This is a genomic window from Leclercia sp. LTM14 (genome assembly GCF_023736175.1).
Lineage (GTDB): Bacteria > Pseudomonadota > Gammaproteobacteria > Enterobacterales > Enterobacteriaceae > Enterobacter > Enterobacter barmai.
Map to the genome: position 1 here is coordinate 1 of NZ_JAIKTT010000010.1, position 57,671 is coordinate 57,671.

General features: G+C 48.7%; 50 protein-coding genes and 8 pseudogenes (1 of these 58 running past the window's edge). 24 read left to right on the forward strand and 34 right to left on the reverse strand.

Annotated features, from left to right (window positions below; genetic code table 11):
* The 4 genes from K5I40_RS18075 to K5I40_RS18090 form a co-directional block, all read left to right on the forward strand.
* A partial coding sequence (locus tag K5I40_RS18075) for a YadA-like family protein (protein ID WP_223075113.1) occupies positions 1 to 2,474 on the forward strand: 2,474 nt, incomplete at its 5' end.
* A gap of 400 nt (positions 2,475 to 2,874) precedes the next feature.
* Entirely contained in the window at positions 2,875 to 3,954 is a 1,080-nt protein-coding gene (locus K5I40_RS18080) for a porin (RefSeq protein WP_223075114.1), read from the forward strand.
* Between the two features lie 94 nt (positions 3,955 to 4,048).
* A complete protein-coding gene (locus K5I40_RS18085) occupies positions 4,049 to 4,465 on the forward strand; it encodes a cell envelope integrity TolA C-terminal domain-containing protein (RefSeq protein ID WP_223075115.1) in 417 nt (138 codons plus the stop codon).
* 136 nt (positions 4,466 to 4,601) lie between these two features.
* Positions 4,602 to 5,912 (forward strand): FAD-binding oxidoreductase, encoded by a 1,311-nt coding sequence (locus tag K5I40_RS18090; RefSeq protein ID WP_223075116.1) that lies wholly within the window; start codon positions 4,602 to 4,604, stop codon positions 5,910 to 5,912.
* Positions 5,913 to 6,290: 378 nt separating this feature from the next.
* On the opposite strand, the pseudogene K5I40_RS18095 reads toward K5I40_RS18090, so the two are convergent.
* Positions 6,291 to 6,512 (reverse strand): annotated as a pseudogene (locus K5I40_RS18095) (type II toxin-antitoxin system mRNA interferase toxin, RelE/StbE family).
* Positions 6,512 to 6,750: pseudogene (locus K5I40_RS18100) on the reverse strand (type II toxin-antitoxin system RelB/DinJ family antitoxin). The pseudogenes K5I40_RS18095 and K5I40_RS18100 overlap by 1 nt, the downstream one beginning before the upstream one ends.
* A 243-nt stretch (positions 6,751 to 6,993) precedes the next feature.
* Between K5I40_RS18100 and K5I40_RS18110 the strand changes: the two are divergent.
* Positions 6,994 to 7,543, forward strand: a pseudogene (locus K5I40_RS18110) (GNAT family N-acetyltransferase).
* A 157-nt stretch (positions 7,544 to 7,700) separates the two neighbouring features.
* A complete protein-coding gene (locus K5I40_RS18115) occupies positions 7,701 to 8,186 on the forward strand; it encodes an N-acetyltransferase (protein ID WP_223075117.1) in 486 nt (161 codons plus the stop codon).
* A gap of 68 nt (positions 8,187 to 8,254) precedes the next feature.
* Here the strand turns inward: K5I40_RS18115 and K5I40_RS18120 are convergent.
* A pseudogene (locus K5I40_RS18120) lies at positions 8,255 to 9,437 on the reverse strand (IS30 family transposase).
* A gap of 388 nt (positions 9,438 to 9,825) precedes the next feature.
* Between K5I40_RS18120 and K5I40_RS18125 the strand changes: the two are divergent.
* Entirely contained in the window at positions 9,826 to 10,074 is a 249-nt protein-coding gene (locus K5I40_RS18125) for a type II toxin-antitoxin system Phd/YefM family antitoxin (protein WP_048030981.1), read from the forward strand.
* Positions 10,064 to 10,348, forward strand: a complete 285-nt coding sequence (locus tag K5I40_RS18130; RefSeq protein ID WP_223075118.1) for a type II toxin-antitoxin system RelE/ParE family toxin — start codon at positions 10,064 to 10,066, stop codon at positions 10,346 to 10,348. The genes K5I40_RS18125 and K5I40_RS18130 overlap by 11 nt, the downstream gene beginning before the upstream one ends.
* 15 nt (positions 10,349 to 10,363) lie before the next feature.
* Here the strand turns inward: K5I40_RS18130 and K5I40_RS18135 are convergent, their stop codons facing one another.
* The 5 genes from K5I40_RS18135 to K5I40_RS18155 all read right to left on the reverse strand — a co-directional run bounded on the left by K5I40_RS18135 (position 10,364) and on the right by K5I40_RS18155 (position 13,981).
* A complete protein-coding gene (locus tag K5I40_RS18135; protein WP_223075119.1) occupies positions 10,364 to 11,707 on the reverse strand; it encodes an ISNCY family transposase in 1,344 nt (447 codons plus the stop codon).
* 142 nt (positions 11,708 to 11,849) lie between these two features.
* On the reverse strand, positions 11,850 to 12,137 hold the full coding sequence (relE, locus tag K5I40_RS18140; protein ID WP_040113359.1) for a type II toxin-antitoxin system mRNA interferase RelE: 288 nt from the start codon (positions 12,135 to 12,137) through the stop codon (positions 11,850 to 11,852).
* Entirely contained in the window at positions 12,137 to 12,376 is a 240-nt protein-coding gene (gene relB / locus K5I40_RS18145) for a type II toxin-antitoxin system antitoxin RelB (protein WP_040113358.1), read from the reverse strand. Before relB ends, relE begins: the two co-directional genes overlap by 1 nt.
* A 311-nt stretch (positions 12,377 to 12,687) precedes the next feature.
* A complete protein-coding gene (locus tag K5I40_RS18150; protein WP_223075120.1) occupies positions 12,688 to 13,167 on the reverse strand; it encodes a PaaI family thioesterase in 480 nt (159 codons plus the stop codon).
* A 73-nt stretch (positions 13,168 to 13,240) separates the two neighbouring features.
* Positions 13,241 to 13,981 carry a sulfite exporter TauE/SafE family protein gene (locus K5I40_RS18155; RefSeq protein WP_223075121.1) on the reverse strand — a complete coding sequence of 247 codons (741 nt, stop codon included), beginning with the start codon at positions 13,979 to 13,981 and terminating at the stop codon, positions 13,241 to 13,243.
* Between the two features lie 113 nt (positions 13,982 to 14,094).
* Between K5I40_RS18155 and K5I40_RS18160 the strand changes: the two genes are divergently transcribed.
* The gene (locus K5I40_RS18160; RefSeq protein ID WP_223075122.1) at positions 14,095 to 14,985 is read left to right on the forward strand and encodes a LysR family transcriptional regulator; all 891 of its coding nucleotides are present in this window, start codon (positions 14,095 to 14,097) and stop codon (positions 14,983 to 14,985) included.
* Between the two features lie 292 nt (positions 14,986 to 15,277).
* Here the strand turns inward: K5I40_RS18160 and K5I40_RS18165 are convergent, their stop codons facing one another.
* The 9 genes and pseudogenes from K5I40_RS18165 to K5I40_RS18210 all read right to left on the reverse strand — a co-directional run bounded on the left by K5I40_RS18165 (position 15,278) and on the right by K5I40_RS18210 (position 25,210).
* Positions 15,278 to 16,618 carry an ISNCY family transposase gene (locus K5I40_RS18165; RefSeq protein WP_223075123.1) on the reverse strand — a complete coding sequence of 447 codons (1,341 nt, stop codon included), beginning with the start codon at positions 16,616 to 16,618 and terminating at the stop codon, positions 15,278 to 15,280.
* 946 nt (positions 16,619 to 17,564) lie between these two features.
* Positions 17,565 to 18,002: pseudogene (locus K5I40_RS18175) on the reverse strand (antirestriction protein ArdA).
* A 721-nt stretch (positions 18,003 to 18,723) separates the two neighbouring features.
* Positions 18,724 to 19,695: a ParB/RepB/Spo0J family plasmid partition protein gene (locus K5I40_RS18180; protein ID WP_223075124.1), complete on the reverse strand. Its 972-nt coding sequence runs from the start codon at positions 19,693 to 19,695 to the stop codon at positions 18,724 to 18,726.
* Positions 19,695 to 20,861, reverse strand: a complete 1,167-nt coding sequence (gene sopA / locus K5I40_RS18185; protein WP_223075125.1) for a plasmid-partitioning protein SopA — start codon at positions 20,859 to 20,861, stop codon at positions 19,695 to 19,697. Before sopA ends, K5I40_RS18180 begins: the two co-directional genes overlap by 1 nt.
* A 668-nt stretch (positions 20,862 to 21,529) precedes the next feature.
* A complete protein-coding gene (locus K5I40_RS18190; protein ID WP_223075126.1) occupies positions 21,530 to 22,390 on the reverse strand; it encodes a replication initiation protein in 861 nt (286 codons plus the stop codon).
* A gap of 852 nt (positions 22,391 to 23,242) precedes the next feature.
* Positions 23,243 to 23,933 (reverse strand): annotated as a pseudogene (locus K5I40_RS18195) (tyrosine-type recombinase/integrase).
* A gap of 90 nt (positions 23,934 to 24,023) precedes the next feature.
* Positions 24,024 to 24,290, reverse strand: coding sequence for a hypothetical protein (locus tag K5I40_RS18200; RefSeq protein ID WP_223075127.1), 267 nt, complete (start codon positions 24,288 to 24,290; stop codon positions 24,024 to 24,026).
* Positions 24,280 to 24,573 (reverse strand): hypothetical protein, encoded by a 294-nt coding sequence (locus K5I40_RS18205; RefSeq protein WP_223075128.1) that lies wholly within the window; start codon positions 24,571 to 24,573, stop codon positions 24,280 to 24,282. The genes K5I40_RS18200 and K5I40_RS18205 overlap by 11 nt, the downstream gene beginning before the upstream one ends.
* A gap of 337 nt (positions 24,574 to 24,910) precedes the next feature.
* Entirely contained in the window at positions 24,911 to 25,210 is a 300-nt protein-coding gene (locus K5I40_RS18210) for a hypothetical protein (RefSeq protein ID WP_251929792.1), read from the reverse strand.
* Between the two features lie 342 nt (positions 25,211 to 25,552).
* On the opposite strand from K5I40_RS18210, the gene K5I40_RS18215 reads away from it, so the two are divergent.
* The 4 genes from K5I40_RS18215 to K5I40_RS18230 all read left to right on the forward strand — a co-directional run bounded on the left by K5I40_RS18215 (position 25,553) and on the right by K5I40_RS18230 (position 30,994).
* Positions 25,553 to 25,756, forward strand: coding sequence for a hypothetical protein (locus K5I40_RS18215; RefSeq protein ID WP_251929788.1), 204 nt, complete (start codon positions 25,553 to 25,555; stop codon positions 25,754 to 25,756).
* A 176-nt stretch (positions 25,757 to 25,932) separates the two neighbouring features.
* Positions 25,933 to 26,418, forward strand: coding sequence for a hypothetical protein (locus K5I40_RS18220; protein ID WP_223075129.1), 486 nt, complete (start codon positions 25,933 to 25,935; stop codon positions 26,416 to 26,418).
* Between the two features lie 10 nt (positions 26,419 to 26,428).
* Complete coding sequence (locus K5I40_RS18225; RefSeq protein WP_223075130.1) at positions 26,429 to 28,432, forward strand: AAA family ATPase; 2,004 nt, start codon at positions 26,429 to 26,431, stop codon at positions 28,430 to 28,432.
* A gap of 351 nt (positions 28,433 to 28,783) precedes the next feature.
* Entirely contained in the window at positions 28,784 to 30,994 is a 2,211-nt protein-coding gene (locus tag K5I40_RS18230) for an AAA family ATPase (RefSeq protein ID WP_223075131.1), read from the forward strand.
* A gap of 309 nt (positions 30,995 to 31,303) precedes the next feature.
* Here the strand turns inward: K5I40_RS18230 and K5I40_RS18235 are convergent, their stop codons facing one another.
* On the reverse strand, positions 31,304 to 31,525 hold the full coding sequence (locus K5I40_RS18235) for a hypothetical protein (RefSeq protein ID WP_223075132.1): 222 nt from the start codon (positions 31,523 to 31,525) through the stop codon (positions 31,304 to 31,306).
* A 48-nt stretch (positions 31,526 to 31,573) separates the two neighbouring features.
* Positions 31,574 to 32,788, reverse strand: coding sequence for an MFS transporter (locus K5I40_RS18240; protein WP_375540646.1), 1,215 nt, complete (start codon positions 32,786 to 32,788; stop codon positions 31,574 to 31,576).
* A gap of 404 nt (positions 32,789 to 33,192) precedes the next feature.
* Here K5I40_RS18240 and K5I40_RS18245 point away from each other — a divergent pair, with 404 nt between their 5' ends.
* Positions 33,193 to 34,080 carry a LysR family transcriptional regulator gene (locus K5I40_RS18245; RefSeq protein ID WP_223075134.1) on the forward strand — a complete coding sequence of 296 codons (888 nt, stop codon included), beginning with the start codon at positions 33,193 to 33,195 and terminating at the stop codon, positions 34,078 to 34,080.
* A 274-nt stretch (positions 34,081 to 34,354) separates the two neighbouring features.
* Here the strand turns inward: K5I40_RS18245 and K5I40_RS18250 are convergent, their stop codons facing one another.
* Both K5I40_RS18250 and K5I40_RS18255 read right to left on the reverse strand, forming a co-directional pair.
* Positions 34,355 to 35,746 carry a Xaa-Pro peptidase family protein gene (locus K5I40_RS18250; protein WP_223075135.1) on the reverse strand — a complete coding sequence of 464 codons (1,392 nt, stop codon included), beginning with the start codon at positions 35,744 to 35,746 and terminating at the stop codon, positions 34,355 to 34,357.
* Between the two features lie 13 nt (positions 35,747 to 35,759).
* Positions 35,760 to 36,521: a DeoR/GlpR family DNA-binding transcription regulator gene (locus K5I40_RS18255; protein ID WP_251929786.1), complete on the reverse strand. Its 762-nt coding sequence runs from the start codon at positions 36,519 to 36,521 to the stop codon at positions 35,760 to 35,762.
* 173 nt (positions 36,522 to 36,694) lie between these two features.
* Between K5I40_RS18255 and K5I40_RS18260 the strand changes: the two genes are divergently transcribed.
* Positions 36,695 to 38,302 carry a PTS transporter subunit EIIC gene (locus tag K5I40_RS18260; RefSeq protein WP_223075137.1) on the forward strand — a complete coding sequence of 536 codons (1,608 nt, stop codon included), beginning with the start codon at positions 36,695 to 36,697 and terminating at the stop codon, positions 38,300 to 38,302.
* A 5-nt stretch (positions 38,303 to 38,307) separates the two neighbouring features.
* On the forward strand, positions 38,308 to 39,012 hold the full coding sequence (locus K5I40_RS18265; protein ID WP_223075138.1) for an MBL fold metallo-hydrolase: 705 nt from the start codon (positions 38,308 to 38,310) through the stop codon (positions 39,010 to 39,012).
* Between the two features lie 490 nt (positions 39,013 to 39,502).
* Here K5I40_RS18265 and K5I40_RS18270 read toward each other — a convergent pair whose 3' ends face one another.
* Positions 39,503 to 40,729 (reverse strand): MFS transporter, encoded by a 1,227-nt coding sequence (locus tag K5I40_RS18270; protein ID WP_223075139.1) that lies wholly within the window; start codon positions 40,727 to 40,729, stop codon positions 39,503 to 39,505.
* Between the two features lie 205 nt (positions 40,730 to 40,934).
* Here K5I40_RS18270 and K5I40_RS18275 point away from each other — a divergent pair, with 205 nt between their 5' ends.
* Positions 40,935 to 41,768 (forward strand): helix-turn-helix domain-containing protein, encoded by an 834-nt coding sequence (locus tag K5I40_RS18275; RefSeq protein ID WP_223075140.1) that lies wholly within the window; start codon positions 40,935 to 40,937, stop codon positions 41,766 to 41,768.
* Here K5I40_RS18275 and K5I40_RS18280 read toward each other — a convergent pair.
* Positions 41,734 to 43,068 (reverse strand): PLP-dependent aminotransferase family protein, encoded by a 1,335-nt coding sequence (locus K5I40_RS18280; RefSeq protein ID WP_223075141.1) that lies wholly within the window; start codon positions 43,066 to 43,068, stop codon positions 41,734 to 41,736. The genes K5I40_RS18275 and K5I40_RS18280 overlap by 35 nt on opposite strands.
* A 101-nt stretch (positions 43,069 to 43,169) precedes the next feature.
* Between K5I40_RS18280 and K5I40_RS18285 the strand changes: the two genes are divergently transcribed.
* On the forward strand, positions 43,170 to 44,051 hold the full coding sequence (locus K5I40_RS18285) for a DMT family transporter (RefSeq protein WP_251929784.1): 882 nt from the start codon (positions 43,170 to 43,172) through the stop codon (positions 44,049 to 44,051).
* Positions 44,052 to 44,148: 97 nt separating this feature from the next.
* On the opposite strand, the gene K5I40_RS18290 is transcribed toward K5I40_RS18285, so the two are convergent.
* A complete protein-coding gene (locus tag K5I40_RS18290; protein WP_223075143.1) occupies positions 44,149 to 45,048 on the reverse strand; it encodes a DMT family transporter in 900 nt (299 codons plus the stop codon).
* Positions 45,049 to 45,429: 381 nt separating this feature from the next.
* Between K5I40_RS18290 and K5I40_RS18295 the strand changes: the two genes are divergently transcribed.
* The 5 genes from K5I40_RS18295 (at position 45,430) to K5I40_RS18315 (ending at position 49,376) form a co-directional block, all read left to right on the forward strand.
* On the forward strand, positions 45,430 to 45,969 hold the full coding sequence (locus K5I40_RS18295) for a methylated-DNA--[protein]-cysteine S-methyltransferase (protein ID WP_223075144.1): 540 nt from the start codon (positions 45,430 to 45,432) through the stop codon (positions 45,967 to 45,969).
* 168 nt (positions 45,970 to 46,137) lie between these two features.
* On the forward strand, positions 46,138 to 47,319 hold the full coding sequence (locus K5I40_RS18300) for a PLP-dependent aspartate aminotransferase family protein (RefSeq protein WP_223075145.1): 1,182 nt from the start codon (positions 46,138 to 46,140) through the stop codon (positions 47,317 to 47,319).
* A gap of 231 nt (positions 47,320 to 47,550) precedes the next feature.
* A complete protein-coding gene (locus K5I40_RS18305; RefSeq protein WP_223075146.1) occupies positions 47,551 to 48,291 on the forward strand; it encodes a sulfite exporter TauE/SafE family protein in 741 nt (246 codons plus the stop codon).
* Positions 48,292 to 48,732: 441 nt separating this feature from the next.
* Positions 48,733 to 48,963 carry a type II toxin-antitoxin system VapB family antitoxin gene (gene vapB / locus K5I40_RS18310; RefSeq protein WP_021312767.1) on the forward strand — a complete coding sequence of 77 codons (231 nt, stop codon included), beginning with the start codon at positions 48,733 to 48,735 and terminating at the stop codon, positions 48,961 to 48,963.
* Positions 48,960 to 49,376 carry a type II toxin-antitoxin system VapC family toxin gene (locus K5I40_RS18315; protein WP_223075147.1) on the forward strand — a complete coding sequence of 139 codons (417 nt, stop codon included), beginning with the start codon at positions 48,960 to 48,962 and terminating at the stop codon, positions 49,374 to 49,376. The genes vapB and K5I40_RS18315 overlap by 4 nt, the downstream gene beginning before the upstream one ends.
* A 209-nt stretch (positions 49,377 to 49,585) precedes the next feature.
* Here K5I40_RS18315 and K5I40_RS18320 read toward each other — a convergent pair.
* From K5I40_RS18320 to K5I40_RS18365, 10 genes and pseudogenes are all read right to left on the reverse strand, one after another.
* Positions 49,586 to 50,388, reverse strand: a pseudogene (locus tag K5I40_RS18320) (carboxymuconolactone decarboxylase family protein).
* A gap of 15 nt (positions 50,389 to 50,403) precedes the next feature.
* A complete protein-coding gene (locus tag K5I40_RS18325; RefSeq protein WP_223075286.1) occupies positions 50,404 to 51,099 on the reverse strand; it encodes a putative quinol monooxygenase in 696 nt (231 codons plus the stop codon).
* Between the two features lie 40 nt (positions 51,100 to 51,139).
* A pseudogene (locus tag K5I40_RS18330) lies at positions 51,140 to 51,744 on the reverse strand (NAD(P)H-dependent oxidoreductase).
* Between the two features lie 36 nt (positions 51,745 to 51,780).
* The gene (locus tag K5I40_RS18335; RefSeq protein WP_223075149.1) at positions 51,781 to 52,158 is read right to left on the reverse strand and encodes a DUF1330 domain-containing protein; all 378 of its coding nucleotides are present in this window, start codon (positions 52,156 to 52,158) and stop codon (positions 51,781 to 51,783) included.
* A 38-nt stretch (positions 52,159 to 52,196) separates the two neighbouring features.
* The gene (locus K5I40_RS18340; protein ID WP_223075150.1) at positions 52,197 to 53,216 is read right to left on the reverse strand and encodes an aldo/keto reductase; all 1,020 of its coding nucleotides are present in this window, start codon (positions 53,214 to 53,216) and stop codon (positions 52,197 to 52,199) included.
* Positions 53,217 to 53,218: 2 nt separating this feature from the next.
* Entirely contained in the window at positions 53,219 to 53,791 is a 573-nt protein-coding gene (locus K5I40_RS18345) for an NAD(P)H-dependent oxidoreductase (RefSeq protein ID WP_223075151.1), read from the reverse strand.
* Between the two features lie 149 nt (positions 53,792 to 53,940).
* Positions 53,941 to 54,975: an amidohydrolase family protein gene (locus K5I40_RS18350; protein WP_223075152.1), complete on the reverse strand. Its 1,035-nt coding sequence runs from the start codon at positions 54,973 to 54,975 to the stop codon at positions 53,941 to 53,943.
* Between the two features lie 102 nt (positions 54,976 to 55,077).
* On the reverse strand, positions 55,078 to 56,025 hold the full coding sequence (locus K5I40_RS18355; protein ID WP_223075153.1) for an aldo/keto reductase: 948 nt from the start codon (positions 56,023 to 56,025) through the stop codon (positions 55,078 to 55,080).
* Between the two features lie 84 nt (positions 56,026 to 56,109).
* Entirely contained in the window at positions 56,110 to 56,799 is a 690-nt protein-coding gene (locus tag K5I40_RS18360; RefSeq protein WP_223075154.1) for a type 1 glutamine amidotransferase domain-containing protein, read from the reverse strand.
* A gap of 8 nt (positions 56,800 to 56,807) precedes the next feature.
* A complete protein-coding gene (locus tag K5I40_RS18365) occupies positions 56,808 to 57,116 on the reverse strand; it encodes a superoxide dismutase (protein WP_223075155.1) in 309 nt (102 codons plus the stop codon).
* A 139-nt stretch (positions 57,117 to 57,255) separates the two neighbouring features.
* Here K5I40_RS18365 and K5I40_RS18370 point away from each other — a divergent pair, with 139 nt between their 5' ends.
* On the forward strand, positions 57,256 to 57,671 hold the 5' portion of the coding sequence (locus K5I40_RS18370) for a LysR family transcriptional regulator (protein ID WP_223075156.1). It continues 484 nt past the right edge of the window; 416 of the gene's 900 nt are visible here — the first part of the coding sequence; the start codon lies at positions 57,256 to 57,258; the stop codon falls past the right edge of the window.

Sequence of the window (57,671 nt, forward strand, 5' to 3'; positions counted from 1 at the left end):
CCACTCCAGCAAAAGCCTCTGATGTGGTGGCTCCGGCAACCCTGACCAAAGCTGGTTACGTTGCGCCTGCGTCCAAAGCGCCAAATGCTCCGGTTATCAATGAGCCTTTAGCACCTGAAGCCCCGCAGATCTCTCATGCTACGCCGCTGCCGCTGACTGCTGAAACCATCGCACCGAGCAGCAAGACCCCGCACTCGCCTGCTATTCCGTCCCAGATGAAGATCCCTGGCGCAGAACGCAACGTGAACGCACCGGACCTATCTAGCAGCACAAAAGCCGCTGTAGATGGCCCAATTCAAATTGCTGACGTGCATATCACGCGCATCGACAAAGATCCGCAGCACTCTCTGACGCCTGCTGCGCCTGTTGTGAACCCTGGTCCACTTGTTAAGCAGGAAACCCCGACTTACGCGGTGCCAACCCTGCGTGAAGATGCTGGTGCCCCACACGCTTACAAAGCCCCAGAAGCGCGTCTGGGTAATGTGTCCCAAAATCTGGAATCACGTCTTAAAACATGGGAAGCCGAAGAAAGTGAAGTGGTGCTTACTCCAGATACTATCCACCCTATAGCGGCTGATGTAGACGTAGTTAAAACCGAAAAAGTGATCGCTACCGGTGCGGCTGGCAATGGTCTTTTCGGTCAAACTGGTATCGCTCCGGCTAATCAGGCGACTGATTACGATGAAGCACAGGACAAAATCATCCAGGCATTGAGCAGCCTGGCAAACAGCGGCATTACCCATACCCAGAACAATGCCCAGGCCATCACTACGGTCGGACAAGCTGTTGCTCAGAACGCCCAGGCACTGGCAACGACTAACCAGCAAGTGGCCCAGACCGCTTCCTCTGTTCAGGCAATACAGAACCAGCAAGCCGCTGGTGGTGGTTTCGCAGCCCAGACCGCTCTGGATCAGGAAATCACTGACCGTAAAGCCGCAGATACTAAGCACGACACAGGGATTGCCGAAGCCGTCAAAGATGCGACTGATGCGCAACATACGGCTGATACGAATACCCATGGCGTAGCAACCAACAAAGCGGACATAGCGACCAATAAAACCGATATCGCTACCAACAAAGGCGACATCGTTAAACTGCAGCAAGCCCAAACTGGTCAGAACCTGAAAAACACCTCATTCATTAACAAGAACAACACCCAGGACGCTGATATTGCGACCAACAAAACGGGTGTGACTGATAACAAAGCTGCTATCGCAGCTGAAACCCAGCGTGCTACCGCTGCCGAGCAGAAGAACGCGACTGACATTCAGGCCAAAGTGGACACATCTACTTACACCAGCGAGCAGGCGGCGCAGGATAAGAAGATCAGTGATAACGAAGCTGAAATTGCTAACAGCAAAATCAACATCAATAAGGTGAACGATAAAGCTATCCAGGCGCAGAAAGATGCCACTCAAGGCATTCAGGACGCGGCTAAAGCGCAAACCGCCGCAGACCAGGGCGTGAAAGATGCGGCTGCAGTTAAAACTGTTGCTGATGCGAACACCCAGGCGATTGCCACAAACACCACCGCCATTGCTGGCAAGGTTGATCAGACTGCGTTTAAAGCTGACCAGGCTCTGCAGGATAAAGCGATTGCTGACGCAGCCCGTGACATTCAGGCCAATACCCTGAAAGACACCCAGCAGCAGACCGCGATTGATGCCAACAAACAGGGTGTAGATGCTAACAAAATCGCACTGGGTACCAAAGCCGACAAAGCAGATCTGGCGCTGACCAATCAGGTTGCGAACGCAAACACTGTGGCCCTGAACAGCAAAGCTGACCAAGCCGCTCTGACCGCAGAAGCTACGGCGCGCTCCACTGCCGAAACCCAGATTAAAGCTGATGTGACTAACAACGCTCATACTCTGGCAGCTGATGATGTGAAGATCCGCACCAATGCTCAGGAAATTGACACCAACCATCAGACGATTAATACCAACCATCAGGACATCGTTGATAACAAAGCGACCGAAACACAGCACTTCCAGACGCTGACAACAGATCTGGCTCAGAAAGTGGATAACTCCACCTTCCAGCAACGCGCCCAGACTGTTGATACTCGCTTTGCAGATACTGATAACCGTATTGCCCAGCAGAAAGCAGCGCAGCAGAAAACTGATGCGACCGTGGCGAAACACACTGCACAACTGGCAGACCACGAAAGCAGAATTCAGAATCTGGAAGCTAACACCTCCGTTAACTTCGGCAAGCTGAAAAGCCAGGTTGAACAGAACCGCAAACGTGCGTCTGCCGGTATCGCTGGTGTAGCTGCAATGGCTAACATCCCGCAGGTTACCGCTGACCAGAATTTCTCTGTCGGTGCTGGTGTTGGTAACACTGATAGCGAATCTGCCGTGTCTGTTGGCTTCTCTGCCCGTGCAACCCAGAACGTCGTGGTTAAGGGTGCTGTATCTAACGATACCCAGCACAACTTCGTTGTAGGCGCTGGTGTGTCTTACGGCTGGTAAGTCTAAAGCCCCCGCTTTCGGGCGGGGCTTTTAAAGCGGATGGTGCGCCTACCGCTTTAAAAGTCCGAAAGGGCTTGTTCAGGCTTGTAACCGACTGGAAGTGACAAATGAAAAAAGTGTTCTTTGTAATTGCAATCATGTGTTTTGCCACCAGCGCGATGGCGTGTCCGAAAGGCACGCACCCGCACGGTGGTACAGGCTCCCACCATGCGGGTGGTACCTGTTCATAAGAAAGTAGTGTTCATGGGTTTTAAGAATATCGTGATGGGTATTTGTATGGGATTAGGCATTGCCCCGGGTCCGGGGCTTTTTTCAGAAGGGGTGATAAACCTACACATCTAGTTCGACAAGGATGCCATGCCCACTAATGGGCACCATGAAATCACTGGAAATAATAAACATGATGAAAAGCAAACTGGCATTAATTATCGGCGCGCTGGCGCTGACGGCAGGGGCAGCTAACGCTGCAGAAATCTATAACAAAGACGGTAACAAGCTGGATTTGTACGGAAAAGTTAAGGGCGAGCACGACTTTGCTGAGCATAGCAATTCCGATGAAACTTATGCACGTCTGGGCTTCAAAGGCGAAACCCAGATCAATGAAGGCATCACTGGTTTCGGTCAGTTCGAACACCAGTTCAATGCTAACCAGCCGGAAGGCGCTCAGACCGAGAAAACCCGTCTGGCATTTGCTGGTCTGGACTTCGCAGAAGCGGGTTCTATCGACTACGGTCGCAACTACGGTATTGCGTATGACATCGGTTCCTACGCGGACAATCTGACTGAATTTGGCGGTGACTCTTACCAGTACACCGACAACTACATGAACGGTCGTTCTACTGGCCTGCTGACCTACCGCAACACCAAGCTGGTGGATGGTCTGGCGGTTGGCCTGCAGTACCAGGGCAAGAACGAAGATCGTAACTGGCGGAAAGCGAACGGCGAAGGCTTTGGCGCGTCCCTGCAGTACGAAATCCCGGATTCCGGCGTGACCGTGGGTGCTGCGTACACCAACGCGAAAACCACTGATGCTGGCGATGCCTTTGGCAACAAAATTGCCACTGGCGAAAATGCTGAAATGTGGACAACTGGCGTAAAATACGATGCCAACTCTGTTTACCTGGCAGCAACCTATGCTGAAACCCGCAACATGACGCCGCTCACCCTGAATGGTGCGTTAGGCAATGGCGTGGATGGCGTGGCATTCGCTGACAAAACCGAGAACCTGGAACTGATGGGCGCATATACGTTTGACTTCGGTCTGCGCCCGTCAATCGGCTACGTGCAGTCCCGCCAGAACATCCACGGCGTGGGTTCTGATTATGCAACCAAATACATTCAGGTCGGCTTAGACTACAACTTCAACAAGAATTTCCTTGTTGATGCAGCCTACAAAATCAACCTTGTTGATAGCGAATTGTCTCAGTACGGCATCAACACGGATGACGCTGTGATCCTGGGTGCTACTTACCAGTTCTAAAGTAGCGGCATTATTTAAATCCTTCATTGGTTTTTGCCATTAGCATTTTTTGAAATACTTGCCCCGCACCGTGGCGGGGCTTTTTTGAGGCTCTATGAAAAGAATTATCGCAGTGACCTTCCTAGCATTATTGCTATCCGGTTGCGCTGGCTCCAGTGTCGGGATGGGCGCTGGCAGTGGGTTTCCTGGCTTTGGTTTGGGTGCTGGCATTTCCCTTCCGATCGGCAGTAATTCTAATAAGGCTGACGAAGCCTATATCAAAAATATTGAACGATTAGTTAAAAGTCATGCGAAGAACATAAACTCCTATAAAGGCAGGATCTGTACCGTTAGCGTGACCGCTTCCCCCGATGGTCTCCTGATGGATGTGAAGCGCATGGAAGGCGGTGACGAAAAATGGTGTGATGCAGTAATGAATTCTTTCTACTCCTTTAACCGCCTCCCACAACCATCCGAAACAATGGCCTTACGCCTGAAACAGGGCCTGGTGATAGACCTGATTGCCGACTAGTTTCCTGCCATGTTATTCATCATTTTTGACTCGTTTGGTTTTATTACTGCCCCTGTAACGAGGGGCTTTTTTGATAGGCCCTGAGACGCAGAATTGCACTTGCCGCAAAGCCACACCTGACTAAAGGAAACCGACAATGAAACACGCTTCTATCCCCTTCAACCATAACCAGGTGGGCTGGCCTGAAGGCCAACAATATGCCCCTCATCCCTCCTTACAATCTGATATCACTGCCGACTGGGTCGTGGTGGGGGCAGGCTTTGCTGGCGTGGCATTTGCTCGTCGCATGAGTGAACTCGATGCCTCCCTTAAAATCGTGCTGGTAGATGCATTCAGCTCATCTGAGAGCTCTTCTGCACGCAACTCCGGCTTTGTGATTGGCCTGCCTCACAATATCGGTAGTTCTACCGCCGAACTGGAAAAAGCCCAGTCATATCGAAACCTGCTGCAGGAGGGTATTCGCCAGCTCAAGCGGGTGACCGTCGAACATGGCATCAACTGTGATTGGGACGTAGCAGGTAAATATCACTGCCAGGTCGAACAGGGTAATGACAAGCTGCTGGACGAATATGCCCACCATCTGGATATGATGGATGAACCCTGGGAAGTGATCGGCGGCGGCAAGCTTTATAACCGTCTGGGCACCCGCTTTTACAGCAAGGCCATTTATACCCCTGGCTGTGTTCTGGTGAATCCGGCGCAATTAATCAAGGGACTGCGCCATACCCTGCCTGAAAATGTGCTGTGCTTCGACAACACGCCTGTAATGGGCCTTCAGTACGGAAAAAAAGTTGAAGTACTGACGCCATTTGGGACCATCACTGCGGACAGGGTGATGCTCGCGACCAACTCCCTGTCACCCGAACTGGCCCCAGGGATGACCCGTCAGGCGTCCATGGCGACCTTTGCGAGTATCACAGAGCCTTTGACCGATGAGCAACTGGCGACCCTGCCTACTATGCAAAGTTGGGGCCTGACTCCGGTTAATGCCATTGCGGGGGCCACCTTCCGGTTCACGCGTGACAAACGTTTCCTTATCCGCCAGCACGTCACTCCAGCTTTGAAAGGCAAGGTAGACGCAGCCCAAACCTATGAAGCCACCCTACGCCACCAACAACTCTTCAATAAGGTCTACCCTACTCTGCAAAAAGTGCGCTTAACGCAGACCTGGTCCGGCACCATTAGCGTCACCCGTAACGGAGCTCCTGTCTGGGCCAGATTGAATAAGCACCTATATACGGCAGGCGGCTGCAATGGAGCAGGCGTGTCCAAACAGACTATCGCGGGCAGTCTGCTGGCAGACCGCATCATGAAGTATGACAATCCTCTCATCGAAGATATGATCTCACTGGGCAGGGCAAATTTCCTGCCACCGTCTCCTCTCCTGGATATCGGCATCGCGGGCTCCCTGTTCAAAGAACGCTACCTGGGCCGTAACGAGATTTAACAGTAGTCCCTATACTGGCCCCATAACCCTCCACAATGGGGCTTTTCATTTCTGTTTCCTTGTTTAAAGCCGCTAGCTTACAAGCAAATTTACCGTACAAGCAGACTATGCTAACTTCCTTAGTTGGAGGTAATGAGCATCAATACTTAACGACCGAAAATGCGCAATTTTTTCTCATCATTAAGGTGCGGTAAAGCCTTACAGTATAATTTCACTGAGAAACTCATGTCGGGGATTCAGAAGATTAATATCTATTACCTAGATATAAAAGCCGAGTACGTGGACATCACAGCTTCGTGTTAAAAGCCGTGCTTTCCCCCTATAAGCGCAAAGCAGCAATAGCATCTTCTTTGTGAAAAAGAAATTTACAGCTTTGTTTCATAGAATCCATTTAATCGCCTCGCTATAAACTTCCGAACGTTCTCTTTTACTTACGTAAATCACTATGCCAGCAACTTGAACCTTTATGATTGATATATAAGACGATAATAAGAAGACCTGTTCTTTAACTTATAACAGTCAGGTATATCACGAATCGAGCACAGCTTTCGCCATTCCTTCCTTTAGTGCCCGTTTGTTAAAGTCCAGCAAATACGCCATCAGAGTTCATCCAGCGTCACACGTACTGGCTTAGGATTGCGAAGCCGTTCTTTCACTACCTCATGAGCTCAGCATCTTAATCACGCAGGAGTGTCTGTTTAAACGGTAAGCGTTCATTGTCAGCGATATATTCAAGCATGAGACGAAGCGCTTCAGAAGGAGTTACGCCCATTTTTTCAATTACAGCGTAAGAACGCGCTTTAAGCTCATCGTCAATACGCAGGTAAATGCTACCCACGCCTTATATTCCTTGTAATTACAAATATCGCACTACAACATGCTTAGGGCAAGTCACGAAGGAAGGCAGAAAACAAGTTGTAATTTGAGTGATCACAGTTAACTCAGTGTCAGAAGCAGGATTGGCCATTTCCTGATTGCACCTATAACTGCATGGATATATTTTGTATATCCAGATAATTTGAAATAGCTATTGAACAGGTAAAATAGAAATAAATATCTTGCTTCGGAAGGAAAGATACGTATGCAAATACCTATACTCTATACAGAACTCTTGCTGTTAAAGCCATTAGTAGCCGAAGATGCCTTACAAATTCAGATACTTTATCCGCATTGGGAGATAGTTCGATATATGGTTTCTTCAGTACCATGGCCTTATCCTGATAATAGTGCTAAAAAGTACGTCAACAAGGTATCTCTTCCTGATATGGAAAAGAGGGTTGCCTGGTTCTGGACTATCAGACACCATGAAACGCCTGACGAACTGATGGGCTTAATCAGTCTGTATGACGTTGAGGATAATAACCGTGGATTTTGTTAGCCCCGGAGCATCAGAGGCAGGGCTTTATGCGTGAAGCCAGCAATGCAGCCATGGATTATTGGTTTAATTCGTTAAATAAATCGATGTTACGTGCACCTAAAGCGGCTATCAATAGCCGTTCCAGACGCCTTTCAGACAGCAGTGGCATGCGTCTCATCAGGACTGAAAAGAAAGAATATGCAGCGGTCTATTGGATTCCGAACTTTGGGAAATTACCCGTGACGAATGGAATGCTCGTCAGGTTGGCAGATAAAGTTGTGGAACGTCCGCTCCTCGCTAAGTACTGTATCCAGTAGCTATGGACCAACTGGGTAATTTTAACAATTTGCGATAGATAACTTTGCTGATATAGCTTCATTTTTTTGTGTGAAGCAATATTGAATCGTTTCATTTAGTTTAAGGAAGTATGCATGAACATCACCATCTGCACACCATACGAATATGATGATTTGGTTGATATTTTTATCGAGATGGAAACCTACTATAACCAGAAGCTTTGCTTGTCCAGGAATGACATGGCCGCATATCTGAGGGATAAGGTCTTTGCCGCTGACTCTAATACCGAAGTTCATAAAGTGGTATGTAATGGAGTAATAGCTGCGTTTGCATGTGTATCAGTAATGTACCCTGCACCACGTTTCAGCGGGCAGATGTTTATCAAGGAGCTGTTTGTTTCTGCATCTTACAGGAGAGCTGGAATTGGCAGAAAGCTAATGGGTTTTATAGCCAGCCGAGCTCAAGAGAGGGGGTGTTTTCAACTGGATTGGTTATCTGTGGCAGCAGACCCATTGGCACAGAAGTTTTATGAGTCTCTCGGAGCTCAGGTTATCAAGAGTGTTAACTATCACCGGGTTTTTGGCCAAAAAATAAATGAGCTTGCCCGTAATGCCGGTTGAAATACTCAGGCAAAAATATACCTGTTGATAAAAAGAGCATATTGGTAGGTCCGCTCCTCGCTGTGAGTTCAACCGATGGATGCAACACATTGATTGAACCGCTCTGCGGGTGATTCATAGTCCAGCGTTTTTCTCGGCCTCTCGTTGAGCTGCCTGGCAAAACTGTTTAGCCTTTGTTGGCTGTGAACCGATAATTCAGTTCCTTTTGGAAAATACTGTCTGAGTAATCTGTTTGTATTTTCATTTGAGCCGCGTTGCCAGGGAGATTGAGGATCACAAAAATAAATCTGAATGTCTGTCGCTACAGTAAATCGTGTGTGGCTGGTCATTTCAGCGCCACGATCCCATGTTAGTGTTTTATAAAGCTCAACAGGTAATTCCCGGGCTTGTCTGATGAGTGCAGATGTAACCGTTATGGTCCTGTTGTCTCTGATTTTGGCCAGCATAACAAAGCATGAATGGCGTTCTACGAGAGTGACGATACAGGAGTTTTTCGAGCCCTGGATCAGGTCACCTTCCCAGTGACCCGGTATGGCTCTGTCTGCAACTTCAGGTGGCCTTTCGCTTATTGGTATCGCATCCGGGATTGATCCTAACCCTTTCCCTTTAAGCGATGACGTTCTGGATCTACGCACGACTCTTCCGCTTCTAAGGCATTGCTGCAGCTCTTTTTTTAATGTTTAATGCTCCCCGGGTTTGTATAAAAAGCGTTTTATAAATCGTTTCGTGTGACACATGCATTTCCTGATTATCCGGATAACAGCGTTTCAGCCTACCGGCAATCTGCTCCGGCGACCAGTCCTGATGCATCTTCTCTGCAATGATTTTACACAATGCGGGGCTTTCAATTAGCTTGCAAGGTTTTGGTCTCAGAGCATTTTCCCACGCAGCAGTATCGGCTTTTGCAGCACGGTATTGGTTGGCACCACCGTGTCTCCTGATCTCGCGGCTAATCGTTGAGGGCGCTCTTGATAATTTGGCAGCGATGTCCCTGATGCTGCGTTTTGCTACCAGTCCTCTGGATATCTCCTCTCTTTCATCGAACGAAAGGGCCAGCGGGTGCCGCTTCCGAACAGGAGGACGGTAGCCACCAGTCTGGTGGATAGTGGGCATGATAGAAGAATGGTATCTGTCGAACATTCTGCCGATATCATGCAGGGAATCACCTTGCTTGTACCTGTCCCAGATAATCGCTTTCTGTTCCGGCGTGTAGTTAATCCGAGTTCTTCGTTTCGTGGCAACGTCCCCCATCGATTAAGGATAGCGTTGCCTCGACCCGTTGAACTCACAGCTCGTTGCGGACATTAAACCAGACGATTTACCATAGTTCTGCATTACGCGCACAGCTCAGAAGGCCTGAGAGCGTTTCTGACGGGAACCGGGTAAAACAGGTAACAAACCCCCAACAAACCCGCCAGAAACGCAGGGGATAAATTTTACCTCACTGCATATAAACGCACTAAAGTGATTAGACCCTGATTTCAATACATTTGCCTCCCCTGCCCCCTGTTTCTTCAACTTTCCTCAGTAAGTCATATCATGCTATCCAGCTTAGTTAACGGATAAACCTCAACAAAAGCACCTTTAAAGACTCTTTTAAATGATCTACAATTAACACTCAATCTGAGGAGGTTACATTATGGCATTTCAGGTTCTGACCACTACGGCAGCCAGCATTACTGAGCTTAAACGTGACCCTATGGGTACTTTCCACGCTGGGGACGGCGCTCCGGTGGCCATTCTTAATCGTAATGAGCCTGCATTTTACTGTGTGCCACCGGCACTCTATGCCCAGTTGATGGAGCTTCTGGAAGACGAAGAACTGGGACGGATGGCTGATGAGCGAAGCGGGGAAAGGGTTATAGAGGTCAACATTGATGACCTATAAGCTGGCTTTCAACGAATCCGCTCTGAAAGAATGGAAGAAGCTGGGTCATACACTGCAGGTGCAGTTCAAAAAGAAGCTCAAAGAGCGCCTGGAGAACCCCAGAGTTCCGGCATCACAGCTACGTGGACGTAAGGACCAGTATAAAATTAAGCTACGTGGTGCCGGATACCGCCTTGTCTATCGTGTAGAGGACGACATTGTCACAGTCACTGTCATCGGCGTAGGCAAACGCGAAAACGACGACATTTATAATGCAACCCTTAATCGCAATTGACGAATGCTGTAAGTACTATTTTGGCGTCGTATCCGGGCCTGCTTTCTTTCTGGGTAATGTTGGCGGCTTCACATCATCTTTGCTCTGCGTTCGCCGTGTCATCCAGGGATGGTCAGCAGCAGGTTTGACGTAATATTTTGATCGCAAATCAAACCTCGCATTATCCACAGGTTCATGTACGCTCTTTTCATCATCAAGCGGTATTGGTTCAGGCCCATCAACATATTTCTCGTAGCCCAACGGCCGACTTTCATAAAGCACCGTTATTTCACCGTTAAAGTTTTCGCATACCGTGACAATCGCATGCCTGAGACGGTATCCCTGCCCATCTGAACGGATCTGATATGCACTCGTTTTATACTGAAAGGTCAGATTCTTGGAAAGCACCCGACGGGACTGATAACAGAGTATGTAGTTAAGTTCTTCCGGAGAATGAAGAATCTCCCTGTGGGCGTTACCATTTTCACGGGGGATCGAAGCGAAGCGAGAGTTGTAATCTTTCACAAACTCAGACAACCACAGGTTAGCTGATTCGATATCACTGATATTGCGAAGACGTTTTTCTTTAACCAGTCTGTCCTGTAACGTCTGATTGGCACGCTCAACCCGGCCTTTAGCCTGAGGGCTGTTAGCGTGAATTGTCTCGATCACAAGAGTTTTAATTGCACGGGTAAATTGCGTCAGTTCGCCTTCACGCTCCGGGTTATTCACACGGAAAATACTGTGTCTGTCAGAATACAGGGCAAGAGGACGCCCATATTTGTCGAGATAATCACGTAACGTTTCCATATAAGCACGGGTCGTTTCTGCAGGAGCGAAGCGGAGCGCCATAAGCGCACTGGTGGCGTCATCAATAAAGACAATTAATGTACAGCGAGGCCCTCGTTCTTCAAACCAGTCATGCGGAGAACCATTAATCTGGATAAGTTCGCCATAGCATGGGCGCCTTTGCCGACGCTGATAAATGCGGGCAATTTTTCGGCGGCGCTCACGCCATAAACCTTCTTCAACCATCCACTTGCGCAAAGGCTCGGCCGACAAAGCCAGCCCATGGATCTCCCGTAATTTCTCACAGGCAAAAGTGGGACCGATATCCGGATATTTATCTCTGACAAGTGAGATGACGAGAATCCGAAATTCCGACGTAAAAGCATTATTGGGACGTTGTCCTCGGCGGCGGGAAATCAGTCCCTGAGGGCCTTCGATCCGGTAACGCTGAACGAGACGTTTTACCTGCCGGATTGATATGCCTATACGGTCCGCAGCCTGCTCCTGGGTGATCTGGCGGCTGACTGAATCCCGAATTATCTGGAGACGGTCAAGTTCTTTAAGGCTCATGCTAATGATCTCTTTTGACATGAAATATCTTGGCTGAGAAGCTACGGGGACATTTCAGAATGGGTCAAAAGGGACATTACTACATAGGATTAACACATAGCCTTCTGTCAACGCAAAGCAGAAGTGGCACCTTTACTGCGAAACAGAGATGTCCTGCTTTACTTCAGAGAATGCGTTTGACAGCCTCGCTATATACTTCAGAGCGCTCCCTTTTACCAACCGAAATCACGAAGACAACAACCTTCTCGTCTATGACCTGATATACAAGGCGATAGCCTGAAGACCGGAGCTTAATCTTGTAACAGTCAGGCATACCCCGGAGCTTATTCGCTTCAATTCGGGGTGACTCAAGCACTTCAGCCAGCTTCTTTTTTAACTGTTCACGTACAGTTGAACCCAGCTTTCGCCATTCCTTTAGTGCCCGCTCGTCAAAATCCAGCAAATACGCCATCAGAGCTCATCCAGCGTCACGCGTACGGGCTTAGGATTGCGAAGACGCTCTTTCACTATTTCCACGAGTTCAGCATCTTCATCACTCAGGAGTGTCTGCTTAAACGGCAAGCGTTCATTTTCAGCGATATATTCAAGCATAAGACGCAGCGCTTCAGAGGGAGTTACGCCCATTTTTTCAAGCGCAGCGTAAGAACGCGCTTTAAGTTCATCGTCAATACGCAGGTTAATGCTACCCATGTACTACACCCCTTGTAATTACAAATGTCATTACAATTATCGCACTACAACATGCTCAGGGCAAGTCACAAAGAAAGTCAGAATACCGGTCATAAGTACGTTGAACTCACAGTCTACTTTGTACTGTGAGTTCAACAGGTAACAAGGGGCGGTTCTGAGCTAACTTCTGAGAAGTGAGCGATTTTATCCTGAATTCGTCATCTTCAAGAATCCATATCAAACAGAAGCGCTTTAGCATGTAACACATCATCCTCCTTATCTAAAGGGTGCTATCTGATCTTCGTGCAGATCTCGCTCATGCTGCGAAAATTTCATCGCCCGGACGCCTTATCCCCCTTAAGGGTCATAACTGTGCTCTGTACGATGGCGACGCTCTTACCGTCATCCCTTTTGATTTCACAGCAATAGTGGCTGATGGTCTTACCCTGATGAATGACATAAGCGTGTGATGTCAGCCTGGATTTCCATACCGGACGCAGAAAAGAAGCTTTAATATCGATACTCGTCAAGCTTTCTTCTGGCCCCATAAGGGTAGAATGTGCCGTTCCGACGGTGGCATCGGCCAACTCTGTTATTAATCCCCCGTGTACCGTACCCTGCTGATTCCCGTGTATTGACGCATCGGCATACATCTCCAGCGTGGCAGTTCCCTCATTAATCGCCACCAGATGAAAACCCAGGAGCTGTGATATTGGCGTTGGATAGTTCATGTGTGTGGTGTCGCCGGGCTTCAACGTACCGTTCAGCTGAGCCTCAAGAAAGCTGAGTATCGACAATTGATTGCTGCTCATTACATTCTCCCGGTTATTAACCCTGCAGATCCGGCAACCATTCTGCTACATCCGGCTCTTCGGATTTGGACAATCAGATAAAGGGGCGTGAAATCAGCTCTATTCCCAGAACAATCAGGAACAGAAGAAAACACTGCCTGAAACGCATCGCACTGATGCGTGCCCGCACCTTCTGCCCCAGCCACATTCCAGCCAGAGCAGGGAGTATGGACATAAATGACAGCGAAAACTGCTCTACCCGGAACGCGTCATGAAGATAAAGCCCTGCGGCCAGTGCAACCGTAGAAACGGTAAACGACAGTCCAAGGGCCTGGACGAGTTCATCTTTACTAAAGCGAAGCGACTGAAGAAAGGGAACGGCCGGCATAACGAATACGCCTGTCGCACCGGTTATTACGCCTGTAACGCCGCCAATAACGGGTGACATCCATTTCTCCCGGGCCTGAGAAACTGTAAGCGACGGCGATATCAGCGCAAAAACAGCATAAACAATTAAAGCCACACCCAGGCCAAACGCTGACCAGGCCGGATTAATGCTGATAAGAAGAGAAGATGCTGCCACCGTACCAGCCAGTATAAGTAGCATCATCAGCCAAAGACGTCTGATGATAAGCATCACTGAAGGGCCGGTAAAAAGCTGCAGCACATTCGTCACGAAAGAAGGAATAACCAGCAGTGCCGCCGCGACCGGGAGAGGCATAAACATGCCCAGTAATCCCATTGCCACCGTTGGCAGCCCCATTCCGGTCACGCCTTTTACGAAACCGGCGAGGATAAATATTAATAAAAGATAGACATACAGTTGTTCGCTCATGAAATTTGCCCTGGCGAAGGATTTCCATAAATTCAAACATCCCGGCCATTAGTGGACAATCTGGTTTAAGCGCGTCATGCTTCGGATGGTCCGAAGGCTTAGGTAAACATCTTATGAGGCTGGATCTTTCTGATTTGAAACTTGTCGTCTGCATCGCCGATGCGGGAAGCATTACACATGGTGCCCGGTACGCCAGCCTGGCTACTGGCTCGGCCAGTGAGAGGTTGAAAAGCATAGAGGAAGACACCGGGGTGAAACTGTTCTTTCGTCACCCGAGAGGCGTCAGCCTTACAGAAGCCGGTGAGATCCTGGTCCGCCATGCGCGTGAAATACTGTTCCAGCAGGAGCGGCTTAAAGCTGAACTAGGCGCTTACGTTAAAGGCTTCAGAGGGAAGGTACGATTATATGCCAATACTTCTGCGATGACCGAATTTCTGCCTGGAAGGCTTGCAAAGTGGCTTACAGAATATCCCAATGTGGCCATTGAGTTAGAAGAGAGAACCAGTGCGGATATCATTAACAGTATAAGCAATGGTATCGTTGAAGCAGGGCTCGTCTCAGATGCAGTAGATGCCGGCGAACTCACGCTTGAACCCATAGCAGATGACAGACTAGCTCTTATCGTTCCCGTCACTCACCCTCTTCGATGCAGAGATAACGTCTTTCTCTTGGACGCGATTGGCGAACCTTTTATTGGGCTTTATCCTGGCAATGCGCTGCAGGATCACATCAGCGAACATGCCAGAGGGCTTGGTCATCAACTGACTTATCGCATCAGAATGAGCAGTTTTGAAGGTATTTGCGAGATGGTCAGTTGCGGCATTGGCGTAGGGATCCTTCCGGTATCTGTAGCTGAGCGCTTCTGCAAAAAGCTTCCCTACCAAATATTGCCGCTACACGACCAATGGGCGCGCAGGAGAATCAGCATTTGCTATAAGAACCAGAACTCACTGAGCCCGGCCATGGCCGGATTAATCGAATTTCTAAGAATAGTGGATTTATAAATATCCCTGTCGTGTCTGCTTAACGCAGCTCAACGTGATTTACAGAAGAAGTATCAGCAGCATGCTTTGATTGTGAGGCAAACTGCGTACTTCCGCTTTTCGCTCGCTGCAGACATTAACTGATATGATTTACCATAACGCTTTATTACGCGTACCGCTCAGAAGGGTTGGTAGCGTTTCTGACGTATCCCCGTTAAAAACACTAACAAACCACCCGAAAATGTACGCCAGAAACGCTATATAAGAATCTATCCTATGAATGGATATGCACTCAACTGAATGATGGCTGATTTCAGCCCGTTTTATCGGGATCAACCTTCTTTCTGGGTAATTTCGGGGGCTTCACTTGCTGATTACTTTGCGTGCGCCGAGTGAGCCAGGGATGGTCAGCTTTAGGTTTTACGTAGAATTTTGAGCGTGAATCAATGCGGGCATTATCCACACGTTCATGGACACTTTTTTCATCATCCAGTGGTATAGGCTCCGGGCCATCAACGTACTTTTCCCACCCCAATGCTTTCCCGTCATACAGGACATTAATTTCACCGTCAAAGCTCTCGCATACCGTGACAACCGAATGTCGAAGCCGGTATCCCCGGCCTTCACTGCGTATCTGAAACGCACTGCTTTTGTACTGGAAAGTGAGATTTTTGGAGAGAACGCGCCTCGCCTGCAGACTGAAGATATAACCCAGTTCTTCTTCAGAATGGTGTATATCAAGGTGGGCATTATCAGCAATACGAGGCGGCGTAGCGAACCGGTTATTATACGCTTCAATAAATGTCGGCAACCATGCGTTTGCTGTTTCAACATCGCTGATATTCTGCAGGCGCAGCTCCTTAACCAGCCTGTCCTGTAACGTCTGATTAGCGCGTTCTACGCGCCCTTTTGCCTGCGGGCTGTTGGCATGGATTGGCTCGATGCCCAGTGTCTTTATCGCTCGAGTAAACTGAGTCAACTCCCCTTCCCGCTCCGGGTTATTTACTCTGAATATACTGTGTCTGTCAGAGTAGAGAGCCAGTGGTACGCCATGATCTTTAAGGTAACCCCGAAGGGTTTCCATGTAAGCCCGGGTTGTTTCTGCAGGAGCGAATCGCAGCGCCATCAGAGCACTGGTAGCATCATCGATAAAAACTATCAGTGTGCATTTGGGACCGCGACCTTCAAACCAGTCATGAGGCGAGCCATCAATCTGGATCAGTTCACCGTAGGATGGACGTCGCATGCGGCGCTGATAAATTCGGGCAAGTTTACGACGGCGCTCGCGCCATATCCCTTCCTCTACCATCCACTTCCTGATAGTTTCTACGGATAAACACAATCCGTGTTTCTCGCGCAATTTCTCACTCGCAAGTGTTGGTCCAAAGTCAGCGTAGCGATCTTTGAGAAGTGATCTTACCGTCGATCTAAATTCGGGAGTAAAAGCGTTATTTGGACGCTTTCCGCGCCGACGGGATATAAGACCAACAGGACCTTCATTTCGGTATCGATATACCAGACGTTTAACCTGCCGAATAGAAATACCAATACGTACCGCCGCTTGTTCCTGGGTTATATGGCGATTGACTGACTCCTGAATAATCTGAAGTCTGTCGAGTTCCTTATGACTCATCGTAATTGTCTCTTTAATCATGAAAAATCCCCCAGAGAATCGTCTGGGGACATTTTAGAATGGTTTAAAGGGGACATTACAGCTTGGCGTTAACACATAGCCTTCCCTCCTTGCCTTGCGGCCGTTAAGAGGCTATTTTATTGGTATCGAGTTAAGCAGATGGCCTCGTAATTATACTGAACCCCAAAAGTTGGACAGAATAATCGAAGCACCGAAGAAAAAGCCCATGGGATGCACGGGCTTTTTTTTCTACAAAAATTAAATAAAGTTTTCCTCAACCAAATTATCCATTCTGCTACTTTCTCCATACTCTCCCCTGTTTCTACAACATCTTGTATTCAAGCTTTTCTAATGCATATTTAGTTTTTAAGTCTACACCAGTTAATTGAGTAGGATCCGATGCTTGTTATTCTAGATTTAGGCGAAGTAAAAATTAATTGAGTTATTTATAGCATTTTTGCCTCTATCGCATGTGCACTTTTATCACTTCGAAAAAGTCAAATCTTTACATTAACCAAACATGTGCATATGTTTATACATAAGCTTAAAAGCCAAAAGAAACTTTGGCCTAGTATTACTCTTTTGAAGACTCTCAGAATTTGCGTTTCTCATATGCACCACCGACACAATAGTACTCGGACATTAAATTTACGTTTATCCGCGTATACCGGGGACAGACAACAAAGGCAGAATGACTGCAAGAGTTTTTGCGCGGACTGACAGATGGCTTAACCACCGGCAATAGCTCTTATCTTATCCTCTTCCAGGCAGAATGAAGTGTCCGCCGATAAATACTGAATACTGACAGGTCATGAAATATCAAAACTCATCAACCACCTGCTCCTTTGTCATCTCCCGCTGCCCTAGCGCGCGTTAATCAGTATTTGTACTGATGCAATATGTCATGTGTCTTGAGATTAAGTTTCATGTCACGCTCCTTAGTAGTAGATTCCCCCTGCCGTCTAAATCAGTTGTTAAATACATAACCGTAGATAAAATCAGGCCTCCGCTAAAGATGTTATGCATGTAGGCCTCAAAACAAAGTATTTACGCAACAACTCCGGACCATCGCTAAACAGACCGTTATCTTCAACCATGTCCTGCGCACAGGCTTCCTCGCTTTCAACTTCCTCGCGGTAAGCATCTACAACCACGTCATAGTCGCGTTCACAGGACTACCCCGCTTATGCAATGAATTCCTATCCCTACCCTATACTGTGGCGCACTTTTAAGCGATGAAAAATTCCCAGAAGATGGAGCTTTCGGAGGCAAATTGCGCCGGAATTCCTTACTAATCCTGGAACATCAATTTCGAATCATACTCCTTTAAACACACGGTATAGCAGGCTTCAAGAAAATTCTTTTATTCGTCAAAGTCAGTTAAAACAAACCATTTCCCGTAAATGCTCCCACAGTTTTAGTTATGGTACATGCCAACGTATACAGAAGGTGTTTTCGTGCTCATAACAAATCCTCCGAAGTCGATGTCGTATGGGTTCCGGCTTACTCAGTGCCGGCACGACAGCCCGACGAAAAGCGGAAAATGTAGCGGGAGCCACCGGAGGTCGCAGCGCAGAAAACATCCGAGGCGGTCTGTACGGTTATGGAGCGAATACTGAGCAAGAGAACGGCGGGAATAACGGAGACAGGCATAAGAAAATAACTGCGACCGGGGGAGGATGGCCGCGAAGCGACCCCTTGCAGTCGCAGCGGTCAGTCTAAAGTAGAGGCATGGCGTTTGCCGCAGGATGCATGAGTGTCTCGCGATGCATGGCCGTAACGCCGTGGAGGTCACGTCGGTATAGCGGAGTGCATGACATCCTTTTTTTCATGTAAGAAAGGCTCAGTGATTGTTTTTCCTGACACATTGCACACAGGTTTACCCACCGATTCTGTGGATAACTATCAAGGTAAGACTAAAAAATCATAACTTGATCAAGTTGAGTTGGCTTGACCACGGTCCCAGTTAAGAGGTTGGGACCACGGTCCCAGTTAAGGGGGTGGGACCACGATCCCAGATAAGAGGTTGGGACCACGGTCCCAGTTAAGGGGTTGGGACCACGGTCCCAGTTAAGGGGTTGGGACCACGGTCCTGAAGAGGGTAAAACAGGAAGATAAATACCGAATTAATGTTTGTTTTTCTTCGTAGCTAAAAGCTCAAGCATTTCTTCAAACTTCCCAATATCCTCCTCGGAAAGCTTGGAACGATCCAGACTGATAATCACTTTATTTCCTTTGTACCGAGCTGTTGCTCCAGGAACGAACTCGCGCTTTTCAGGAGCCTGATTTAATTTATTGCCGGAATCTTTAAGCAACGTTGTAAGGGATTGAATTATTTCATCAGCCTCAAGTACAACTCCTGCTTTTCTTTTCCCCAATAACTCAGATGCCCCCTCAAGTAAAAGAGCTTCGTTTTCAGAAAAGATTTTCTGTAAGTTTTCGCCAGCTCTCGCGGAAAGTTCGCCAGGATGAGAGAAGAGGGCGATGACATCTCTTGGTAACTTAGAAGAATTAATGCATCTGGTTATGATTTTTCTGGATATGTTTTCAGCATCAGCCAGGGCAGAAATATTCCCATTAAACTCATTAGCTAAACGCTGGGAATATCGCTTACCTCTCTCATAAGCACTCGTCGGCCTGTAATCATTTCCAAGTTTGCATAAAGCATCCATCTGTTCGTCATCGAGGGCGCCGACAAGTATGCGATACTCCGTAGATGTCAGAATGGCAGTCATACGACGACGGCTGCCATCGGCAACTTCTATATCACCATTGACTTTACGACCAAATGCCGGATTTTGCTGACCGGAAAGTAAGAATGATGGGATGAGATCGTCTAATGCCTCTTCTGTTAAAAAAGCCTGATCACGTTCATTACCAGACCAGACCTTTGTTGAGCTGGCAACATCTGCACCGGGGATAGTCTCGAGAACAAACTTTACTTCTCGTCCACAGACGGGAAGCGTAATAGTATTGCCCTTTGCCATAGCACCCACTCGAGCAATGAGTGTATCAACCATAGGAGCCGCAGGGGCTGTTACGGTCGTCACAGGTGCAGCTGATGGGTTAGATTTAGGAATGATAGGTGCGCGTTTCATTAACGGATCTCCCAACGAGGTTTAATGAGACGATTAAAGATTTCATTACAAACCGGCTCCCAAATTGCGAGTGCATTCCTCCATGCTCCGGTAGAAGAGCGCTGATCAATAGCTTGTTCGAATACAGTTCTCATTCGAATCTGCCCTTTACCCACCTCATCCGTTTCACGTACTACGTTTTTGAGAACCATGCTTCCCCATGCATCCCGGATTTGCTCTTCCATCCATGGCGACTGGGATCCGTTATTATTATTGTATTTTGTAAGCAGGATCCTGACATCTGGCTCAAACCCCTGGAGGTCCACGTTTTTCAACAAATCCCGCAGCATGTCGAAAAATTGCAGGGCAGAGGTATAGTCGAAGAGTTCTGCAGGAGTAGGAACTAACAACACGTCAGCAGCACAAACAACGTTAATTGTGCCGATACCAAGGTTAGGAGCACTATCGATAACAACCACATCGTAATCATGGGCTACCGTTTCAATAGCCAGCCTTAGCATCATGTGAGGTTCTGTCGGCAGCTTTCCTTCGTCGAAACGTCCCATCAACTCAGTTTCAATACGATGTAAGGCCAGACAAGAAGGGATGATATCAAGACCAGGCCAGCATGTTGGTTTTACCGCATAAGAAGCATCATCTCGTTCACCAAGATAGAAGGGGAGGAGAGTATCTTCAGAATGAATATGTAAATCAGGAACCCAACCATGATACATCGAGGCCGTACCCTGCGGATCGTTGCCTTCGACTAGCAGTACGCGGAGCCCTTTTAAAGCCAGATCCTGAGCAAGATGAACGGAGACAGAAGTTTTATAAACTCCACCTTTATGAGCTGCAACACCAATTACTGGAGGTAAGCTTTCATCTGGGCGACGGAGACGGGTACCAAACACATCTCGCATGTGGTTTATTTGCTCAATGGTATAGCCAACGCGCTGTTCAACGCGTCCCCGCAATTCCATATCTGGATGCGGCAATCGTCCTGCTTTTTCAGCGTCACGAATAGCCTGGGATGAGACACCGATCAGGTCGGCTGCCTCACCAACACGCCATCGTCGGGTTATTTTTCTTGCTTCAGGGCTATCATCATTAAATTGAGCAATTGCGATGGCTTTCGTCATCTCATGGCCAGCTGCAATGCATTGGTTAAGCGTATCCATTAATCCCATTTGAAACTCCTTTAATCAACTTTGCATCATTATATTAAATCTTGAGAAAACAAGCAAAGCAACACAAAATATGCAAACTCACTAAAAAAATGCAAAGCGCATCAAATCCTGCAAAGTTGATAAATTTTTAAACAGAATCCTTCAACAAAATAAGATAGTTAAGAAAGTTTGAATAAAACTGGACAATAGTTAACCACAAAATCCTCCAAAAGGCAGCGTGTCTTTATCGTATCCCGAACGCCCTTTGCCTCAGTGATGCAGATGAAACACCAAATACATGAGGGCAGGGCGGCTGAAAAAAGCTCTCATAAACTTATACCATACGATAGGTGTATGTAACTTCCATGCACACATCACTCGCATGTGTTGGGAATTACATTTGTGACAGCCAGAATGATAAAGGTGGGTCATAGCATGCATAAGTGTGTCGCAACATGCTAAGAAAAACGATCGTCAGAGGATCTAAAAAAGGTGGGTACCAACATGTAAAAAGTGGGCAGCGATATGCAAAAGGTGTGTCGCAGTATGCGTAGACATTTAAGTTGCACAAAAATAAGCCTATCAAAACCGGCATGAAGGCTACAGCGCAACGATTACATGTTATGACACACCTGTAGTCATGCTACGACCCACCATTGTTGGATCGTTTGCATAATGTGACCCACCTTCTATGACGTCAACTCTTTGAGTTTTTTGTTTCGCTTATGAATCAATACCGTTAGAGTTCGGCCATCTTTCACAATGGAATATTCAATGTAGCCAATATCTTGTAGTTGCTTAAGTGCAGCCTTGATCAGGCGGTTCTGCTCCTTTACTGGGGAGGTCAAATTCAACCGTTCAATGATGCGATCAAATCGAATTGGGGCAGGGTTATCGGGCAGACTGGCAATGTAAGTATAGAGCGTCTGAGCCACCTCTTTACCCTTAAGCATATGATAGGGACGCTTACGCAGGAGAATATTGTAGTCAATCTGATACAGTTCATGAAGACGCTCATCGGCCTGGAGCGTGATTGTATCGGACTCTCTCGTATACTTACCGCTCTTAAGGAGCTGGGTAAAAAATTTATCTCCAGTTTTCTTACTGTTGAACTGAACAGTCTTGGTACCGATCCGAGTAAGAGCATCGAAGATGGTGTCACGCAGACGTTTGTTAAACTGGCGCGAATCATACTGGCACAACGCGGCGAACTCAGTGAAAGGCAGCTCGATAGTATTTGATTTCAAGCCGTATTTACTGAAGGCACCAATAATGCCCATCCAGACGCTAAAGTCCGTTGATATGTTAAGACGCTCACCAAAGATCCTGACTTCGTCATAACCTTCCTTACGGGCGAATTCAAGCTGTGAGAATGAGGAAGATACATCTATACCGGACTTCTGACCCTTAGGAATTGCACGGCTGGCAGGAACAAACACACCCAGGCGCAGTAGAATCGCTGGCTGAACTGATGAATTGTTTGTGACTGTTAATTGGTGTATCTCTCCTTCATTTGTAATTTGGGAGGGTATAAAGTTGTTATCAGTCATATAGTTACACCACTGTGTTGAGAATCCATTCGAGGTTATCCACAAAGGGTGGATAGTTCGTTATTTTACATGCTGTGACACACCATTTTGCATGTTATGACACACCGGGAGCATGATGTCACCCACTTTGATCATGCCATGACACACCGATTACATGTTGTGACACACTTACTGCATAATGTGACACACCCGAATCCTCTGAATGCCTTGTCTGACGTGGCCTGCAGCGATCGGGGATCTGTTTGGAACTGTAAGGATCCATTTAGGATCTTCATTAGGATCGTATTATTGGATCTAACCGGTGTATATGTTGATAACTTTTTGAAATCCGCGAGGATCAAAGGGGAGGGAGCTTAAATATCATAGTGCCACTGACAATCTTCACTTTGCAGGCAGGAATGAATTAACAGTTATGGTCCATTACATTGAAAAATGAACTACAAATAATTTGTTTAGCGGGATCACGTTGACCTGCTAGCGCCTAGGTCATCAGCGTACTTAAATCCTCATAACTTCTTAGTATCATGCGAAAACACATTGGACATTCGGCTTATTCTGCCCACTTCTGGTTGCTGATTACTCATCATTCCGCCATCTATAGATGCGTCTCAACGGTATACAAAAATGCTTTCCCGCATGCACGCTTTGGCACTATCGGAAAAAGTGTCCAGAAATTATTTCTGATGTTCAGATTTATCTTCATTGATTTAAAAAGCATATCGTGAGTCAGTTCAATACTTGGTTTTGAACAGGAGAGGGGTAGGACAAACCCCCCGTGCGTGTCAGGCAATCACTGTCACATTATGACTGACTTTTGAGTAATACTACGGCCTCGATCCCTAGCATCTGGAATTAAACACGATGGCGCGCAGCTGCATCCAGCGCAAACACCTTTGTATACACCTCACTTGAACTAATCGACTTGTAGCCCATCATGCTCTGCAGCACCTTCAGCGGAATACAGGCATAGAGCATGTGCATGGCGTAGGAGTGATGGAACGTATGCAGGGTCACCAGCAACGAGAACGCAACTCTGTCCTCGGACGCTGTTTCGACAGCTTCATTCAGCTAGGTACGGACCGTCCACTCGGTGATCTCCCAGATGCGTGCCTTCTCCATCTTGCCGGTACGCTTATTGCAACGCGCAAGCGGAATTTTCAGCGTGGCGATCACCATCTTCAGCTGACTGACGTACTGGTTGTCCGACAGCGGCACCAATCGATGGGGCTGACTGTCGGCGGGTAGCCTGCCTGCCGTTCTTGCCGCTTTCTGAGCCCATTGTTTGAGCGTGGCCAGCTGCATAAACGGGTAGGGCCGAGTCAGGGAAAAGTCAGTCCGGGTGAGCTTCGTTAATGCGCGCGCTGGTGTTCCAGAGGGTCGCCAGCAGCATCTTGCGGTGAAGATCCGGCACATAGTGGAGAAGGGGGACCAACAGGTATCTCGGCAGTTCGTACTGGACCAGAGCCATCTGGCGCAGCGCAAGAGCCGCCAGATAGTCGATAGCCACCGGCAGCTGCGCGGATGAAACCGGAACGCAAAGCATAAGGCTTCATCCTTAATGTACGGATCAATCAGCAAGTTGAGGCCGTCTGTGCGTGATTTCCCCGACGGCAACATGAATATTCCCGCAGCGTTAAAACTCTGCACCGATGGCACTTTTGCCGCACATCATCAGCAGCAACTGGCGTAGCAAAATGGCATGGCCGTATGCCGCTCCTATCCGATCGGCAAACTCATCTACATCGCGGGAATACTGTTCCGGTGACGGCCTCTCCCTGCCATCCTTCTCAGACTGCAGTTGCTGGCATAGTGTCAACAGTGCCACGATCTTATCGGCAATCGCTCTGGCATGGGTCTCATGCAGACTGGCTTTGGTCAAGGTGAAGGGATCAGCAGGCATGATCAAGGACTTCCTTCCGGCAGTATGATGGCGCCTCACCCGGGTCACGTGTTATATATGCCGGAAACTCAGTGATATCGGTCTGGCTACAAGGGGTGAAGTTTTCCGTGCCGCCAAATTTACTGCAAGATCCCTTCTGTACCGCTTCTTCACCGGCAGGCCCGGCAGCGGGCATTGAGAAGGCCATGCTTTCAGGATCGATAAGTGAGTGCTGCCCTTTCTCATCGCTGCGCTGGTTCATCCTGAACGTCAGTGTCAGATCACCGGCATTGCTTTCTTTCACACCCTGAGTGCGCCAGGTGACGGAAACGCTAAAGAGTGTATGACCATTTTCCCGAGACTCGACCTTTCCACTCGAGATCATTATTGTGGGTAGGCTGAGTTTTCCGCCTCCAGGAAGGTCTCAGTTGCAGACGACCACACTGCCGGGCGGGTAGGCCTCATCGAGTCGCTGCATTTCTTCCCGGGTTGCAGCGCCGGCTTCGTAAGTCGTGCTTGCAAGAACAACCGTAACGCCTAACCCCATTGCGATCCCTTTAACTGTCTTCAGTATGCTTTCATCCTGTTATTGTTCGGTTCAGTCCGGTTATACGAATAGAGAAATTTCGCCCTCGGCTTAGTCAACGTTCAGCACCCAGTTCTTCAGCCAGTTTCACAAACCCTTTGTGTTCACTCTGGAGGTAGTGGCTGTAAATCCGTGCATTCCTCTCGGTCATTCCTGAAGGATTATCAGTGAAATAGTGTTGCAGCGACGCAATACAGTGGTAGTAGGTATCGAGATCGTATTCCCAGTCACCCAGTTCACCGGCCGCATCCAGTTCCTGACGAAACTGATCGTATTTGCGGGTCAGTATGTTGAGGCCAAGGTCAGTGGCTGCGTGTAAGTTACTTTCGCTGGGTGAAGAAATGGAATTACGGATTTTCTCGAAGGCATAGCTAAAGTCGTTTCTGAAGTTAAGTGATTAAAACATCATAATTTCTCCGATTCATTATATTAATAATTCCGATCTGCATTCATCACGCCATCATATAATCATGCTCATACTAGACACCTAGTATACATTTACTGATGCAATCATTATAAATCTGATAATAAGCAGCCATATAGCCACGCCATTAAATTACCGGATGGCAGTTTCGGGGTGATCCGACTTTTGAGTTATTTACTAGTTTCCGGAAGTGTACCACGGCGGGGAAATAAGCAAAGTGGCGTTTTCCGGTGTGCAGCCCCCGGTCATCCTGGACAGGATAAAACACAACATATGGGGTGTCGCCTCGACGGGAAAGCGACGGTAACCACAATATATGGACTTCGGCGGCCGCTGCGCGCCGGGGCGGGTGAGGAAGATCCGGAACTCAGGGTTTTCGGATCTGAAGAAAAGCCAGAAAGGATTATTGCTTTTTATACACAAAAAATACTGGATTATTGCGATTTTGGTATTATTGCAATTGGAGCAAAAAAATAGTGAATTATCTCATCAATATTCAATAATAATGAAGGATTCGAAAAAATGGTGGTTATAAAAAACCTCAATGATGTTATGTGAAAATCTGTTTAAAATATACGCTTTCACATCTAAGAAGGGTGGGTGTCTTCCCTATACTCTTTCGTGATTAGTGTCCGTATCTTTTAAGGATAAATATGATATTTGCACGGCCGTCAAATGAACCTACTCATAACGAGCCCTCCTTTGTCAGAGATTTCCACTACCTGACCGCTCTGATACAGCATCTGGGTGCGCATGAACGCTGGAACAGCAGGACCCCCAGAAATATTGCTGATAGTCTGGGTATGGATATGCAGGAGGTCGAACGGGTACTTGCTTCTTACCCGGCATTTTTCAGACGCTCTTCCAATCTAAGCTCACAGGGCGAGCCTCTCTATATGATCCATCTACGCTATGCCAGAAGAAGGAAGAATAATGAAACAGATGCTCGAGAATCTCCTCCTGTCAGTGCAGCAGAGATGGGTATCATGCTGGATCTCGTGACGAAGATGATTGCCGTGGAAGAACAGAACAAAAGGCTCAGCTTCGAAATTAAAAACAATAATCTTAAAATATGGTCTGCTCTGGGGCTGGCCTTTCTTTCTTCCGTCACTGCAATTGTCACAGCATTACTGAAATAGGGGAATATGTATGAAATTGGAATCTTTTCGTGTTCAAAATTTCCGTTCTGTATTTGACAGTGGGATGATAACTACTGAAAAACTGACAGCGATCCTGGGCCGGAATGAAAGTGGAAAAACCAACCTGTTACTGGCACTTAAAAGCCTTAATCCGGCAGAAGGTTTCGATAAGCTCAATAATATAAAAGATTTTCCACGAAACAGGAAACTGAGCGAGTGTACTCCAGATACGCCAGTAGTAGAATCGGTCTGGTCTCTTAACGAAACGGAGTTGTCAGAACTTGCTGGCGTATTCCCAAGAGCAAGAAATATTGCCACAGTAAATATCAGCAGGAGATATAATGGAGAATCACTATATTTCATTTTCAATGGACTTACCAAAATTGATTTTGATAATCAGAAAATAAAAAGAGAGATCCGCTCCGTTCTTTCTCAGATAGAAGTTTTCTTTGACAATCCTGAGATTCAAACAGAGCAAACCCAGCAGGATCTGCAGTTAATCAAGGGCATCTGCACGTCAATGGTTCCTACATCTGAAAATGCAAAATCATGGGCTATTCTTGCCAAAGGTAAACCACAGGAACTCAGAAAGTATCTGACGAAACACAACGTTGATATCAAAACTACCTCAGAGGATGCTCTCAATGAGATTGAGGATAAACTCGATGAAATCAATGATGATGACGCCAAACTTGCTGCTGCAAGAGAATGGGTAAGGCAGAAATTACCGGTTTTCATTATGGTGGATGAATACCCTGAACTGAATGGTCATCATCAGATGGCGGAGTATACTCAACGAAAAAATCAGGGCCTACTCAGTAAGGCTGATATCAATTTTGAAAAACTGTGTAAGGTTGCAGGGATAGATCCAGCCGAACTGATAGCTAATAAAAACAATTCAGAAGTACGAAATCAGCTTGTGAACAGAGCTGGAGCAGTCGTCACGACGGAGATTAGAAGGCTATGGCAGGATAAATCTTTAAAAATTCGTTTTAATGTCGACAGCGATTATTTCGATACGTATGTTTCGGATTCAAACAATACTTACGATGTTGAAGTTAATTTAGATGAAAGAAGCCGGGGTTTTAAGTGGTTTTTCTCATTCTATATTACATTCTTTGCAGATACCAAGGGTGGTTCAGCAAAAAATGCAATTATTTTACTGGATGAGCCTGGACTTTATTTGCATGCTAAATCTCAGACTGATCTTCTCAATCATCTGACCAATGATTTTGAAAACCAAATAATTTATACCACTCACTCTCCATTTCTTGTGCCAATTAAAAATATTTCCGATGTTAAAACGGTCTCAATTGCAGAAGATAAAGGAACAACAGTAACGAACGATCCAAGTGGTGACTCTAGAACATTATTCCCTTTACAGGCAGCGCTAGGTTATGACATTGCGCAGTCGTTATTTATTGGGTCTCATAACCTGATTGTTGAAGGAGTAACAGATTTCTGGTACCTCAGTACTATTTCAGATGTACTGACCTCCGCCGGCAAAAAAGGCCTGAACAGCAAAATTACCATAACTCCTGCCGGTGGAGCACAGCGTGTATCTTATATGGTTTCTCTTCTATCCTCTCAGAACCTTAATGTCGTTGTACTTCTGGATGATGAAAAGCAAAGCCGGGAGACTTCAGTTGAGCTTCAGCAGCAAGGCATGCTTAACAGAAAAAACGTGGTATTTGTGACAGACGTACTGGAGTCAAAGCGTGACGAGTGCGATATCGAAGATCTCTTTAATCGTGATACATTCCTCCAGCTAGTTGAGGAAAGTTATGATTTGAAGCCAGCCACTCTTAATTTGAATGAGAAAATCCCACGAATTGTCAAACAGATTGAAAGTGCCTTCGCTGTAGACAAGAAAAACTTCGTGAAAGCTAAACCCGCCCGCGCATTTATGAACCGTCTGAAAGATGGCGATAGTAAGTTGCTGTCTACAGAAGAACTGGATCGATTTGAAAAACTGTTTGATCTGATAAATAAAAGAATGAATGCCCGCAACTAAATGCTAATTCTTCAGTAATAAGTCGAAGGCCCGATGAGCCGGGCCTTTATGCTTCCGACTCTTACTTTTTTCGGATCCAAGTGAAGAAAGAACACAACTGATGAAAATTTAGCAAAAGTAAAAAATGATTATCTTCAATAAAGCAAAAATAAAAATTTTGTTATCATAATTATTTTTTATTGCCTGTACGGCAAAGGAACTAAAAATCAGCATGCTGCCACCTTTTCATGCCGGGCGATTTTCTGTGTTAGGGGAATGGCTCAGAAAAATCCTATCCGCCTGAATCAAACTGACGACAAAGTGCGCTACGATGGAAAGGCTCAGAAACCTAAGGGATAAGGAGAATAACAAATGGCACAACTCAGGATCCGCGGCGTCAGAAGCTACGCACCTGACAGGGATGTCTGTTTTGATCTCAGCAGCAAGGTGACGCTTATCTATGGCCAGAACGGCTCGGGAAAATCCACGGTGTCAGGTTATTTCTATGATCGTCAGGCCGATAGATACCGGCACTGCACATTTGAAAGCCCGCATGTCAGCCATTTTCAGGTGTTTAACCAGGAATATATCGACAGCAAATTCGCTCGTTCAGATTACCAACCCGGGATCTTCACGCTAAGCGAAGCCAATGAGGAGAGCCAGGATAAAATCAACAGCAATAATAAAGAAAGAGCAAAACTGACTGTTCGCATTGAAAAACTCAATGAGGAGATTGCGGAAAAGAAGGGGATGAAAGAAACGGTCATCGAGCACTGTGCCAGGGATATTTTTAACAGGACGGTTAATGACAGAAAAAGCCTCAGCAATTTTCTGGATGGCGCCAGGATAAAAAGATCGTTCTACGAACGCATGATTGCGACATCACCTGCCGTGGCGCATACCACTACTGAAGATCTGGCAGGAAGATGGCAGACGCTTAGCCAGAGTGAAGGAACCCTTGTCACTGAAATTAGTATCCCTCCCACCTTTGTACTGACGGAAGACATAATAAAACTCATGCAGGCACCCGTCATGCCTGCAAGCAGCACGCAATTCTCTGCCCTTATTCAGAAAATCGGCAACGCCGACTGGGTGCGCCAGGGGCAGCAATTTATCCATGATGAGCTTTGCCCGTTCTGTCAGCAGTCCTTTGATGTCATAAAATTTTCGCAGGAGCTCGGTGAGATGTTTGATGAGACATATCAGACTTCCCTGACCTCACTGCGCCATGCCGCGGAACGACTCTCTCAGAACTGTGAAAGCTTGGATGAATTTGAACGCCGTGTTGCAACCCATGTTTACGTCGATGAGGGAAGTCAGATCCTTACTCTGGTGAAAGCGGCCAATAAAGGCTTTCAGCTTCTGCTGCAGCAACTCCTTAATAAAATAAAAGAGCCTTCACGAGTGATAATACCTGAGAATATTCAGGATCCTCTTTCTTTACTTAAGGAGGAAATAAACGCATTTAATACCCGGGTACGGGAAAATAACCGGCTGGCTGAGAACTTCAGTCAGGAAAAGCAAATGCTTCATGCAGACGTTATGGCGCACCTCAGGGGGATCTGCGATGAGTTTTTTACCGAACGCGACAGGCAGCTTGGCGAACTCCAGAATGAAGTTGACAGCAAATTGTGTGAAGCTGCCACACTCGAAACCCGTAAGCAGCAGCTGGATGAAGAAACGAACGCGTTGACAGGCCAGCTTTCCGACATACAGCCAACCATAAATGTTATCAATGCTAATCTCAGGCTGCTGGGGATCACCGGTTTTGAAATCATCTGCCATGATGCAGAACTGAAACTGTATCGCCTGCAGCGCGGAAGTGAACCGGATAAAGCGGAAGTATTTAAATCACTCAGTGAAGGGGAGAAGACCATTGTATCTTTCCTCTATTTTATTGAATCATGTTCCGGTAGCCTCACACCCGACACAATTAACCCTGAAAATAAGCTCATTGTCATTGATGATCCTATTTCCAGCCTGTCACATAATTATATCTATGAAGTTGCTGCACTCATTAAACGCAAAATCATCAAAGCAGGGGCGGCCAGACATGTCATCATACTCACTCATAATATGTTTTTCTTCCAGGAAATTCTGTTAAACAGTGGCCGCCTGCAGGATAAACGGGAAACACCCGTAAACTGGTCCCTGCTCCGAATCATAAAATCTGACTACAGTGCATGCGAAACGCTTTCCATGCACGAGATGCTCAATGAATATCAGGCGTTATGGCAGACCCTAAAAGATGTCAGGGACGAGAAAACCCAGCCTGTTGTGCTGTTTAATACGATGAGAAATATTCTTGAGTATTATTTCAGCTTTGCCTGCAAAAATGAAAAACTGAAAGAAGCCCTTGAGTCTCTGGCAAGTGAACACAGTGATGCCGGAGAATATGATTCATTTTATCGGGCAATCAACCGGCACTCTCATTCAGATGGCAGAAATATCTTCTCTACCGGCGTCATTGATAAAGAACGCTATCTGAAAATGTTCAGGAAAGTGTTTATTCACACTGACGATGATGATCACTATCTTGCCATGATGGGGGAATCAAAAGAACTGCAGGAAGTGAGGGATTAAACGATAAGTATCGTCACCTGCGGGTACCGTTCACTTAACGCGTCGGGAGCGAGCGCATGTGCTTACGCACATGCTCTACGCGCCCGAAACGAAAACGTGTATACCGTATAACGGGTACAATTTTCGGTTTCATGGCGGGCTTTCCTTTTACAGTCCGGCTACTGCCGGAAGTCCCTGTAACCATTTACAGGCGGTAAAAAGCGCAGAGAGGGAACACCCGAGGTGACGACCACTGATTATAAACACCGTTCCGGTTAAAGGTAAACTATTTCCACACCAGATACATGGCGAATAAACGTTTGTGCATTGTCAGTCAGCGAGTCTTGCCGTCATACAGGAATAGCTGTTAATACGCCGGGTACTAGACATGTGTTCACAGGCCTGGAGTTTCAGCATCTTCTCAGCCGGATGCGCCGAATACCATCTGACATTGTGTTGCCCGGAGCCGGCAATAATCATCAATATCACTGGCATAACCATGGCCAGTACCGGAATGCCTGATTCGTAAAAATTGTTCAGAATAACTTTCATAGTTAACACCAACATTTGAGAGAAATACGCGCAGAATGTCTGTTCCTGTCAGGATAAGTGGCCCCGTTGTCCCTTAAGGTGAATCAGGCCAGCAAGCACGGCAAAAGAACCAGCAACAACAGAAACAGCAGGCCAGCCGGCATAGTTCCAGGCAAGAGTAGCTCCTGCTGAACCTAACGCACCTCCCATAAACATCCCTCCTATCAGAACCGCAGTAAGTCTGTTACGAGCCTGCGGGCGAAGTGAATGGATAATATGCTGATTAGAGACCTGCGCACTTTGCGCGCCAAAATCGAGCAGTATCACACCGGCTATCATCCCGGCAATGCTATGCCAGAAGCCCAAAGTTAACCACGCACCAATCATAACCACAGCGGCTATGCCAATCACAAATTGAGGGCCGCGCCCGTCAGCTATTCTTCCTGCCAGCGGTGCAAACAGAACACCGACAGTACCCACAAGACCAAACATACCCGCAACCTCTGAACTCAGCTGATAATCGGCATTAAGATGCAGGGCAAGAATTGTCCACAGAGCACTGAAAGATGCGAAAACACAGCCTTGGATAAAAGTTGATCGTCTAAGAAGAGGCTCATCATGCCAGAGTCTAAACAGTGAACTAATCAGCACACTGTAGCGCTCGTCAGTATTCGGATAGCTGCGCGGCAACGCCATGGCCAGAACTGTTCCCATAAACATCGTCAGGCCCAGCCCTGACCAGAACATGGCACGCCATCCATAATATTCGCCGATCGTGCCAGCCAGTACCCGGCTCAGTAAAATCCCGCAAAGCAGGCCACTCAACACCATGCCGAGCGTCGCACCCCGACGGGAAGGCGCTGACAACTCAGCAGCAAAGGGGACAATCTGCTGGGCGACACTTGCCATGAGACCAACACAAACTGAAGCCATTAACAGCGAGCAGGCGTCAGGGGCAAGTGCAACGCCAGCAAGGGAAATTCCAAGGCCAGCTGTTTGCATGAGGATGAGGCGACGTCGTTCAATACGATCTCCTAGTGGAACCAGCAGAAATAAACCCAACGCGTAACCCAGCTGTGTAGCCGTGGAAATAAATCCGGTAAGTTCTTCCTGAGCTGGGAACGTTTTTTGCATCATGCCGAGTAATGGCTGGTTGTAATAAATATTAGCCACCGCCATTCCGCAGGTAATGGCCATTATTAACGTCATACCAAAGCTGATATAATTGTGGCCGGCAGACCGATATGCTGCACTTTTATGCTGAATATTGTTACTCACAGGCATCTCCATCCATCCAGTGTGGTCATTAGAAATGAATGCGGCACTTTCAGATGTCTGTAGTAAGCAACAATTCTAAAAACGAATAAGGAGGGGGGTAATTTTCTGTATAAATGCATTTTTACTGATTCCACTAACATACTGTATTTCTAACAAATTTGAAATATTTCTGGTTTACAAAAAACATATGCCTTCCTTACTCAGTTAAGAGAAGAAATTAATATTTTCGCAAACATATATTCGTAATCAGGAAGATCGCAGGCAAATTTTGTTGAGCTGAAAAAAATAAACTTTCTCGTTGCTGAATAAATTCAAGAGTAAAATAAACAGTTGTTGCGTTCCAGTGCTTTTTACACACAATGGTGGTGCATAAAACGCACCATCATTATCACAAGTGAGACAGCACAAAGATGAAGCACCTTCAGACATATCGGTTCATCAGAACCATCGCCAGAACCGGATCGATCCGAAGCGCTGCGGAGCTACTCAATATCACGCCGTCTGCCCTGACAAGGCGTGTTCTGGATTTTGAGGATGAACTGGGCACGGCCATTTTCGAAAGAATACCCCAAGGAGTCAGGCTAAATGCAGCAGGATTGATGCTGCTTCGGTATGTCAATGACCAGTTGGCTGATTTTGACCAACTACTATCGGAAATAACGTCGCTGGCCAATACCCAGAGTGGGCATATTGAACTCGCCTGCAGCCAGGCGTTTATCGGTAATTTTGTTCCGGATCAGATTGCCGCATTTCGCAGATCACACCCCGGCATTACCCTTAACGTAACCGTAAGGGATCATGCAGACGGCGTGAAGGCATTGGCTAATTTCGATGCAGATCTGGCTCTTCTCCTTGATCCGCCTCACTCGACGGATCTCAGTATTCTGCATTCATCCACCGAGTCCCTTTGTGCGGTAATGAGCTCTGAGCATCCTCTGGCAGCAAAAGAAAGTATCAGCCTAAGGGAATGTTGCAAATGGCCGTTTGCCATGCCCGTCAGCTCACTGGCTATCAGAGCCACACTCAACGAAGGTCTGGTGCGTCAGCAGCTATCTCCTGTCATTGCCGTCGAATCAGGCTCGCTGGAGTTTCTGTTTAACTACATCGTAAGAGAACCATTGCTGACTTTTCAGATAGCCATGGGCGTCCCGGAACTCAGGTCAGGACTGTGCGTCAGACAGATCAATTCGGATGAAACCAGGCCAATGCGCATTGTGCTTGCGAAACTAAAAAATCGCGCGGTTTCTCCTGCAGCACAGAAATTCGCAGGGCATCTGTGTGATGTGCTGGACGGTTAAGCGGTGGCTACAGAATTAACCAGGCAATTGTGACTTATAAGCAGGGTAGCCCGTTACGGAGGAGCATTAAAATTTTGTTGGGTCTGATGTAAAAAAGGAACCGGAATACCGGTCCCGTAACCGAGGCTGAACACAGCAGAGCGATACGTGGCACTGTGCAAACATGTCCGTAAAGACCAGGGGGCATTACGGTTCAGACAGGTTAATCCCTTTTCGGGGATCCGGCCTCAGACCTGCAGTAAACTACCAGTGAAATGCACAAACACAAAACAACTCACTGACAGACAAGGGCTTTAGCCTTATCCAGAAGGAACGGCCTCATGTACGCCACGGTATTTGACAGGGGGATCACATCATCCGACAGCCTGATGTTCAGAACCGTGCGAATGTACTCCCGGCGGGCGGTAATTCGCTGCCAGAGTTCGGGGTAAGTGCCAGCAATTTTTTGCTGAAGCGCAGCATCGGCCAGAGCCACGCTTTCTTCCGCACTCACTCCCGTATACCCGGCTACGGAAGGAATGATATCGATCTGCATAATCATGCCGCTTTTTAACGGTTCTGCAGAGCGGTGATAAACCGGCGAGGACATCCACTCTTCCTCTGCACTGAGGTGTCCCGGGTTCAGGTGCCAGCCGTAGGTATCTTTTGGCAATACCTGTTCGATGAGATCGTAGAGTTCGCCACCTGGCATACCGATTTTGATATTTTCAAGCCAGGCTGCGACGGCACCAAAATACGGTTTCGCCATACGCTCCAGATAGTCTTTCTGGTTTTCCGGCAGCTCGTCCGCGTCTGCCACGGCAAAAGCTGTACGGCTGGACAGGCCACCCCGGAAGCCGGTGGTCATGGATACCGGATTGCCGCGTTCCACTTTTTTGTAGGTTGGATAAAAATTCGCTTTTTCAAAACGCTGCCCGGTCGCAGCAATAGTCACAACGGTCTGATACTGACCTTCAGCGGCCAGCAGTGCGCCCAGATCGGTTTCACGAACACCCGGTTCAACTGCGTTCATGGCGTCCAGGATACAGTTCGATGCCAGGTTGGCACCGTACTCATAATGGGCAATTTCGTTTTCATTGTTGGTGCTTCTTGCCCCCTTATCGCCATGAATAAACAGATGTGCAGCGTTTTTGAGTACGACTTTGGTCGGCGTGCTGTTTTTAATCGCATCGACAATAAAGTAAGGCAGATCGAAATATTTTTTATTATCAGCAAAGGCCGAGGTAAACATTTTCCAGCCAACCAGTCCGATTCTGGATTTGGTATTAAGACCGGCCTCGATGAACAACTCTTCAAGCGCTTTTTCATTATCCATCGGCTGGTTAGGGAGCGAGAAATGCGGGCAATGTTTCAGGGTAACCGGAATACGGGAATGGCTAGCCATTTTCAGGTTCTCATTTCCCAGAATAACTGTCGCCTTGCCGGACTGTTCAAGAATAAGCAGCCCTTCCTCAAACCGTGGAATAAAACCTGTCAGGTACTCAAAGTTACCCCCGTGCTCCTTATCTGCATAGATAATGAGCGCGTCAAAATCTTCCTCACGCATACCTGCAAGAATCTTGTTCTTGCGTTCAAGCATCGTTGCATCACTCAGCAGAACAGGAGCAACGTCCATAAATTTGCGGGGAGATTCGGCAGCCTGCAGCTGAATATCTTTAGAGTACATAAATTACCTCAAATCAGGTGGAAGTCAGGATAAGTTCGACGTCATTTTCCTTTAACGCCTTGATAAAACTGTCGTCAGGACGAATATCCGTAATAAGACAATCAATCAGGGACAGGTCACAAACCTTAAAAAAACCTGTCGTATTAATTTTGGTGTTATCTGCCAGGGCAATGACTTTCGTGCCCTGCATCACCATCTGTCGTTTAACGAGACCTTCTTCTTCCGTATGGATGAAGACGCCCTTATCGGAAATAGCAAAAATGCCAAGTAATACATAGTCGACGTGATATTCAGATAGTTTCTGAATGGTTTCGCTGCCGAACAAAAAGAGCTGTTCTTTATGCAGTTTCCCCGGCAAAAGCTTCACATCAGTTGTTTTGTTTTTAGCCAGTCTGTTGGCATTGGTTAATGAGTTCGTGATAGCCAGTATCTGTTTGTCAGCCAGCTTTGGGATCACGGCTTCTACTGTTGTAGACGCATCAAAGATAACGCTGGTGTTATCCCTGATTACTTCAGCCGCTTTTCTGGCAATACTTTCCTTAACCGGGTTAAGGGTTCCCGAGCGTTGGCTGTAATCAAAAATCAGGGCATCACGGTTATTTATCACCGCTCCGCCATGAGTCCGCTTGATGACGTGATCCTGTTCGAGCCGGATCAGGTCCCGCCTTATGGTGTCTTTGGACACGCCCATTCTGGATACAAGTGTTTCTATGGAAACACTTTTGTTTTCCTGAATAATTTTTTTGATTTTGTTTAAGCGGTCTTCAATCAACATTATCTACTCCTCAATGCAAACAGCCTAACCCTGGTTGCATTATTTTGCAATTATTTGATCATAAGCTCATCGTTTGACGCAAACTATTGCATTATGATGCATGCCGGATCTATATTCAGTCCTGTCATTACCTGACTCTACTTCATCTCTGTCTCTATCTAAGGTCGTGTGGCATGGATAATAACGCATTCAATTTCTTACAAAAAATAGGTAAATCCTTCGTCCTGCCTATCGCAGCACTGCCTCTGGCAGGCCTGTTGCTGGGCGTGGGATCCACTCTTACTAACCCGGCCAGAAGCACTCTTCTTGATGAAGGGAGCTTCATGTTCAAGCTTGTCGGCATCCTCACAGACAGCGGAAATGTCCTTTTTGGAATCTTACCACTGCTCTTTGCCGTCGGCGTGGCGCTTGGCCTTGCAAAAAACAGCAAAGAAGTTGCAGCGCTTTCTGCATTAATTGCATATTTTGTGATGAATGCTGCATTAGCCAGTACTGTGAAAAACTTCATGGATCTGGCTGAACTGCAAAAAACGCAGGGACTGATCTCAAACTTCCTGAGCTTCCAGAACACCATGAATACGAGTGTGCTGGGTGGCGTGATTATGGGGATTATCGTTGCGGTACTGCATAACCGGTATTACAAAATCAGACTTCCGGATATGCTGGCGTTCTTCTCTGGTGTGCGCTTTATTCCGATCGTATCCTCTGTAGCCGCGATTGTTGTGGGCATTGTTTTTGCTGTTATCTGGCCACTGGTTGCCGAGGGCATCGCTTCACTTGGTGCAAGCATCGCACGCATGGGTGAATTTGGCGTGTTCCTGTACGGGGTTATTCTGCGGGCCCTGATCCCGACCGGTTTACACCACGTGTTCTATATGCCGTTCTGGCAGACTGCGCTGGGTGGAACGGCGACGGTCGGGGGTGAGGTCATCGTGGGGGCGCAAAATATCCTGTTTGCGCAGCTGGGCAGCGGAGATGTGATCAGCCCTGAAGTCGCGAAATTCTATTCCGGCAACTATGTCATTATGATGTTTGGTTTCCCGGCGGCGGCCCTGGCGATGTACCACACCGCACTGAAACAGAACAAGGCAAAAGCCAAAGGGCTCCTGTTCTCTGCCTCTATTACATCGTTCCTTACCGGTATTACCGAGCCGCTGGAATTCTCATTCCTGTTCGCTTCACCCCTGCTGTATTTCGGGATCCACTGCGTGCTGTCAGGGATTGCCTTTGCCGTCGTCTATATGCTGGATGCAGGCGTGGGTTATACCTTCTCCGGTGGCTTCTTCGACTTCCTGATTTACGGCGTGTTCCCGGGTAATGACCGGACACACTGGATCCCGGTAGCGCTGACGGGTATTGCCTTCTTCTTCATTTACTACGCCGCGTTCCGTATTGCGATCACCAGACTGAATCTGAAAACCCCTGGTCGTGAGGACAGTACGGATGACGTTCGCCTCCATACCAAAGCTGATTATGAAAGCAGCAAAACCGACGGAACTCCGGTTGCCGGCAATGAAAACGCCCCGGCTACCAGCAGTCTTAACGAGATGATTATTGTTGGCCTGGGCGGGCTGGATAACATCGAGGAAGTTGATAACTGTGCAACGCGGTTACGCGTGACTCTGGTCTCAGGGGACAGGGTTAACCAGGCTTTACTCAAGGAAACTGGCGCCGCAGGCGTATTCGTCAAAGGCAACAGCGCGCAGGTTATTTACGGACTGAATGTAGGTCACATCAAAACTGAGCTCACTGAATACATGAACTCAATGCAAAAAGGTTGATAGTTATGCAGATCAGAAAGAAATTATTCATCGTTTCCGGCGGGACTTACGGAAAACTGGGCAATGCCTACGTTGTGCAGCACAACGACGGCTACCTGCTGATTGACAGCAGCGTACCAGGTGCCCGGGAAACCATTCTTTCCAACCTCAGTCACTGGGATATCAGCGAAGAGCAGATTACTCACGTTCTTCTGACCCACGGTCATGACGATCATGCCGGCTGTGCAGCCTGGTTTCAGGAGAAAGGGGCTAAAGTTTATGTCGGCGCGCCAGACGCACCGATGCTGATTAACGGCAACTTTGGTCCTGAAAGTCCTCAGACCAACCATGTCATGCCGCCCTGTACTCCGGATGTGACGTTCACAGAGGACACCGTACTGGAGATCGGCGGGTTAACCATTCAGGTTATCCTGGCGCCGGGTCATACTGATGGAACCGTCCTGTATTACGTACAGATTGGTGAAGATCGCGTACTGTTCAGCGGTGACACCTTCTATCCCGACGGAGAAAAAGGTGATGCAGCCTACACCGGCTGGAAAGGTGATATGACCTACAGCGGCGAGAAGCTGGGAGAAAGCTTCGCCAGACTGTGGAAAATGGATCTCAAGCCAACCATCATTGTCGGAGGCCACGGTATTCCTCGCGTGGGCAACGATGCTCATGAAAGCATTAAAATTGCCTACAAATACTGGATGCTGAACAATCGTTGATCGGACATCAACTGACCACACGGGCGCCCTGGCGCCCGTTTTTGCGTCTAAAGACGGCGTTTTAAGCGAAACGCCTTCCGGACCAGGATACAAAATCGAGGTCCCTTTTCCTGATACCCTGTTAATACCGCCACGGACAGCTTTGTGTCAGCATAAAGTAATAAAAAACGAAAGGATTTGCGTCATACCGGATATCAGGATACTGACGGCCCGCAGGAGAACGTGTTCCGTTCTTGTCTGGACGATATGCTGTCGATACAGTGCCGGGAACAGGGCTGATTAAAAGGCAAGGACACATATTGCAGGGAGGCTTCTGGCGCAGGGTTTATAAACGAACATCTGAATGAACAGTTGCCTCACCGATGGAAGTGACAGGCTACTGTTCTGATGTTCATCAGAATTGCTGTTTTCCGGAGGGAAGCGGCTATGCCGTATTGTGAATGCCAGATTTTCTGCCCCTCGCGCATAGCGGTTCAGGGCATTTGATTACTTACATTTTTTTCTTATGGGTTTCCGGCATCAGGAGCGTGGCCAGTCCCAGTAACGGCAGGAAACCGCAGGCATTGTAGACATTAACAATGCCATAAAGATCGGCCAGTTTGCCCAGTCCCGCAGCCGCAATACCGCCCACGCCAAACATCGTCCCGAACATAATACCCGCAACCATCCCTGTGCGACCGGGAATGACTTCCTGCGCATAAACGACAAGTGCCGCGAAGGCTGAAGAAAGGATGAGCCCTATGATCAACGTAAGGGTCACGGTCCAGAAAAAGTTTGCATGCGGCAATATTGGCGCAAAGGGAATTACGCCCAGAAATGAAATCCAGATCACCGCTTTTCGTCCGATCCGATCGCCGACCGGCCCCCCTACAAAAGTACCCACAGCGACAGCGGCCAGGAAGGCAAAAAGACAGAACTGGGCTTTTTCCAGCGGAATGTCGAAACGCTGAATCAGGTAAAACGTGTAGTAGTTACTGATTGAGGCGATATAGGTAAATTTCGCCAGCAACAGCACACCGACGACGCTCAGCGCCAGAATCACTTTACCTCGCGGTAAACGGACAATGTCCTGATCGCCGTGTTTTTTGACAAACGTTCGGTTGTGATGAATGGTCCAGCGGCTTATGCGTGCCAGCACAACGATCGCCAGCAGTGCAATAAGCATCAGCCATGACACAGAGAACTGGCCGTGAGGCAGGATCAGCAGGGCGGCAATCACCGGCCCAAAAGCTGTGCCAGCATTGCCGCCGACCTGAAAGGCCGACTGCGCGGTGCCAAATCGTCCGCCCGATGCCATACGGGCAACCCTTGATGCCTCCGGATGGAATGTTGACGATCCCACTCCCACAAGAGCAGCGGCAAGAATGAGCATGGCATAGCTTCCGGCCACAGCCAAAACACCAATACCTATTAGCGTTACGCACATCCCCAGGGGCAGCAGGTAGGGTTTCGGGTGTTTGTCCGTATATAAACCGACCCAGGGCTGTAGCAGGGAAGCCGTAATCTGGTATACAAGGGCAATCATCCCGATCTGGGCATAGCTCAGCGCATAGTTAGCTTTAAGCATCGGATAGATTGACGGCAGTGTTGCCTGAATCAGGTCATTACAGCCATGCGTCAGCGCGACGGCGCCAACGATATTGGTTAAAAATTTACCCGTATCCGACGCAACGTTGGTACCTTCTGGCGGAGCGTGATTAACTTCGGTTGATGACATAAAGTAAGTTCTCTTTTGCAGGTGCGCTACTCATCATGGACATTGTGGCGGTGAGTCCTGGGTCCGGCATTCAGGGGCAGATATAAACTGCCGGGATGCTGCAATCGGTAAGGATGAATGGAGTAGGCTATATTTCGATCCAGAACACCGGACGTAAATAATAAACATTCTTATTAAATTTTAACCGCCAATCGATATAGCTAAAATGACAAACGTAGACCATTCGGGAGACTGGGGATGTCTCGCCAAAACCTATCAGCGTGGGGAGTACAACCCTGCCCATTCTCATGATCGGGGGCAGCTGTTATTCGCCGAGAAGGGCGTGATGCTGGTTGATTCCGGGGAAAAACAGTGGATTATTCCTCCACAGCGGGCACTGTGGCTTCCTGCGGGTGAGGTGCATGCCTTTAATCTCCTCTCGCAGACTGACTTACGCACCGTGTATTTCAGCAGAGACTTTGTCAGGGCGGCCTGCGATGGCCGGGTACTTGAACACATCCATGTGATTGAGGTTACGCCCTTTGTACGCCAGGTCATTGGCCAGCTCTTTGAAAATCGTTTTAACCAGGAGACCCAGAAACTGATGGCGCAGGTGTTGCTGAGGATCCTCAATGAAACAGAGGCACTGCCGGTTGACCTGCCCATGCCGCGTGACGAAAAGCTGCACAGGATTGCACTCGATATACTGATTAATAATGACTGGGATACATCATTAAGCCAGCTTGCCGCCAGGGCAGCAATGTCAGAGCGTACGTTTACTCGCTTTTTTACTGCCGATACCGGCTACAGCTTCCGTACCTGGAAACAGCGGGCCCGGGTATTTGCTTCGTTTGACATGCTTTCTGATGGTATCCCGGTAAAACAGATTGCCTATCAGCTCGGTTTTTCATGTCCTGCATCGTTTATTTCGTCCTTTCGCACCATAACCGGCAGGACGCCGGCGACGTTCACAATGCGGGTGGACGATAAACTTACGGACGTCCCCGAAGGAAGCCTTGAGGCTCTCAGAGATCCCGCTGATAAAGAACGGCCTCTTTGATCCTGTTCAGTGCATGCTCAAGTTTTTCAACCGGTATCGAACCCAGTGCAATTCTGATCGCCTGTGGCACGTATTTTCCCGTACTGAAAGGTTCTGCAGTGGAAACGGATATCTTTTCAGGAATCAGGTACTTTAAGATTTTATCCGCACGCTCTTCACCCGATAAAGGCAGCCAGAGAAAATAGGAGGCAGGATGACTCAGGCAGGTCATTTCGCCAAAGATCTGGCGTGCCATGGACTGGCGTAACAAGGCATCTTTTCGTTTAAGCGCTTCCAGGCGCTTCACGGTCCCATCGTTAAGCCATGCCGTTGTAATGGCTGTGATAATTGAGGGTGTGTTCCATGTCGTCGTGCGGATTGCACGCTCGAGAGGCTCTCTCATCGATTGCGGGCAAATCAGCGCGCCGATACGAAGGCCGGCTGCGATATTTTTGGAAAAACCTGTTACATGGATAGTGCGTTCCGGTGCGAGAGCTGCCAGTGGCGGCGGACTGTTTTCAATCAGGAATGACCAGGCCGCGTCTTCAATGATCAACATATCATACCGGCGTGCCAGAGCGATCAGCCTGAGCCGGTGCGGTAAGTCAGTTACCCAGCCCATAGGATTATGCAGGGTGGGCATGGTATAAATTGCCCTGATTCTCCGCAGCCTACATAACGATTCGAGTACATCCAGATCGGCTCCTTGTCCGGCAGGCGGAATGGGTAAGAGCTCGAGATGCGCCAGTCCGGCAACAGCCTTAAAGCCCGGATAAGTCAGGCTGTCTACCGCAACGACGTCGCCCGGACTGAGCAACCCAAGGGCAACCATTGCCAGTCCATGCTGGGCTCCGTTAACAATCAACACATCATCCGCAGCAGGCCTGAAATCAGCACCAGACAGGTGCTCGGCAATGCTCAGACGATCCTGCACGCGGCCGGCATGGGGCTGGTAGCGCAAAAATGACTCGATATCGCCTGCAGATGTCAGCTGCCGAAATGCCTCTCTCAGTAGCTCAGCCTGTTCAGGTAAGGCTGGATAATTGAAATTCAAATCCAGCATGTCTGTCGCCACAGCATGTTGATCAACATGCTGACCGGGCGATACGGGAAATTCCCGCACAAAGGTGCCACGCCCCGTTTCCCCTTTGACGAGCCCCATGAGCTCAAGTTCGGCATAAACCCTTGAGGACGTAGCCAGGGAAATACCTGCCTGTATAGCAAGCGCCCGGTGCGTCGGGAGCTGTGTGCCTGCAGTCAACGTTCCGTTCCGGATTTTGGCAGCCATATCATCGACCAGCGACTTGTATCGGGCACGCATAAAGAAAGTGTATCCATGACAATTATTTGATTGCCATAAATTGTTGCTCCTACTATGCCTTCCGTCAATTACAAACATCGCGAGTGCAGGTCAGGGAAAAAATGTTGCTTAAAACAGAAAAAAAATCAGCATCCGGCTGGATCAACGGATTCACGGGCATGTGTATTTTCAGCGGGTCGTTACCGGCAACCAAAATGGCAATAGCCGATTTCAGTCCGTTCTTTTTGACCTTCAGCAGGGCAACGATAGCCGGCTTACTAGGTTTGGCCATGATCCTGGCCATGAAGCAAAAAGTACCATCGTTCAGGCAGGCTGGCGCCCTGCTGGTTGTGGCGCTCGGAGTGGTGCTCGGTTTCCCTCTTCTGACCGCCCTTGCGCTCGAACATGTGTCTTCCGCGCACTCTCTCGTATTTTTAGGGCTGCTGCCGTTATCAACAGCGCTATTTGGGGTAATAAGGGGAGGCGAAAAACCTGGTATACCTTTCTGGCTATGCTCAGGTGCCGGGAGCTTACTTGTCGTCGCTTTTGCCCTGAGCCAGGCAAGCAATACTTCTCTGACCGGTGACCTGCTCATGCTGGCCGCGGTGATTGTCTGCGGTCTCGGATACGCAGAAGGTGCAAAACTGACGCGTGAACTCGGTGGCTGGCAGGTTATCAGCTGGGCACTGATTATTTCTCTTCCGGTAATGTTTAGCGCGCTCCTGTTTACCTTTCCCGCGTCATTATCCAGTGTCTCAGTCACAGGGTGGCTGGGGCTGGGCTATGTTTCACTGTTCAGTATGCTGATCGGTTTTATCTTCTGGTATAAAGGTCTTGCTGCAGGCGGTATAGCAGCCGTTGGCCAACTGCAATTACTGCAGCCGTTTATCGGGCTGGCACTCTCCGCGACGCTCCTGCATGAAAAAGTCAGCACATTAATGATACTGGTCACCCTTGGGGTAGTAATATGCGTCAGTGGCTCTAAAAAATTCGCCTATAAATAATGATGAAATCTTCCTGATTCAGATTATCATTCAGAAATAAACAGTCTGAATCAGGCTATTTCGCCACGGAAAATTTTGTTTAATAGTAGTAATAATTTTATTTTTTTATTGGTGCAGTAATAATAACAATGCCAAGAACGATCAAAAACATTCCTGCACAGGTTGATAATGAGAAAGATTCATTTAAGAAAAGCATGCCTGAAAGAACGGAAAATCCTGCCCGCAGATATCCTCCACTGGTTGTAATCAAAGGTCCAAGCGTAATCACCAGTCGGAAATAAATTAACATCGCAAGTGCTGTGCATAATATGGCGAGTATACAGGCGGAAAATAACGCTTCGTTGCCTGGTGACAGCATCCAGGGTTTATCAAAAATAATGGAAACGGGCAGCATCATTACAGTGGCGGACATCATAGAACCGGTCGCTGTGACGAGCGGGGGGATCCCTGAAAAACGGGACACAATCAGGGGAGACAGGGCATAGCAAAAGCTGGCCGCAAGCACGGCAAGTTGAGCAAGAGGGGCAGCATGTCCGGCATCCCGGAATACTGATACCCCCATAATCAGCACGACGCCAGCAAGACCGGTCACTGTACCTGCTATTTTTCTGCCCGTCAGTTCGCTGGTTCCGGCCCCGAGCAGCCAGGCAATGAGCAGAACAAATACCGGCGGTGTGGAGTTCAGTACGCCTGCGAGCCCGCTGGTAATTTCCTGCTCTCCCCAACTGATGAGCGTATAGGGCAGCGCACACTGTAAAAATCCTTGTGCCGTAAAAAACAGCCAGACCTTGCCATGACGGGGAAAAGTTAATGACTGATAACGCATGACTACATATAAACTCAATGCCGCCACAAATACCCGGAAAGCAGTCAGTGTTAACGGTGATATTGTTTCGACTGCGACTTTCATTAAGGTAAAAGAATTCCCCCATATAAAAGACAATAAAACCAAAAGGCCAAGTTCTGTTATAAGTCGTGGATTAGCATGCCTGGACATTTTTATTTACCGGATACCCTGTTATGTTGCCTGATATTGTGATTCACAAAATCTGAATGACCTGACATTTGATGCGGAAACCATCATGACGCCCTGTCTTTTTTTAAAAGAGCATATCTTCGTTGAAAAGAAAAGCCTTTGTTATCATATCCTGTCATTGCCTCCCTCTTTGTGATGCTGACGGACAGCCTGGTCATGATCAGATAATTATCGCTGATTAACGCTGTTTGCAGGAAATGGATTCAACGGTTAATAATATTAAAAAAACAAAGCAGCACAGCCGGATGCCTTTACATCACTGAAATGCTCAGAAAAACCTTTTTATTCGCGATAATCATAAAGGTATTGTTGTCATTTTTATAAGTAAACCGAGGAGACAACATGTTTTATACGAGTGAATACGAATCGCCAGTGGGTTCCATTACTCTGGCCAGCGATGAACAAAACCTGGTGGGATTATGGCTGGCAGGGCAGAAATATTATGCGGACACACTAAAAAATGCTGACGTGCAGAGCACTGAACTTCCCGTTCATGTCGCAGCAAAAAAATGGCTGGATGACTATTTTCTGGGAAAAAATCCCCCTCTCAGACGAATACCCCTCGCCCCACGGGGTAGTGAATTCCGACGTAACGTATGGGACCTGCTCTGCCAGATCCCTTATGGTGAATTTACAACCTACGGTGCCCTGGGAAAAAAAATGGCTGCCCTCATGGGCCGTCAGAGCATGGCTGGTCAGGCTATTGGGGGTGCCGTCGGTCGCAATCCCGTTTCGATCATCATTCCCTGCCACAGGGTAATTGGCGCGGGCGGGAGCCTGACAGGCTTCGCCGGGGGAATTGATAAAAAAGTGAAGCTCCTAGAACTGGAAGGGGTCGACGTATCCGTAATGACCGTCCCGGTCAAAGGTACGGCTTTATAAAATCCACTGCTGCCAGCTCTCCGTTTTAACAGGTTAAAAATCATGGCATTTTGGCGGGTCGTTTAAATCATTTGGCGGTTAAAATTTAGCGGCAGACGATATGATTCAGATAACACCAGGCCTGGCCCGCACTACGTGCCGCTTAATCTACAAGTAAACGGGAGTTTTATGAAAACTGCAGATTCCGAAAATATCATCACGGGCATTGAAACAGCACTTGTGCATCTTGGCCGGGAATCTGCGGAAATAACCAATTCCGTTAACCCGCCATTAGTGCGGGCTTCAACCACCGTTTTCCGCACATTAAGCGAATTCAAAAATTCATACAAAGGCGTAGTGTTTGAATCACCTCGCTACGGACGTTCGGGTACCTCAACCAATTTCGAACTCCAGGCAGCAATGGCCCGGATTAGCAACGCTGAAACCTGCATTGCAACGTCATCTGGTTTGAGCGCGATTGCGGCCGTTATCAGTGCTCATGCTTCTCAAGGCAGTCATATTCTTGTCCAGCGAAATGTGTATGGTCCAACCAAGGCGCTTTGTGACAACAGCCTGAACATGATAGGAAGCCGGGTTGAATATTTTGATAATGCAGTCGATCTGGAAACAATGATTAACGAAGCGACAACGCTCATTTTCATTGAGGTTCCAGCCTCGCTTACGATGGACATGATCGATGTCCGGGCCGTGTGCCTGACTGCCAAAAAGCGAAACATTCCGGTGGCCTGTGACGGGACCTGGGGCACTCCTGTTTTCTTCGATGCCCATGCGCTGGGCGTGGATATTTCCATTCACGCTGCCACGAAATACATCAATGGTCACTCAGATTTAATGATGGGCCTTGTTACCGGGTCATATGATGCCCTGGCCTCAACCAGAGTCTGGTGCGACCGTTTCGGCTCACATGCCTCTGCAGACGCCTGCTGGCTGGTCCTGCGTGGACTGAGGACCCTGGCTGTCAGGATGAAACAACATCATGAAAACGCCCGCGAAGTCGCTAATTTTTTATGTGAACTACCAGCCATCAAAAAAGTCATGTTCCCGGCATTGCCGCCAGATCCAGGCCATAGCTTATGGAAATCACAGTTCACCGGTGCGCCCGGACCGTTTACCGTTGAGCTTAAAAACTGCAACGAAACGTCCTTTGAATTGTTCATAAATTCCCTGAAGTTATTTGGCCTGGGCACCAGTTGGGGCGGTTTCGAAAGTCTTGTCATGCCGGCAGTTCCGCATCATTTACGCTCGCTTGCGGTTTTACCGGATGAAGGAAGGCTTGTTCGTCTGCATATTGGGCTCGAAAGCCCCCGGGATCTGTGCAATGACCTTGAAAGGGCATTAGCGCATCTTTAATCAGGGCAGTTTTTTTCCGGCATAAACAGAAACGACTGAATTTTTCAGCAACAAAGTGGCGGCACCGCTGCCACTATGTCGTTTTTAAAACATCTTAGCGTCGCTCATCCTCTTTACCGTCAATTTGGATCCAGCCTGGTCAAACACAAGTACCGCCTTAACCCGGAGCCGGTTCTGTAAGACTGCAGGATTCGGGCGACCATCTGGCTAACTTCAGCTGAGTGCAATGCTATGAGTGAGTATTTCGTCATTATCCTTTTGATGACTTTTTTCGCAGCTGGCGTAGTGAAGGGTCTCACGGGCATGGGCCTGCCAACCGTGGCGATAGGCATACTTAGCCTTTTCATCGCTCTACCTGCCGCCGCCGCAATGATCATTATCCCTTCATTTGTCACAAATTTCTGGCAGCTGTTTACCGGCCCTTCAACCTCCCGCCTGCTTAAAAAACTCTGGCCCCTGGTGTTTTGCATCATTCCCGGCACCTTTGTAGGCTCGTTTGCCCTGGTATCAGCGCGACCGGAATGGGCTGTATTTGGTCTGGGGCTGGCATTGATAAGCTACGCACTTTATGCGCTAATCGCGCCTGCTGTGCTTTTGAGCCAGAAAACCCAGCGATGGCTGGGACCGTTAACCGGAATAGTGACAGGCATTATCACTGGCGCGACAGGGGTATCCACAATCCCATCAGTGCCTTACATTCAGTCACTTTCTCTGGAAAAAGATGAGCTCGTTCAGGCTCTGGGCCTGTCCTTTACTGTATCTGCCGTAGCCATGGCTGCAGCCCTGGCCGTTCACGGCAGTTTTGCCGCAGGCGAACTCACCTCTTCATGTGTTGCCATTGTGCCATCCTTGCTCGGCATGTGGCTTGGGCAAAAAGTAAGGAACCGGATTAGCACAGCATCCTTCCGGAAAGGCTTTTTGATATTTCTGATCCTGCTTGGAACAGAGCTGGTTATGAGACCGTTTATGTAATTCCGTTTTTGTACGCCCGCGGTTACTGCTTTGCAATGTAATGGTTCAGGCTCCTGCAATGCCATATACCCGCTTGATCCTCAACCAGCCAGCGGTGTGACATAGCTTCAGTTGCGGATCCGGTCTGTGTGTACCTAACGAGAGGGGCTGCCTCCGATAGCTTCCGGAGTATCCATCTCTTGCCTTTAACTCCCTATTTATCTCCCTACGACTTCTGCCAGGCAGCTTCCTAATTGTCCCGAAGACAGAGATCCGACTTTACCTTTTTTCGGATCTTTGCGAAAAGAAAGAGAACTGTGCATAGGTGTGGCATATCCATATGCCAGGCATCTGTATATGCAATACATATACACAACCAAACATAATTAGCATATACTTAGCCTATGCGCACACCCGGCGCATTACCACCTTCGGAGAGGTCCGAATATCGGGAGAAACACGATGAGAACCGTATCGATATTTAAAAACGGCAACAACCGCGCCATCCGTCTGCCCCGCGATCTGGATTTTGAGGGGGTGAGCGAGCTGGAGATCGTCCGGGAAGGGGACAGCATCATCCTGCGTCCCGTCCGACCGACCTGGGGCTCGTTCGCGCAGCTCGAGAAGGCCGACCCGGACTTTATGGCGGAGCGCGAGGACGTTGTCAGCGACGAAGGACGATTTAACCTGTGAACAAAATGTATATGCTCGACACGAACATCTGCTCATTCATCATGCGCGAGCAGCCGGAAGCCGTGCTGAAACGCCTGGAGCAGGCGGTGCTGCGGGGTCACCGTATTGTGGTTTCGGCCATCACTTATTCCGAGATGTGCTTTGGCGCCAACGGCCCGAAGGCATCGCCCCGCCACGTGCAGCTGGTTGACGCGTTCTGCTCCCGCCTCGATGCCGTCCTGCCCTGGGATCGCGCTGCGGTGGATGCGACCACGAAGATTAAGGTGGCGCTGCGCCTCGCCGGCACGCCGATCGGCCCGAACGATACGGCGATTGCCGGGCACGCCATGGCGGCCGGCGCGGTACTGGTAACGAATAATACGCGGGAGTTTGAGCGGGTTCCGGGCCTGACGCTGGAGGACTGGGTTAACTGACGGCAGAAAGAACGCATGAAGGAGGACTGTCCGATTTGCTTTGCGCCCGCACTGGATGTAACTGACATGAGGATGATCATTATCTGCGGACACGCTGGCTGGGCTTGTATATCCTGCTATGTCCGCAATGTTATTAATTTTGACAACGAGAAATCGTCTGAGGAATAAAAATATAGAAAGGACCGCTATAATCGTCCCTCCTGTCGTTTTTATTCCCTGCTGGACGCGCGGTTACGTAAGACTTCACCCACAACCGGTGCTGCGGTAAATGCATTTGGCCAGCCAGCGTAGAACGCAGCCTGGGTAACTACTTCTCCCGCTTCTTCTGCAGAAAGTCCATTATCCATCGCTCTGTTCAGGTGATAGCCAATCTGCGCGCTCTGTCCGGATGCGATTAACGCGCTGACCGTAATCAGGCTTCTGTCGCGGGGTTTCAGCGCGGGTCTTTGCCAGAGATCCAGGAACAGTGGATCTGCAGTGAATTTAACCAGGCCCGGAGATATTGGGCCAACATTTTTTCCACTGTCTCTGAACGCTGCTTTTCTGCTTCCTGATTGAGAGGAAGCAGGTCCGGAGAAGCTTCAGGAAGTGCATCTGCCGTGACGCCACGAGTTTCAAATACTGCTTTGGTCACGCTGACGGCTGACATTGCATTTGGCCAACCTGAGTAGAACGCCAGATGGGTAATGATTTCTGACAACTCCGCTGGCGTAACGCCATTATCAAGGGCAATGTCTATATAGTGCTTAAGGTCGCCAGGCTGGTTTCTGGCAATTAGCATGGCGACGGTCACCATACTACGATCCCTGGGCGAGAGGGCATCGCGTGTCCACAGATCTTCAGTAATCGCTTCTCGACCAAAGCGCGCAAGAGCCGGTGAAACGGAACGAATATCAGCTTCCGAAATTGTTGAAGGTTCAATTTTCATCATCGCTTTACCTTTTGTTTCCTCAGCAGTAGCAAAATCAGAAATAACAAGCGACATGGCCGCCGCTGCAATTACGCTTTTCATGTTAATCCTCACTGGTCAACGGTGCGGATCCTGTTTGATTCCGCTTCTGTTACGAAGAAATACCGGTTTTACCGGGATAGCGTCCTTACTGGCGCTCATATGCGCCGTTTGCCTGAGATAGTCACGGAAGTGTGGCGTTTGTCGGTGCAGTTGATACGCTTCCTCACTGGCGTAAATCTCATAGAAATACCAGCGGTTCGGAGTCTGTGAATCTGTAGCGGCATACATCGCTAATACACCTTTCTCTACTTTGAGCGATTCCGCCATTTCGGGCAGGACGATGTTTTTAAACTCGGTCTGAAATTCAGGCTTTACCTCGACGATTACCAGATTATTAATGGTTCGCTCATCCGGTATGATGTGTTTGTCCCCCAGAAATTGGGGCTCCAGGGTGATTTTATTTTTCCGATCGATAATGTCAGGTGCCCGGGCAGCGAATGCCTTATATGGTTCGGCATTCAGATGTTTGCGGTAAGCACTTTCGTTTCCATAGAGTTCGACCATGAATGCCTGACGTGGATTGTCGCTGCGGTGCAGGGCGTACATCGCCAGCGTACCTGCTTCATGATCAACCGAAGCGGAAATCGTCTGTCTGGCTACGTCTGCAAAATCTTTGTCCCGATCGGGCCTGACGCCGAGCTCAAAGAGATTCATCACTCGCTTATCCGGCGCGTCCAGTTTTGTTGCAAAGACAGGGCTGCTTATCAGCATGCAAATTAAAAGCATAAGAGTCTTTTTCACGATGATCCTTTTACTGAAATGGCTGTTTAAGACGTTCTATAAGTTCAGTTGGTAAGAAGGTAACCGATCGCTGCTGGCGCTCTCAAAGACGAGGGGAGGAAGCCACGTCATACCTGCATGCAGGGCGCTTGCCTTCATCGGTAAAAACACATCCGCAAGCGATACCCCGATCCTGCCGTCCGGCCCGTAAGTGGAGCTTCCCCCCGCAGCCGTACTGACAATAAACATCTCCTTTCCCTGCCACAAACCGGGTCCGACACTTCCCCAGGTTTCATTCAGCCAGGCCTTCATCATCGGCGTAATATTGAACCAGTGTGTCGGGAAGATAAAAACAACACGCCTGTGCTCACGCATCATTTTTCGCTCCGCGTCGCCATTAATCCGATGTGTGTCATAGCCATACAGCGTCTCAAGGTTGCGAACCGTCACGCCTTCCAGACTCTCAGCGGCTTCCTGCAGCCCTTTTGTCAGAACTGAGCGTTCCGGATAAGGGTGAGAGACGATAACGAGCGTTTTAATGTCGGTCTTTTCACGGCTATGAGCATAACTAACGGGCATGAGGAAGATAAAGGCAAACAAAAACAATGCTGCTGCTCTGCGCTGGAGTAACACCATCATAAACCTCCTTTGTCTTAACAGGATTGTAAAACGCTATGGTGTAACTGGAGCCAATTCTGGCAATCCTTCTACGATATAGGTTCGCGAATTGCCGGAACGGTGACGGATAGGGATGATCTTCTGGTACGCGGCCGAGCTATACCAGTCCTGGGCATTTTTGAGACTCTCAAACTTGATTACAACCAGTCTGCCCTGTGCTCCAAACCCTTCTTTAACATCGGGTTCACCTCCTCTGACGATGAAGCGTCCACCAAAAGGTCTGAAGGTGGATTCAACCTGAGCGCTGTACGGTTTGATAGCGTCAAGATCGGTCGCCTGAAACTCTGCGATGTAATAAGCAGGCGTTGCTGCCAGGGCTGACGCGAGCCCGGAGAGGGTGAAAAGAGTGGCTACCACTGTTTTAAAAATCATCCTTCCTCCTCATAAGCTTTCATGAAAGTGAATAAGGGCTACCGCGTCCAGACCTGCCTGGCGTCTTTCGTTTGCGGCGTGTTTTGCGCCATGATCCCCGTCAGAACGTGCGGCTGGTAGGTTTCTTCCAGAAACCGGATTTCCTCCGGGCTTAGTTGAAGATTTACGGCGTTAACCGCGCCATCGACGTGATCTTTTTTTGTGGCCCCTACGACAGGTGACGTGACTTTTGTCAGCAGCCAGGCGAGTGTGATTTCCGTCATGGACACCTGATGTCGTTCAGCAAGCTCGGCGACGCGCTCGATAATGCTCCGATCCTGTTCAGCCATGCTGTCATATTTTCCGCGGGCATAGGCATCCTCGGAGGCTCGCCGCGTGTGGCCTTCTTTCCGGGAGAGACGACCGCTCGCCAGCGCGCTATAGGGGGTCATGGCGATATCATCTTCAGCGCACAGACCGAAGAGCTCTCGTTCATCTTCACGCATAATCAGGTTGTAGTGGCTTTGCATTGAAACAAAGGCCGTCAGCCCTTCGCGTTCGGCAAGGGCGTTCGCTTTCGCAAGCTGCCAGGCATAGCAATTGGAAATACCAATAGCGCGCACTTTGCCCGCAGTAACGGCGGCATGAAGCGCTTCAAGCACCTCAATAACTGGCGTGTTGTAATCCCAGATGTGGTAAATGTAGAGGTCGATGTAGTCCATCCCCAGATTCTGCAGGCTCTGGTCGAGTGATCGGGCTATTGCCTCTTTTCCGCCGATCCCCGCGGCAATTTGCGCGGCGGTTCGTGGCAGAAACTTGGTGGCCAGCACCACGTCCTCGCGTTTTGCCATCTCCCGCAGCGCCCGGCCAACGTATCGCTCGCTGGAGCCGTTCTGATAGGCGATGGCGGTATCGTAAAAATTGATACCCTTTTCGAGACCGTAGCGGATGATGTCCCGGCTTGCTGTTTCGTCCAGCGTCCAGCGATGCTGGCCCGTTAACGGGTCGCCAAACCCCATACATCCCATACAGATGCGGGAGACCAGTAAGTCACTTTTACCGAGCCGGGTATATTGCATCGTTATTCTCCCTCTGGATTATTCACGACGGAATTGAGCAGATCGACAAGCCTTGAAGCGTGTTCCCGGGCAAGCGTTTTTTGCTGCGCGATTTTGTCGCCATCCCGGTCGGCATAGCTGATACCGCAGGTATAAACCGGCGCCAGCAGCTCAAGATTGCACAGTTTTGCCGTGGTCTCGAACGGAATAAGATACTCTTCAATGGCATGGCCAAAGAAACCGTCAGCGATATAGAGCGCCTGTGGCGCCCCTGTAGTGAAGGAGAGGAGCAGCTTTTTACCGCCCAGTTTCGCCGTTGAGCCATGAGCGAAGCCATGGACAAAGACCTCGTCCAGCCATTGTTTCATTAACCCGGGCAGCCCATACCAGGAAAAAGGAAACTGCCAGACAATCACATCGGCCCTGAGCAGGCTTTCCTGCTCCGCAGCGATATTGAATTTGCCGTCCGGATAGAGCCAATCCAGACGACGAATTTCAGCATCGGGAAGGGCGGTCGCCACTTCATCAAGGACAGTGGCGTTGGCGACGGAATGGTTCAGCTCAGGATGACCTGAAATAACAAGGATATTTTTCATTTCAATACGTTAAAGAGGCTGGTGAATTTTTAACCCAGTATAGAGTGATACCATTATTTTTTTAGAGCAGTAAAGGCTCATTCACTTTTAGACAAAAACTAATAATGGTCGACGGATCTCATTGTGCCCGGCCATCATGAACCCGTGAACTACGCCGTGATGCCCAGTAAACGTTCTGCATTGCGAAACGCGATGGCCTCTTTTTCAGCCTTGTTGACGGGCAGACTGTCGATAAATGTTTTTACACCGTCCAGGGTCTGATAGGGGTAATCAACGGAGAACAGGATCCTGTCTGCCCCCATTAATGCGTAGATAAACTGGAAGTGCGGAAGTGTCAGCATACCTGACGGGGTAACGTAAACGTGCTCCTGGAAGGTTCTCGTTAGCGTGCGTGACAGACCCGTTGCAGCCAGCGGAAGGCTGTCATCAAGACGCTGCAGCCAGAAGGGCAGCATCTCCCCCCAGTGGCCACTGATTACCTGCAGGTGGGGATATTTATCAAATGCGCCCGATAACATCAGCCGTAACAAATGTATCCCGGCTTCGTGATGCCAGCCCCAGCCAAACATAGAGAGCCGGGCGTTGACCTCTGCGCTGAAGCCCGTGAAGTAGGCCTGTTGCACGCTTTTAACCGGTAATCCGGGATGAAGATAGAGTGGCACATTCAGTTTATTAAAGCGGGAAAGCAGGGAGTCATAGGCAGGATGATCGAGAAAGCATGAAGAGGGTCGGCCATTCAGAAGTGCCCCCTTAAAACCCATTTTTTCAACTGCGCGGACAAGCTCTTTTTCAGCCTCTTCCGGCTGTGCCCAGGGAAGTGTGGCAAATGCCGCGAAGCGATCCGGGTGATTTCTTACCGCCCAGGCAAGGCGGTCGTTTGCCGCCGTATTTAATGTTACCGCTTTATCACCGGGAGCCAGCTGGGGGAATCCGCCCACAGAGAGGATCTGCAGGGTAATTCCAGCCTCATCCATATCCCTGAGGCGGCGGCTTCCCAAATCAGCGCCTTTCGCGTTTATCAGCGCATTCTTTTCTATCTGCGGCCGGCTTCGGTCAGGATTATGACCATCAGCGACGGTTTTCCCCCAGTCGCCAAGGAAAGGTGCCTGCTCAAACGCAACAGGTATACACGCTTGCCCTAACTCGCTGTCGAGATAATGTTCTTCGAGGCAAATGATTTTCATATTCTCACCCTTAATACAAAGCAGTAAAAGTGATGCAGACTAGGATCGCCCGGAACAGCCCGTTCGTGAGTGTCATTCATGACCGTCTGTCCCGGACGGGGTTTACACCATCGGTTTTTCCCAGGCGCCTCGTGTATCCACTCTGGTCTCTGTGGCAAGTTGTTCCAGCAGGATGATTTCCTCATCGCGTAACTGGATGTCTGAAGCGCAGGCGGCGTCCAGAACGTGATGGACTTTAGTCGCACCAACGAGGGGAAAGGTACCTTTTGCAATAGCCCATGCGATGGCTATCTGTGCCACGCTGGCATTCCTTTCGGCTCCCATTTTTTTCATGGCGGCGGTTAATCTTTCTATCTGCGGCAGTACTGCGTTATAACTTTCGGCCCGGCCACTCCCGGCAGGCATGGGATGATTTGAATCATAACGACCACTGAGCGCGCCTTGCTCCAGGACCATGTAAGCAAAGAACGTGATGTTATTTTGTCGGCAATAATCAAGGATCCCGGCCTCTTCAGAGGCGCGATAAAGCAGGCTGTAATGATTCTGTACTGCACTGAGGGAATAACCGGAAGCGTTAAGGATTTCGTTGGCGCGTCTAATTTGTGCCAGATTGTGGTTGGAAACCCCGACGCGTTTGACCTTACCGCTTTGTAAAAGTGGGATCAGTCCTGGCGTCCATTTCTCAACGTCGAGGGGATTGTGGATCCAGTAGATATCAATCGCGTCCACGCCCAGGCGTCCGAGGCTGGCCTCAAGCATATCGCTGACAGGCTGTGCTGACTGTTCGTTCGCAATCTGCGGCGTGAATTTGGTGGATAAAATCATATCCTCGCGGGGGAATTGACGGACTAACGTTCCCAGCGCAGCTTCTGAACTCCCCATACCATATACTGCTGCGGTATCCCAGAGATTGAGGCCCTTACTCATGGCCGTGGTGAACACGTCTGCCATCTGAGTATCAGAAAGATGATTGCCGAAGACGGTGTCGCCACCGGCAAAGCCTGTGCCCCAGGACCATGTGCCGAGCGCGACGGGAGGAAGAGTTTTCATATTCAGCTCCTGAAAAAAGGCCGGATCGTTGCTGACGTAAACCGGCCAAAGAGGGTGAGTAACGATGAAAGAGAGATGAATGGATTAAGTTGGCTGGCGGAGCGCATTTAATAGCGCCACACCGACACCGTGCGCTGAAGCGGGATTCTGCCCCGTGATAAGGCGACCGTCAGTAACCACATTTTCAGACCAGTTCGGGGCTTCGTGATGAAGCGCGCCATGCTCGCGGAGTGCAGTCTCAAGCAGGTAGGGAACCACATCGGTGGTGTGAACTTCTTCTTCTTCCTTGTTGGTAAAGGCCGCCACGTTTTTGCCTTTCACCAGGTATTCGCCGCTGCTGAGCCTGGCGTCTACCAGTGCCGCCGGGCCGTGGCAGACGGCTGAGACAATCCCATTGCTTTCATACACTTCGCGGATAATGCGCTGGGCATCCTGGCTGTCACGGAAATCCCACATGGTGCCATGCCCGCCCGCAAAGAAAACGGCGCTATAATCGGCACCGTTCAGCCCGGATAACGCAGGCGTTGTGGCCAGGCGCTGCTGAAAATCGGTTTCGTTCCAGTACCAGGCATTGACAGGGTCACTGAGGTCAAATCCATCCACCGGAGGCTGTCCCCCGCGAATGCTGGCTATCGTCGTTTTTAGTCCGGCATCTTCCAGCACTTTCAGCGGATGCGTCAGCTCGGCCAGGAAAAAACCGGTCGGTACGCCGGATGCGCCTTTAATCGGGTGGCTGGAAACGACACACAGCACGGGTTTATCTGCAGGTTTCATATCGGGCCTCACTCTTTATTTTTAAATTCAGCGGCAAAGAGATTTTCCCAGTTAATAAATGAGCCAAGCGGAATGCACTCGAAGCTTAGTAAGCCTGCTTTTGCCAGCGGGAATTCGGCCATGACGTTCATCGCCTCATCGACAGAGTCACATTCAAGAAAAATAGCAACGCCAGGTCTGTCCTGACGGAAGTAGATGTCGCGGATGAAGCCGGATTTATACAATCCCCAGGCGTGCAGCGCTTCAGCGTTAAGGTGCGGAGCATATTTTTCCAGCGATGCTCCGGGTACGGGGATATCCAGACATAAAATTCGCATCATAGTCTCCTGAACTCAGGTCGTTGTAGAAAGAGATAAAAGTATAAGAGGCGAATTTCACGAAGATTAGAGGAGCATTGACTTAAGCATCTTTAGCCTGTACTTAATAATCTGGCGGAGATTGTTTTAGGAACACATTATGAATAACGCCCTGTATAACCAGATACGCATCTTTCAGAGCATTGCGCGAGAGGGCAATATTTCGGCAGCCGCAAGACAACTGGAAATTACGCCTCCCTCCGTCAGCAATGCGCTTAAATTGCTGGAAGAGCATATTGGCCATCCGCTTTTTGTGCGTACAACCCGCCGTATTGAGCTGACGGAAACCGGGCAGCTGTTGCTGGAACAGACCGCTGCGGCGGTGGAGTCGCTGGAAAATTCGCTTGAAAGCATTCGCGACCAGAATCAGGAGCCCTCTGGTATCGTGCGTATCACGCTCTCGCGTTTTGCCTATCTGTTAATTCTTAAGCCTGCGATGGCGGAATTCTGTCAGCAATACCCGGGTATACAGCTGGAAATTTCGGTTTACGACGGTACCGTGAATATCATCGAAGA

Coding starts and splice junctions, on each gene's coding strand:
- K5I40_RS18135 (WP_223075119.1), bottom strand. CDS start 11,707: ATGTCAAAAGAGATCATTAGCATGAGCCTTAAAGAACTTGACCGTCTC.
- K5I40_RS18080 (WP_223075114.1), top strand. CDS start 2,875: ATGATGAAAAGCAAACTGGCATTAATTATCGGCGCGCTGGCGCTGACG.
- K5I40_RS18255 (WP_251929786.1), bottom strand. CDS start 36,521: ATGTTGATTGAAGACCGCTTAAACAAAATCAAAAAAATTATTCAGGAA.
- K5I40_RS18275 (WP_223075140.1), top strand. CDS start 40,935: ATGACAAACGTAGACCATTCGGGAGACTGGGGATGTCTCGCCAAAACC.
- K5I40_RS18365 (WP_223075155.1), bottom strand. CDS start 57,116: ATGCGAATTTTATGTCTGGATATCCCCGTACCCGGAGCATCGCTGGAA.
- K5I40_RS18225 (WP_223075130.1), top strand. CDS start 26,429: ATGAAATTGGAATCTTTTCGTGTTCAAAATTTCCGTTCTGTATTTGAC.
- K5I40_RS18245 (WP_223075134.1), top strand. CDS start 33,193: ATGAAGCACCTTCAGACATATCGGTTCATCAGAACCATCGCCAGAACC.
- K5I40_RS18180 (WP_223075124.1), bottom strand. CDS start 19,695: ATGAAACGCGCACCTATCATTCCTAAATCTAACCCATCAGCTGCACCT.
- K5I40_RS18150 (WP_223075120.1), bottom strand. CDS start 13,167: ATGAGCAGCAATCAATTGTCGATACTCAGCTTTCTTGAGGCTCAGCTG.
- K5I40_RS18305 (WP_223075146.1), top strand. CDS start 47,551: ATGAGTGAGTATTTCGTCATTATCCTTTTGATGACTTTTTTCGCAGCT.
- K5I40_RS18160 (WP_223075122.1), top strand. CDS start 14,095: ATGAGGCTGGATCTTTCTGATTTGAAACTTGTCGTCTGCATCGCCGAT.
- K5I40_RS18125 (WP_048030981.1), top strand. CDS start 9,826: ATGGCATTTCAGGTTCTGACCACTACGGCAGCCAGCATTACTGAGCTT.
- K5I40_RS18325 (WP_223075286.1), bottom strand. CDS start 51,099: ATGCTGATAAGCAGCCCTGTCTTTGCAACAAAACTGGACGCGCCGGAT.
- K5I40_RS18355 (WP_223075153.1), bottom strand. CDS start 56,025: ATGAAAACTCTTCCTCCCGTCGCGCTCGGCACATGGTCCTGGGGCACA.
- K5I40_RS18290 (WP_223075143.1), bottom strand. CDS start 45,048: ATGTCCAGGCATGCTAATCCACGACTTATAACAGAACTTGGCCTTTTG.
- K5I40_RS18165 (WP_223075123.1), bottom strand. CDS start 16,618: ATGATTAAAGAGACAATTACGATGAGTCATAAGGAACTCGACAGACTT.
- K5I40_RS18085 (WP_223075115.1), top strand. CDS start 4,049: ATGAAAAGAATTATCGCAGTGACCTTCCTAGCATTATTGCTATCCGGT.
- relE (WP_040113359.1), bottom strand. CDS start 12,137: ATGGCGTATTTGCTGGATTTTGACGAGCGGGCACTAAAGGAATGGCGA.
- K5I40_RS18335 (WP_223075149.1), bottom strand. CDS start 52,158: ATGATTTTTAAAACAGTGGTAGCCACTCTTTTCACCCTCTCCGGGCTC.
- K5I40_RS18345 (WP_223075151.1), bottom strand. CDS start 53,791: ATGAAAAATATCCTTGTTATTTCAGGTCATCCTGAGCTGAACCATTCC.
- K5I40_RS18250 (WP_223075135.1), bottom strand. CDS start 35,746: ATGTACTCTAAAGATATTCAGCTGCAGGCTGCCGAATCTCCCCGCAAA.
- K5I40_RS18340 (WP_223075150.1), bottom strand. CDS start 53,216: ATGCAATATACCCGGCTCGGTAAAAGTGACTTACTGGTCTCCCGCATC.
- K5I40_RS18280 (WP_223075141.1), bottom strand. CDS start 43,068: ATGCGTGCCCGATACAAGTCGCTGGTCGATGATATGGCTGCCAAAATC.
- K5I40_RS18265 (WP_223075138.1), top strand. CDS start 38,308: ATGCAGATCAGAAAGAAATTATTCATCGTTTCCGGCGGGACTTACGGA.
- K5I40_RS18215 (WP_251929788.1), top strand. CDS start 25,553: ATGGGGTGTCGCCTCGACGGGAAAGCGACGGTAACCACAATATATGGA.
- K5I40_RS18190 (WP_223075126.1), bottom strand. CDS start 22,390: ATGACTGATAACAACTTTATACCCTCCCAAATTACAAATGAAGGAGAG.
- K5I40_RS18360 (WP_223075154.1), bottom strand. CDS start 56,799: ATGAAACCTGCAGATAAACCCGTGCTGTGTGTCGTTTCCAGCCACCCG.
- K5I40_RS18350 (WP_223075152.1), bottom strand. CDS start 54,975: ATGAAAATCATTTGCCTCGAAGAACATTATCTCGACAGCGAGTTAGGG.
- K5I40_RS18270 (WP_223075139.1), bottom strand. CDS start 40,729: ATGTCATCAACCGAAGTTAATCACGCTCCGCCAGAAGGTACCAACGTT.
- K5I40_RS18115 (WP_223075117.1), top strand. CDS start 7,701: ATGAACATCACCATCTGCACACCATACGAATATGATGATTTGGTTGAT.
- K5I40_RS18240 (WP_375540646.1), bottom strand. CDS start 32,788: ATGCCTGTGAGTAACAATATTCAGCATAAAAGTGCAGCATATCGGTCT.
- relB (WP_040113358.1), bottom strand. CDS start 12,376: ATGGGTAGCATTAACCTGCGTATTGACGATGAACTTAAAGCGCGTTCT.
- K5I40_RS18155 (WP_223075121.1), bottom strand. CDS start 13,981: ATGAGCGAACAACTGTATGTCTATCTTTTATTAATATTTATCCTCGCC.
- sopA (WP_223075125.1), bottom strand. CDS start 20,861: ATGGGATTAATGGATACGCTTAACCAATGCATTGCAGCTGGCCATGAG.
- K5I40_RS18235 (WP_223075132.1), bottom strand. CDS start 31,525: ATGAAAGTTATTCTGAACAATTTTTACGAATCAGGCATTCCGGTACTG.
- K5I40_RS18285 (WP_251929784.1), top strand. CDS start 43,170: ATGTTGCTTAAAACAGAAAAAAAATCAGCATCCGGCTGGATCAACGGA.
- K5I40_RS18200 (WP_223075127.1), bottom strand. CDS start 24,290: ATGCCTGCTGATCCCTTCACCTTGACCAAAGCCAGTCTGCATGAGACC.
- vapB (WP_021312767.1), top strand. CDS start 48,733: ATGAGAACCGTATCGATATTTAAAAACGGCAACAACCGCGCCATCCGT.
- K5I40_RS18220 (WP_223075129.1), top strand. CDS start 25,933: ATGATATTTGCACGGCCGTCAAATGAACCTACTCATAACGAGCCCTCC.
- K5I40_RS18260 (WP_223075137.1), top strand. CDS start 36,695: ATGGATAATAACGCATTCAATTTCTTACAAAAAATAGGTAAATCCTTC.
- K5I40_RS18230 (WP_223075131.1), top strand. CDS start 28,784: ATGGCACAACTCAGGATCCGCGGCGTCAGAAGCTACGCACCTGACAGG.
- K5I40_RS18295 (WP_223075144.1), top strand. CDS start 45,430: ATGTTTTATACGAGTGAATACGAATCGCCAGTGGGTTCCATTACTCTG.
- K5I40_RS18130 (WP_223075118.1), top strand. CDS start 10,064: ATGACCTATAAGCTGGCTTTCAACGAATCCGCTCTGAAAGAATGGAAG.
- K5I40_RS18090 (WP_223075116.1), top strand. CDS start 4,602: ATGAAACACGCTTCTATCCCCTTCAACCATAACCAGGTGGGCTGGCCT.
- K5I40_RS18300 (WP_223075145.1), top strand. CDS start 46,138: ATGAAAACTGCAGATTCCGAAAATATCATCACGGGCATTGAAACAGCA.